We start from the raw sequence: 57,671 nt of genomic DNA, 5'->3' as shown, positions 1-57,671 counted from the left end.
CACAAACGACCGTAGTGGGTGTAGTGAACGTCACGAACTTCATAACCGGCACGATCACGAGTCAAACCACCAGGCCCTAAGGCTGACATACGACGCTTGTGAGTCAATTCACTCAATGGGTTGTGTTGGTCCATGAACTGTGAAAGTTGTGATGAACCAAAGAATTCCTTGATACTTGCAACAATTGGACGAATGTTGATCAATTGTTGTGGAGTAACAGTTGAAGGATCTTGAATTGACATTCTTTCACGAACAACACGTTCCATTCTTGCTAAACCAATTCTGAATTGGTTTTGAAGAAGTTCACCAACACGACGAATACGACGGTTACCTAAGTGGTCGATATCGTCAGTGGTACCAATACTATCTTGAAGTACAAAGAAGTAGTTGATTGATGCCAAAACATCTGCAGGAGTTAAGTTCTTAACGTCTTTATCAATGTGACCGTTAGAAATAAGCTTAACAACACGTTCTGGGTTAACCTTTGAGAATACTTCAACTTCTTGAACAGTAATTGGTTCGCCGCCAAGAACGCCTTCTTTTGAAGGTTCGTAAGTTACCATCTTGAAGTCATCGCGATCAAGGTACTTTTCCAAAGTATCCATAACAGCGTGGGTAACAACAGTACCCTTCTTAGCGATAATTTCACCAGTGTCTGGATCAGCCAAAGTTTCTGCCAAAGTTTGACCATAAAGACGGTTCTTAAGTGAAAGCTTCTTGTTAAGCTTGTAACGACCAACTGGAGCTAAGTCGTAACGACGTGGATCAAAGAAACGTGCAAACAAAAGTGAACGTGAAGAATCAGTAGTCTTAGGTTCACCTGGACGAAGACGTTCGTAAATGTCCTTAAGAGCTTCTGCTACACGTGAGTCAGCAGGGTTCTTGTGAACATCCTTATCCAAAGTAAATTGCAAAGTGTCACTTTGACCAAACATTTCAAGAATTTCACTGTCTGAGCCAAGACCCATTGCTCTAATTAAAACAGTCAATGGAAGCTTACGAGTACGGTCAACGCGAACGTAAGAAACGTTCTTTGCGTCAGTTTCGTATTCAAGCCATGCACCACGGTTTGGGATAACTGTGGTACCGAAAATTTGACGACCGTTCTTGTCAAATTCGCCTGAGTAATATACACCAGGTGATCTAACTAATTGAGAAACGATAACTCTTTCAGCACCGTTAACAATGAAAGAACCTGATTCAGTCATCAATGGTAAATCACCAAAGAAAACATCTTGAGTCTTAATTTCACCAGTTTCTTGGTTGGTTAATTTCAAGGTTACGTGCATTGGTGCAGCGTAAGTTGCATCATGATCACGAGCTTCATCAACAGTGTACTTAGGCTTTTGTAATTTGTAGCCTACGTATTCTAATGAAAGCTTACCTGAGAAGTCACTGATTGGCATAATGTCATCGAAGACTTCTTTAATACCCTGGTCAAGAAACCACTTATATGATTGGGTTTGTACATCGGTCAAGTTAGGTAACTTCAAAACTTCTTTAATTTTTGAAAAACTACGTCTTGTCCGGTGTTTACCGTAATTCACTACGTGTCCGTTTAACAAGGAAAACATCCTTTCTGTTAGAGAAAGCAAATATTACATTTCTGTTACAAAATCAAAAAACATGAATTTTAGGTATAAAAAAGACAAAAACAACTACTTGTCGTTTTTGTCTTTATCATTTTGCTGGACAATAGATCAGCAAAATCCTGAAATTCAGCCTTTTAAATCAGCAACTAATATACTATTTTTAAAAGTGTTTGTCAATAGCAAACGCCTTATGCGTTAACTTTTTCTTGTTTTTTATCGATATCGAATTTCAACTTGCCACGGTTAGCACCGATCTTCAAAACATCCCCGTTCTTAAGATCGCCATTAATCAGCATTGTTGCAATTTCATCTTCAAGCTCATTTTGAATCGCACGTCTAAGTGGGCGAGCACCATTTTCTGGATCAAAGCCGTCTTTAGCAAGCTTATCAAGAGCTGCACGAGAGACTTTTAATTCAATTCCCTTTTCGTTTAAGCGAACCGCGAGTTTATTAGTCAAAAGTGAAACTATCTGACGAAGTTGCTTTTGATCTAATTCATCAAAGACAATGGTCTCATCAATTCTGTTCAAAAATTCTGGACGGAAGAATTGCTTCAAGGCTTGCTTGATTCTATCAGCACGAACCTTATTAGCATCTTCATTACCAGCATTAAAGCCAACAGACTTATCTTCAAACAAACTGCGTGAACCCAAGTTAGAAGTCATGATAATGATTGTATTTCTAAAGTCAACCTTGCGTCCCTTAGAATCAGTTAAGAAACCTTCATCAAGTACTTGAAGCAGCAAGTTAAAGACATCTGGATGGGCCTTTTCTACTTCATCGAGTAAAACTACTGAGTATGGGTGACGGCGAACTTGTTCTGAAAGTTGACCACCTTCTTCATAACCCACATAGCCTGGAGCTGAACCAATTAACTTACTTGAAGCAATTTGATCCATGTATTCAGACATGTCGATTCGAATCATGTTGTCTTCTAAGCCAAACATTGCTGCAGCAACAGATTTAGCAAGTTCAGTTTTACCAACACCAGTTGGTCCTAAGAATAAGAATGAACCAATTGGACGGCGTTCGTCCTTGATTCCACTTCTGCTGCGACGAATAGAACGCGCAACTGCTGAAATAGCTTTATCTTGACCGATTACACGCTCGTGTAAGATTGCTTCAAGGCGAGCTAAACGGCGAGTTTCGTTAGTCTTCATTTGAGTTACTGGAACGCCAGTCCAACTTGAGACGACCTTAGCAATATCTTCCGGTTCAACAACAGCTGATTTTCTTGAACCATCAGTTAAACTGTTAGAAATTTGCTCACGTTGCTCGTTCAAAGCATTTTGACGATCTTGTAATTTAGCTGCTTCGACAAAGTTTTGATTTGCGGCAGCCGCATTTTTTTGCGTAATAATTTTCTTCACTTGTTCATCAAGTTCAAGAATGCGCTTGTCTGAGCCAGCATTATTCTTAATTTTAACTGCTGCCGCTGCTTCATCGATCAAATCGATTGCCTTATCTGGCAAATAGCGATCTGGAATGTAGCGAGTTGACAAGTTGATCGCTTCTTCTAAGCTTGAATCATCAATTTTAACATGGTGGAACTTTTCGTATTTTGGCTTTAAACCATTCAAAATTGCTAAAGCATCTTCCTTTGATGGTTCATTCAAGCGCACTTGTTGAAAACGACGAGCTAAAGCTTGATCTTTTTCGATGTATTTTTGATATTCATCAAAAGTAGTTGCACCGATCACTTGGATATCACCACGAGCTAAGGAAGGCTTCAAGATATTAGATGCATCGATTGCTCCTTCAGCACCACCGGCACCGATCAAAGTGTGCATTTCATCAATAAAAAGAATGACCTTACCATCTTTAGCGATTTCCTTGAGGACCTTTTTCATTCTGTCTTCAAATTCGCCGCGGTACTTAGTACCAGCAACCAAATTAGCAATATTCAAAGCCATAACACGCTTATCAAGAAGATCGGCCGGAGCCTTCTTCTTCACAATTTCAGTTGCAATTGCTTCGGCTACTGCTGTCTTACCGACACCTGGTTCACCAATTAAAATTGGATTGTTCTTAGTTCGACGTGACAAAATTTGAATTACACGAGCAATTTCACGGTCACGTCCAATAACCGGATCAATTTCTCCATCAATTACGCGCTGATTCAAGTTAATTGCAACATCATCTAACGTAGGAGTAGTTGATACTTTGGTCTTCTTGTTACTACCATCTGGTGTATTATTCAACCAAGTTTCTGAATCACCGAAGTTTTGGTATTGGTTCAAGCTGTCTTCAACATCTTGTCTTAAACGTTCAAGATCAACATTTTGATTTTTCAAAATCATAGCTGACAGAACTTGTTGGCTAGCCACTAATCCCAAAAGAATATGGTTAGTTTGAATTTCATGATAGCCACCTTGTTCTGCCGCTCTCTTTGCATAATCAAGCACCAAATTTAAGCGAGGAGACATCTCCATGTAATCAGTATCGGCAGCTGAACCATAACCGGTATAGCGCTCGATCTCCTCACGAACGGAAGTTGGTGTCAGATTCCAGGAACGCAAGATCTTCCCTGCATCCCCATCTGATTCAATTACTAGTGCTAATAAAACATGTTCTGTACCAATGAGGCGGTGATGGAAATTGCGCGCCTGTTCACGGGCAATCTCCAAAACCTGGTTGGCACTATTGCTATAAGAAATTTCCATACAGACACCACCTTTTTAAATAGCTTAAATATTCTAATCAATTGCAAACTGCTTGTAAACTGAAAAGCTTTAAGCATTTGTATCATTATAACAAAGACAATGTATTTATGACAGAAGTTTACTTATTTTTAATAAGGACTACTTATCAAAAAAAGAAGCACCTCTTATTCAGATGCTTCTTCATCAAATACATATCGGGAAGACGCGATTCGAACGCGCGACCTCTACGTCCCGAACGTAGCGCTCTACCAAGCTGAGCCACTTCCCGAGTACAAAAAAAGCTCACGGTCGTGAGCTTTCATTCTTTAGAGCGGAAGACGGGATTCGAACCCGCGACCCCGACCATGGCAAGGTCGTGTTCTACCACTGAACTACTTCCGCAGAACAGTTATTATTATAGCAAACACATTTTACATTGCAATAGTTTTTTTGAAAAAAATCGAAAATTTTTTACATCGAAAAACTCCCACTTCATTTCGAAGTGAGAGTAATTATCCTCAAATTACGGCTCTATAATTTTTGCTGTTGATGATCTATCCTTATTGGTAGATTACTAACAGTTTTTTACCATAAAGATATTTAAATTAATATTTTCCAACATTTACAACAATCTTACGATCTATGTCAATTAATTTTATTAATTTATCATCTTTCGGATTGTAACTATATAGCGTACCTCCATCAATAATTCCTTGATTAATCTCAAAGAATGCATAGTAATGCTTACTATCAATTTTAAATAGGGTTAGTCTATATAAACCTGAATGAACATTTTTTACAATTGATTCAATTAGCTTCCAGTAATTGGGATCAGTAATTTTTTGATTATATTGATTAACTAACTTAGGTCTTTTGATAATTCTTAGATGTACTTGACGATCCTTTATATAATCATCAAAAATTGTTGGATCAACAGTAACTTTTTCTGCTGATTTATTAGTGCTAAATGATGAAGCTTCTCTAAGTTTGCCATTTGATAGAACATCATACGTAGAAAGGTTATTTGAATTACTTTTTTTGTATCATCTGAATCTTTAGAAATAGTTTAAATTTTTATAATTGTGTGTACGTTATTGTTTAACATCTTAAATCCAACAAAACATACTAAGACTGTAACTGTACCTACAATACCAATTAAAAAGGTCAATTTTTTCTTATTCATAAGATTACTTTTAGAAATAAATATTCACTTCAATAGGATTTAAAGCATGTGCATGCTGAGATAAATAACCAATATCATTTGCAATTCCGGCTAAGCCACCATATTGCCATAATTTATCAACACCCAACACATCATGTATATGTGTTGGATGTTGCCTAGAATAATGAAAGTTTACACTAACTCTGTGAAGAGCATAAAATAAATCTGCTATTTTTTATTAGAATTAAACAAGAAATATACTAATGTGTCAATAATATATATTGTTGGTTTTCAATATGCTTTTTGAAAAAAATCGAAATAAATTTTCGCATCAAAAAACTCCCACTCTATTTCAAAGTGAGAGTCATTATCATCAAATTACTTATTCTTCTTTTCCATATCAGCCTTAACTTCAGCTTCAACAACTTCGTCTCTTTCAGGACGCATTGTTGGGAACAAAAGAACATCACGAATAGCTGGTGCATCAGTCAAAAGCATTACCAAACGGTCAATACCAATTCCCAAACCACCTGTAGGCGGCATACCGAATTCCATTGCACGAAGGTAATCTTCATCAATCATATCAGCTTCATCGTTACCAGCTTCACGTTCAGCCATTTGTGCTTCAAAACGTCCACGTTGATCATCTGGATCGTTCAATTCACTAAAGGCATTACCGTATTCAGCACCCATAATGAAGATTTCGAAACGGTCAGTAAATCTAGGATCGTCAGCGTTCTTCTTAGCAAGTGGTGAAACTTCTACTGGGTGACCGTAAACAAAGGTTGGGTCAACGATTGAGCCTTCACCAAATTCTTCAAAGAAGGCGTTAATGATGTGACCAACCTTCCAGTATTCTTCGTAGTGAACACCGTGTTCGTCAGCAACTTTTCTTGCTTCTTCGATTGTCATTGGCTTCCAGAAGTCAACACCAGTCTTTTCCTTGATCAAGTCAACCATGTGAACACGTCTAAATGGCTTGCCTAAGTCGATTTCAGTGCCTTGGTAGTTAACCTTACCATCGTCAGTAACAACCTTAGCAGCAGCACGAATAATGCCTTCTGCTTCGTCCATTACATCGTGGAAGTCCCAGTATGCTGCATAAGTTTCAAGTTCAGTAAATTCTGGATTATGGCGAGTATCTAAACCTTCGTTTCTAAATACACGACCAATTTCATATACTCTTTCCATACCACCAACGATAAGACGCTTAAGTGGTAATTCCAACGCAATTCTCATGTAAAGGTTAATATCCAAAGCGTTGTGGTGAGTAATGAATGGGCGAGCTTCAGCACCACCAGGAATGTTGTGAAGGACTGGAGTTTCAACTTCCAAGAAGTCACGTTCGTTCAAGTAGTTACGGATAGCTTGAATAATTTGAGTACGGTGAACAAAACGCATGTAGCTATCGTGATTTGTAATCAAATCAAGGTAACGTTGACGGTAAATTTGTTCAACATCCTTCAAACCGTGATACTTATCTGGCAATGGACGAAGTGCCTTAGATAAGAAAGTAACGTGTTGAGCGCGGATAGTCAACTCACCAGTGTCAGTCTTCATAACTTCGCCTTCGATTCCAAGGAAGTCACCAATATCTGACTTCTTGAAAATCTTGTAGTTATCTTCACCAACGATGTCCTTACGTACATAAATTTGAATCTTACCAGTACGGTCGTAAAGGTCTGCAAAACCTACCTTACCCTTACCACGCTTTGCAAGCATACGACCTGCAATTTTGGTCTTAGGCATGTCATCGTTTAATTCGTCTTTATCTTCACCCCGATACTTTTCTTCTAAAGTACGAGCTAAATCTTGGCGATCGTATTTTCTTACGCCAAATGGTTCAATACCATCTTCACGCAATTCGTCCATCTTTTGACGACGAGCGATTAATTGATCGTTCATTTCATTCTTTGCCAATTTAAATTCCTCCATTATTCGTTCACAATTACACGTCTTGCGCTGCGTTCAGCTTGCCTTTTTTCGTAGTCATCGACAAAATTATCGAGCAAATCGTATACTTCTTGACGTGTCCAGACTTCATTTATTTTAGCACGAGTACGAGCTGAGCGGGGAATTCCCTTTAAATAGTATGCAGCTTGTTGACGAAATTCTGGTACGGCGATTTTCTCACCCTTTAATTCTACCAGACCATCGAGTTGATGTTCAGCGGTCTCAATCTTTTCACGAACAGTTTGTGGTTTTAATTTTTCGCCTGTTTCAAGATAGTGGACCATATCTTTCAAAATCCATGGATTCCCAAGAGCAGCACGTCCAACCATTACAGCTGTACAGCCAATTTCATCCAATGCTTTTTGAGCAAGTTCTGGCGTAGTAATATCACCATTTGCTACAAAAGGAACATCAAGAACTTGAGCTACATCGTGTAAAGTTTCCCAATCTGCATGACCTTGATACATTTGCTTACGAGTTCTACCATGCATAGCAATCATTGATGCCCCTGCTTCTTGTGCAGCTAGAGCATTTTCAACTGAAAAATTATGCTTTTGGTCCCAACCAATTCTCATTTTCACAGTAACTGGCTTAGACACATTTTGCACGACTGCATGGACCATTTGATAAATCTTATTTGAATCAAGAAGCCATTTGGAACCAGCATCAGTTTTAGTAACCTTAGGAACCGGGCAACCCATATTAATATCTATAATGTCAGCATCAGTATTTTGATCGACATATTGAGCCGCCTGAAGTAAAGTCTCTTCAGTTCCACCAAAAATTTGGATTGACACTGGGTGTTCACGCGGATCAACTTCCATCATGCGCAGTGTCTTTTTATTTCGATAAATAATTCCGTGATCTGAAATCATCTCACAAACTACAAGACCGGCGCCGAATTCTTTACAGACAACACGGAATGCAGAATTAGAAACTCCAGCCATTGGAGCCACAACTACCCTATTAGGGATGACAATATCACGGATCTTCCAGCTATTATCCACCAAATCATCCTTTCAAATACTCCAATATTGTAACAAAAAAGCCCTGTATGGAAAACCATAGGGGCTTCAGAAAAGCAAATTCTTTAATTTTGGACTTAATTAAGCGTTATCAGCTTCTTTTTGAGCCAAAATATCTTTCAATTCGTCTTCACTATAGTTGTATTTATTACCGCAGAAGTTGCAAGTAAGTTCAGCACCATGATCTTGCTCAATCATATCTTTTAATTGGCTATTTTTCAAAGTTGCTAAAATATCAGCGTATTTTTCTTTAGAACAGTCACATTTGAAGGCAACGTCATCTTTTTCTAGAATCTTGCAATCAGTACCTAAGATCTTTCTTGCCAAATCTTCTGGAGTCATCCCGTCAAGAAATGAGCTAGATAGTGCTGGCAAAGCATTGATGCGCTTAATCGTTTGATCAATCAAAGCATCGCTTGCACCAGGTAAGGCTTGAAGCATGAAACCACCAGAAGCTCCAATCGTGTTATTTGGGTTAACGAAAACTGACAAACCAACAGCTGATGGAATTTGTTCAGATTTAGTCAAGTAGTAAGCAAAGTATTCTGCAATTTCACCAGAAACAATTGGTACTTCACCAGTATAAGGTTGCTTAAGTCCCAAGTCTTTAGTTACTTCAAGCCAGCCTTGACCCACCGCTTTTTTCACATCAATATGCCCATCTTCTCGTGGTGGCAAGGCGATATGTGGATTTTGAACGTAGCCTTTAACAGTTAAGTCCGCTTTAGCAGTTACAACTGTTGCACCAACTGGACCATTACCCAAAAGACGCACAGTTAATTCTTCTTTATCAGTTAATTCTGCACCGGCTAGTAATAAGCTGGCTACCATTGTTCTACCCAATACTGCAGACGAAGCTGACCAAGTATCGTGGCACTTTTGAGCTTCTGCTACTAAATCTTTAGCAGTAATTGTCAAAAGTCGTAAGTTCTTTGTTTTATCAATTGCTTTAATTAAATAATCGCTCATGTATTAAGTATTCCCCCTAAAAAAATAGAGCCGAACCGGCCCTATTTTTCATTGATTATTGATCTTGATGATCTTGATTTTCTTCATTATTTGAAGGAGCTTGATCTGAATCAGTTTGCTTTGCTTCAGTTGATTTATCTTCAAGACTGTCTTCTGAAGGAGTTTCTAAAGAATCAGTTTTTTTATTTGCTTCTTCATTATCTTTTTCTTCAGCCTTTAAGACTTCTCTTTTTTCTGCAGCAGCCTTTGCTTCTTCATAAGTTGAAGCCTTTGATTCGCTAGGATACTCGTCATCATCTTTTTCTGGCATCTTACCAGTCTTGTACAAGCTCAGGATTTGCTTTTCGTTCAAAGTTTCGTACTTAAGCAAAGCTTCAGCAATGATTTGATGCTTTTCCTTGTATTCCTTAACAATCTCTACTGCCTTAGCATGAGCTTCATCTAAGATCTTCTTAACAGCTTCATCAATCTTAGCAGCAGTTGCTTCACTGTATGGCTTAACGCCGTATGGGTTAGCTTCACCTTCTTTTTCAAGTTCAACCATACCCAATTCATCGGTCATACCATAGTTAACTACCATGCTGTGAGCAATTTGAGTTGCTTGTTCAAAGTCGTTAGAAGCACCAGTTGATCTGTCGCCAAGAGTTGCTTCTTCACCGGCACGACCACCCATCAAACCAACAATTTGTTCGAATAATTGTTTCTTGGTCAAAATGAATTGATCGTCCTTTGGAAGCATAATGTTGTAACCACCAGCACGACCACGTGGCACGATAGTAACCTTACGAACAGTTCTTGAATCACTTAAGACTAATCCACAGATTGAGTGACCAGCTTCATGGAAGGCAACACGTCTTCTTTCTTTTTCAGAAATTAGACGATCCTTCTTAGCAGGACCTGCAATTACTCTATCTTCAGCTTCATCAATATCTGATGCAGTAATCTCAGTTCCGTTTCTACGAGCAGCAACTAAAGCAGCTTCATTCAAAACGTTAGCTAAATCCGCACCTACAAAACCTGGTGTTTGACGAGCAACTTCTTTCAAGTCAACATCATCAGCAAGTGGCTTGTTACGTGCATGAACCTTCAAGATAGCTTCACGACCGCGGACATCTGGGCGACCCACTAATACCTTACGGTCGAAACGACCTGGACGAAGCAAAGCTGGGTCCAACACATCTGAACGGTTAGTAGCTGCAATAACGATAACGCCTTCGTCACCTTCGAAACCATCCATTTCAACCAATAATTGGTTCAAAGTCTGTTCACGTTCATCGTTACCGCCGCCCATGCCGTTACCACGACGACGACCAATGGCATCAATTTCATCGATGAAAATGATACTTGGTGCATTCTTCTTAGCATTATTGAACAAGTCACGTACACGACTGGCACCAACACCAACGAACATTTCAACAAAGTCAGAACCTGAAATTGAGTAAAATGGAACGTTAGCTTCACCAGCTACGGCACGAGCAAGTAAGGTCTTACCAGTACCTGGAGGACCCTCAAGAAGAACACCAGATGGGATCTTGGCACCCAACTTAGTGTATTTTGAAGGGTTCTTCAAGAATTCAACAACTTCAACTAATTCTTGTTTTTCTTCTTCTTCACCGGCTACATCAGAGAAACGTACTCTATTCTTTGATGGATCTTCTGGTTTAACTTGGGAGCGTCCAAAGTTCATAATCCCGCCTTGGCCACGTCCTGCACCACTTTGGTTCATCATCATATATAACATTACGATGAACAAAATAGTTGGCACAAGCATCACAATTGTGGAAATCCAACTTCCAGATTGTGATTCGCCTTGGGTAGTCATTTTAGCATTAGACTTTTGAGCTAAGTCTTGCACATTAGAAACGGTAGAGTCATTTTGAAGCATTGTAGTTGAGAAACGTGATACTTCGCGACTAGAGCTACCATTGAAGAAATCAAAACTGCCGTTTGATTGGTTCTTAGTCTTTTGTGCTTGCTTATATGTACCTGAAACAGTGTAGACACCATTTGCAGGTTGAACGCTAAAGTTTTTAACTTTGCCTTGACGTAAATCCTTAACAAATTGTGAATAGCTGATATTTTCACTGCTACCTGAATTGTTAGAACCGCCTAGAGCCCAGTTGATTCCCCATAAAAGCAGAAGGAAAACAACTATATAGAAAAGGCCATTCGATAACAGCCGATTCCGGTTATTCTTCATAAAAAACCTCCGCAAAGTTTCTAAAATATATACGATTTAAAGTGTAACACAAATACGCCTGAGGCTCTAATATTTTGTGTGTTCTTATTGTTTTTTTAAATCATAAAGATAGTAGTGTTTGGCAAAATGATCATAAGTTTGATTTTGGTAAGTTTTTTCAACAAAAATTGGCCTTTGCTTTTGATCAAAAATCGTTAAACAAAAGGAGCGCAAGAAGCCTGGAATAGCAGCTTGTGCAAACATTTTTTTGCTCTTTACATGTTGACCATTTTTAATAATTAAGCGACTGCCACTTGGTAAATTTCCAGCAAAAAATTCTGTCTCACTTGACCAAAAATCACCATAAAGTGGCAAAGCTTTTTTATTAGTAGTTAACACAAATTTTCGATTCTGAAACTCAAATTCTTGATCTAGCTTAATTTTTTCAAAACTAGCCACACTCTTGACTTGGTTGGACCACAAATAAAAATAATTTTGATATTTCTTCAAAGTAAAACCGCTCAGTTCATCCCCGCTGCGAACACCATATTTTTGCCAAATAAAATTCTGCCAATAATAATTTTGCTCTTTTTCTGTGAATGAGTGCATTTTTTCTACAGGCAAGCGATAAAATTGACCAAGAAAGTGCTCTGCTGGTCCTATTTCTTCCACTTTTTGTTTACTTAAATCTGAAAGAGTTGCCATAGCTTGGCTAAACCGCAAACCGTTATCAAGCAGGTGCTCATTTTCTTGTTTAAGCAGTGGAATAACGTGATGGCGCAAGCGATTACGCATTGTTTCATCTTCAAAATTAGTTTCATCTTCAACAAACTTAATCTGATTTTTTACGTTATAATTGAGCAATTCTTGCTTTGAATAAGCTAATAGTGGCCGAAGAAGTGTCACACCATACATCTTGCCAACTGCTTGCAAACCATTCATCTCTTCAGGATTACCAGAGCGGATCAATTTTAACAAGATGTTTTCTAACAAATCATCGCCATGATGAGCTGTAAGTAAATAATCGCCTTGAACTTCATGAACACTTTTAATCAAAAAACGATAGCGGAACGCTCTTGCTGCAGCTTCAAGGCCAGTTTTTGGATGATCTTTTTTGTCCCAAGTTCCGTTAATCAGCTGCACCTTTTTAGCTTGACAATAATAACTCAAAACATCTTTTTCATTATCAGAATCTGCCCGTAATTGATGGTCATAATGAGCTGCAACTACTTTAAATTGATATTTTTCTCTTAATTTACAAAGCAGGTCGATTAAAGCCATTGAATCTGGACCACCACTTGCTGCAACGACCAGTGTTTTTCCAGTTAATGGAATTTCATGATCTTTAAAAAATTCTTCTAATTTCATTTTTCCTAAAAAAAATGACCCTTGCGGGTCATTCGTTAGTTTTCACTTAACACGTCTTTTAAACGGGCAATTTCTTTTTTAGCATCTTGAGAAGTTTTATTCAGCACTTCATCAAATTGCTCAGGTTTGGTCTTTGAAAATTGATTGTGGTGATCTACTAGCATTGGATCATTCACTCTCATTAATGATAAACCTATCTTCCCCTTGTTGTTATGAACAACCACCACTCTTAATTCATCCCCAACTCGGCGATATTGACGTTCTCTTAGCCAATTATTACCAAAATCGTTGTGGTGGATTAATCCAGAATGACGTCCCGGCAAAGTAAGAAAGATCCCTAAATCAGTAATATTGTTGATTACACCATTTACACGGTCACCAACTTGATATTTCATCTATTTTCCTCCATTTGGAAGGTTGTAAATCTTTTCGTTGGATTTTGAATACATAAACTTATTTCTAATAAATTTTGCTACGTAATCAGGGTCTTCCAAATTATCACGTTGAACTGTCAATTTCTTTTCTCTAGCTTCAACTTTAACTAAATTCTGCTTAGAAGCTCCAACTTGATCATTCAATCTGTGCACTTGAGCAACCTTGATCGCCATTTGAATTCCTAAAATCACAAAAATAATGGCAAAAAAAGCCATAATTGTGTTCCGGCGTCTACGGTGAATTAATTTAATTCTAAGTGCTTGTTTCTTTCTAAGTCTAGCCTCACGTGCTTGTGGACTCTCTGAGTTGTAAATTCTTGGTCCGTTCATTTATTTGATCCCTTATTACGCAAAAAAACTCTGTGAAAATGTATAAATTATTATCCTTAATTATAACAGCTTTTAACCTTATTAATCAATAATTTCGTATAGATCACTTGCTTCTGCTTTTTTAGTAGTGTCACGAATATCAGTTACTTTAGCTTTAATTTGCTTAGTACCGTAACCCACTTCAATCACATCACCTAATTTAACATCGTAGCTAGATTTAACAACGCGATCATTAACCTTGATTCGGCCTTGATCAGCCATTTCCTTGGCAACAGTTCTTCTTTTAACTAAACGTGAGACTTTCAAAAATTTATCGATTCTCATTTTTTAACCTCGTAATTATCTCTGAATAATGTCACTGGCTGTTTCTAAAAAAGTCGTCAGCTCATTAAACATCATTCGATTATTCATTTTGTCAGGTAGCTGTAATAACACTACCAAACGTCTCTCTGGATTCAAATTAATTCTTGCTTTCAAATTAACATGCTCTAGCGCTTTGAAAATATTCGGTCCTTCTAACTCTCTAGAAGCAGCTAAATTAAATTCAACTTTAATTTGTGGCTTCTTCTTGTCCTTAATCACATTAAGAACTTGAGCATAATCAGCATTTATCTTCAAGCCAGCCACTGCTAGCAAGTTTTCAACTGCTTCAGGATAATCGCCAAAACGATCAATCAATTCATCTTCAATCTTATCAAGTTGATCTTGATTATTTACAGACTTAATTCGTTTGTAGAACTCAATTTTTTCTTCTTGATCAGCAATATAGCTTTCTGGAATATATGCTTCAAGCCCTAAATCAATTTCAGCGTTAGACTTCTTAACTTTCTTCTTGCCCTTACGCTCTTGAATGGCGTCACTCAGCATTTGTGAGTACAAGTCATATCCAACACTATCAATGAAGCCGTGCTGCTGAGCACCTAACATGTTACCAGCGCCGCGAATTGATAAATCACGCATGGCAATCTTAAAGCCTGATCCTAGTTCTGTAAAGTCGCGAATAGCATCCAGCCGCTTTTCACCAACTTCAGTTAAGACCTTATCTTGCTTATACAAGAAGTAGGCATAAGCAAGTCGAGCACTACGACCGATTCGACCACGCAGTTGATAGAGCTGACTTAACCCGTAGTGGTCTGCATCTTCAATAATCATGGTATTAACATTCGGCATATTAATACCCGTTTCAATAATTGTTGTCGTAACCAAAATATCGAATTCCTGGTTCAAGAAGCGATACAAAATATATTCAAGCTGGTTCTGACCCATTCGCCCGTGCGCACTAGCAATTCTAGCATTTGGCATCAGCTTTTCTAATCTTCTCACCACTTCATCGATATCGCCAATACGATTATGTAAATAAAAGACCTGCCCATCACGCTGCATTTCACGCAAGCATGCATCCCTAATTACGCTAGGCGTTTGCTCCATAACATAAGTCTGAATTGGATAACGGTTTTGCGGCGGCGTTTCCATTACTGACAAATCCCGCACACCAACCATTGACATGTGCAAGGTCCGCGGAATTGGCGTAGCTGTTAGTGTTAAGACATCAATATTAGCCTTCAACTCTTTAAGCCGTTCTTTATGTTTTACCCCAAATCGCTGCTCTTCATCAATGATTAACAAGCCAAGATCTTTGAACTTAACATCTTTTGACAAAATCCGGTGCGTTCCGACAACTAAATCAATCTTGCCATCTTCTAAGCCTTGAACAATTTCTTTAGCTTCTGCTTGAGTTTGGAAACGCGACAGCATTGCGACGTTTACTGGAAAATCTTTAAAGCGATCTAGAATTGTTTCGTAGTGTTGCTGTGCCAAAATCGTGGTTGGTACTAAAAAGGCAACTTGTTTATTATCTTGAATTGCTTTAAAAGCCGCTCTTAATGCTACTTCAGTTTTACCAAAGCCAACATCTCCAACTACCAAGCGGTCCATTGGCTTAGGCTTTTCCATATCACGCTTAATTTCATTAATTGTTCTGAGTTGGTCCGGCGTTTCAACATATGGAAAGGCATCATCGAACTTACGCTGCAATTCATCATCTGGAGAAAAGGCAAAGCCTTTTTCTGATTCACGCTTGGCATAAAGTTGAATTAAATCATCAGCGATATCTTCAACCTTTGATTGAACCTTACGCTTAGTCTTAGCCCACTCGCTGCCACCTAATTTGTTAATATGTGGCGTTTTACCTTCTGAACCCACATATTTTTGAACTAAACTTAATTGATCTGCTGGTACAAAAAGCTGGTCACCTTTTTGATAAGTAATAGTGATGTAGTCACGCTTAACGCCATTATTTTCAAGGGTCTTAATTCCTTCAAAGCGGCCAATACCGTGGTTTACGTGAACAACATAATCTCCCGGCTTTAATTCAGTGTAATTACGCAACCGTTGCGCATTTTCCAAAGTCTTAACGCGGCGCTTTCTCTGAGGACGCTTATTAAAAAGTTCGCGCTCAGTTAAATAAACCACGTTGACACTTGGCAAAACAAAACCGCTACTAAAGCCCGCAGAGATAATCTGACACTTACCAGGCATTAAATCATCAGACTCAGTGATTGGTACCTCTAAACCAAATTCGGTCATTGTCTGATTAATCTGCTCAGCACGCTTTTCACTATCTGCTTGCAAAATGACACTTTGTCCAGTCTTGATGTAGCTTTCAATTTCACTCTTAATCAAAGGCATTTGACTGAAAAATTGCTCTGGCTCACGAGTCTTCCAATCCAAGCTTTGCCCCAATCGAACTCGCCCCATACTTCTTGGGAACAGTGAAAAGTATATTCGATGGTGCTGATCTTTTGAAAGGACTTTGGTAAAGTCAAGTCGCATCTTTTGACTAGCCAGCATTCCACCAATCTTGATTTCATCATCAATAAAAGCCGCGTTTTGCTTGTCAATAGCTTCGACAGATTGCTTAATTAATGGAAAATCATCCAAAAATAGTAAGCCGTTCTTAGGAAGATAATTAACTAAGCTACTAGGGTTTGGCAACAAATAATCTACTAAAAAGGCGTAATTCTGTGGCAAACCTCCCGCATTAAGCTCATCAAGAACTTGGGTAAAGTGATCCTTCACTGCTTCTTTGTCTGCAGGACTTTGGTCCATTTCTTCCTTAATTTTTTCAGCGGCTTCAATAATCGCTTCATCTGAAAAAACGCGGTCTTGTGCTGGTCCAATGGATAGTTGATCAATTTCGTGGGTACTGCGCTGGCTTGATAAATCAAATTCTTTGATCGTATCAATTTCATCGCCAAAAAATTCAATTCTTACCGGATTTTCCTTATCAAGTGGATAAATGTCCAAAATATCCCCGCGAATGGCAAACTCACCTGCTCGCGCAACTAAGGCTTCTTTATGATAGCCTGCTTTAACCAGCCACTTATTTAATTCACCTAAGTCATATTCTTGATCGCGCGTAAATTCTTTTTTATAAGCTGCAAATGCTTCAACTGGTGATAGCTGATACTGCAAGCCTTGCGGAGTTGTAACGACTATCCCTGCCTTTTTTTCTAACAAAAAATTCAAACTTTGAATTCTGTTACTTAATTCATCAGCAGAAGCAGTTGCTGATTGCGTTGCCAGCGTACTATCCAGTGAAAAATAATGCACTTGCTCTTGCTCAAAAATCCCGCTTAATTCATTAAAAAGATTTTGAGCTTTATTTTCATTTTCCTCTACCAAAATCAACGGTGCCTTAATTTGATCTACAATTTCTTTTAAAAGTAGACTAAAAGCACCGGCATTAGCGCCAGTGATTAGTGAGTTTTTTACTTGTTTAGTTTTATCAATAAAGTTGATTAATTCTTGATCTTTGCTTAAAAAATCTGTTAAACGCATTTTAGTTATACTTGTTCATCAAGTACTGTGCATCTTTTCCCGAAACAAAGTCATCAATGATGTCAGCACTTGTTTCAAAAGCATCATCCATCAGTTTTTGTTGGTCACTATTAAATGGAGTTAACACCCATGAAACCACACTAGTTTTTTCTGGATGACGGATTCCTATCTTCAAACGATTAAATTTCTCAGTCCCTAGGTCACGAATAATACTCTTAATGCCGTTATGACCACCTGATTTACCATTAGCACGAATACGAATTTTACCAATTGGCATGTCCATATCGTCCTGAATAATAAGGATATCTTCAGGCTTCACCTTAAAAAAATTGGCTACTTGGGCAATACTGCGACCTGATTCATTCATGAAGGTTTGAGGTTCAAGCAAAATAACGTCTTCACCATTAATTTTTTGCTTAGTCCAATGACCCTCAAATTTATCTTTATCAAAATTTAAATTATTTTTTTCAAGATAATTATCCAGTGCCATAAAACCTGTATTGTGCTTGGTTTTATCGTACTTTTGACCCGGATTTCCTAAACCTGCAATAATCTTCATTTCTAACTCCTCTAAAAAACAATCTAATTTATAATAGCACAATCAAGTAAATTCGTGGTACAATTGGCTTTGTTAAGTGTATCACAATACAAAGGAGATTTATTTTATGTCAAGAGACGAAAGACCTCGTAAAGTTATTTTAGTTGGTGACGGTGCCGTAGGTTCTACCTTTGCATTCTCAATGGTGCAACAAGGTATTGCTGAAGAATTAGGCATTATTGATATTGCTAAGGAACACGTTGAAGGTGACGCAATCGACTTAGCCGATGCTACTCCTTGGACTGCTCCAAAGAACATTTACGCAGCTGATTACCCAGACTGCAAGGACGCAGACTTGGTAGTTATTACTGCTGGTGCTCCACAAAAGCCAGGCGAAACTCGTCTTGACCTTGTAAACAAGAACTTGAAGATCTTATCATCAATCGTTGAACCAATCGTTGAATCAGGTTTCGCAGGTATCTTCTTAGTAGTTGCTAACCCAGTTGACATTTTGACTCACGCAACTTGGAAGATGTCAGGTTTCCCTAAGGATCGTGTTATCGGTTCAGGTACTTCACTTGATACTGGTCGTCTTCAAAAGGTTATCGGTAAGTTGGAAAACGTTGACCCACGTTCAGTTAATGCATACATGCTTGGTGAACACGGTGATACTGAATTCCCAGTATGGAGCTACAACAATGTTGGTGGCGTTAAGGTTAGCGACTGGGTTAAGGCTCACGGTATGGATGAATCTAAGCTTGAAGACATCCACAAGGAAGTTGCTAACATGGCTTACGAAATCATCAACAAGAAGGGTGCTACCTTCTACGGTATCGGTACTGCTTCAGCAATGATCGCTAAGGCTATCTTGAACGATGAACACCGTGTACTTCCACTTTCAGTACCAATGGATGGTGAATACGGTTTAAGTGGTCTTCACATCGGTACTCCAGCTGTTGTTGGCCGCAAGGGTCTTGAACAAGTTATTGAATTACCATTAACTGCTCATGAACAAGAATTGATGGAAGCTTCTGCTAACCAATTGAAGAAGGTTATGGACAAGGCTTTCGAAGAAACTGGCGTTAAGGTTCGTCAATAATCTTCAATTCATATTTAGAAAAAAGCGAAGAAAATTCTTCGCTTTTTTTCTTTACTCACTTTTAATTAACCTTTAATTTTGTTAAATATCTATGCTATAATTAGTTAGATATTTTTCATGTATGGAGGCAATCGAATGCTCATTAAATCTCTTGTTCTTAAAAAAGATTACCTGACAACAGTAAATGAAAAAGCCACTCTTGAAGAAGCTTTAAAGATACTTGAAGATTCAGGTTTCAGATGTGTGCCTATTCTAGACGACACCGGCACAATTTTCCGTGGTAACATTTATAAAATGCACATTTATCGTCATAAATCACAAGGCGGCGATATGAGTTTACCAGTTACTTACTTGCTTAAAAATGCTACTAAGACAATTAAGGTGAACTCACCATTCTTTAAAGTCTTCTTTAACATTAAAGACTTGCCATATATCTCTGTTCTTGATGAAGAAAATAAATTCTACGGAATTTTGACTCACGCAAGTTTACTTAGAATGTTATCAGACGCTTGGAACATCAAGCATGGTTCATACGTTTTAACTGTTTTATCTGATAATTCACGTGGTAACTTAGTTAAAATGTCTAAGACCATCTCAAAATATACTAATATGGCTAGTGTTATGACTTTGGATGCCGCTGCTGGTGAACTTGGTGGTGACTTTGTTCGTAGAACCTTGTTCACTTTACCTTCTGGTGTTTCAGAAGAAACAATGAAGACTATCGTTGAAAAACTTCACAAGAAAGGTTTCGTCGTTTCTGAAATTGAAGACTTACAGGCTGGGATGAACATCATGAGCGATGAAAATCCAGGTGTCTTTATTACCAATCCACACGAATAAACTTAATTAACTAAATAATTTTATAGCGAATCACTTATTGGTGATTCGTTTTTTATTCTCTTTCTTCCACGCCATCAAACAATCTTCATTACCAAATTCATCAACCTGTCGTTTAACACTTTCCAGCCCCTGCTTTTTATAAAAATTCAAAGCTGGCGTATTCTTGGCATACACATTCAAGCTAAAAGACTCATGGCTCTGCTTAACTTCATCTAAGAGACGTTTGCCAATTCCGCGATGTTGGAATTTTTCATCTACAAAGATCCCTGCAAGATAATCACCTTGCATCCCTACGAAGCCAGCAACTTGACCATCTTCTTCAGCCACTAAAATATCGGCATTCTTCAATGCTTCACGAACTTCATCGAAGTGATCTAACCAATATTTTTTGGGAACAAAATCATGTGCAGCAAGATTGCCATCAAGCCAAATCTTCATTACTTGATCAAGATCGTCTAATTCAAATTTTCTAATCTTCATATGTTACCTACGCTCATAAATCAATTCAGTAATACCGTCGTAATTTTGACTTTTAATTAATCGTAAATCAATCGGCTTCGGCAATTTACCAAATAACTGCGTCCCTTGACCTAGAAGTGTTGGAATGATAGTGATGTAATATTGATCAATTAAGTTTTCTTGTTCAAGTTGTTGAACTAAACTTGCACCACCACAGATCCAAATATCTTTACCTTGCTCATTTTTCAAATCTTTCACTACTTGTATTGGATCTTCAGACAAGAACTTAATATTCTCAGTATCTTTTTGATTCCGATGTGTGAAAACATACGATTGAAGGTCTTTGTATACCCATTCATTAGGTGATAATTCTGTAGCCACTTGATGATATGTGTTCCATCCCATCATGACTGTATCAATATTTTGGATAAAGCTTGGATATGTATCTGGAACTTCTTGATCGTCACCTTGTCCACGAAGCCAGTCAACGCCACCATTTTCATCAGCAATATAGCCATCAAGACTCATGGCAATGAATAAGATTACTTTTCTCATTTTTATACCTCATCAAAATCGACCACAATAGTATATCATGAACTTATTCACTCATTTTACATTCAACTTCATGTGTTATCATTTTCATATCAAGTAAATAGAAAGCAAATCAATCATGAACAACTTTAACATCGAACTCTTACGAGTATTTTTAACCGTCAGTAAGTTTAACAACTTCAGCCAAGCAGCCAATTTTCTCTATCTAGATCAATCAACCGTTAGTAAGAAAATCCGCCAGTTAGAAAAAGCCTTCCATATTTCTCTCTTCATTCGCACTTCACAAGGCGTGCAGCTATCACCCGCAGGATATGATTTTAAGCAAAAAGCTATCAAGATCATGGACGCTTATAATGATTTAGCTCAAACAGAAATTTCACTGGCGGATATTAGATTGGGAATTCTAGACAATATTGCCGCCTACCATTACAGTGAATTCTTACGTGATAATTTAGACAGCATGCGGCAAGTCAAGATATCAGATAAGGGCGTTGACTTAATTGACGCATTTAACAATGGCATTCTTGATAGCATTATCGTTAATGAAGACTCTATTGATCAAATCACTGGTGAATTCTTATCAACCACATTGACTAAAGAAAGTTTCGGCTTGCTGACTAGTAAACCAAAATCACCCGAAGAACTATCAATCACAGATCTAGATAATCGCCAACTGCTCATTGCGCCAGAATATTGTCCCGTTGGACGGCAACTTCGTCAGCTTTTAAATGGTCGACAATTTACAGAAGTTGGCTACACTAACACTTTACTTGAATTAGTTGCAAATTCCACTTACGCAACAATTCTGCCTTGGAAAATGATCCAAAACATCACGCAGAACCAAAGCCGCTTTTCTGCCAGTCGCCTAATTGATTTCCCAGCAAGAAAGATCGCACTTTTCACTCGTGAAAAATCAATTCAAGAATTGCTGCTATCCTCGCTATGACATTTTTGCATACGCACGTTGTTCAAAATTTCACTTCAGCTTTTTAAACTTTCCCTCTATGATGAAAACATCAATGAATTGAGGGGGAAAATAATATGGAAATCAAAGAAACAGAAAATTCTTATATTAACCTTTCTGGTCTACAAATTATATTTATGGCCACTAGCATCGGGATTATTGTTGCGAATATGTTCTACATTCAACCAATCGAACCGATGATTACGCAAAGCTTTGGAGTTTCTGCCAGCACCACTTCGATTTTGGGGATGCTAGCACAAGCAAGTTATGCGCTAGGTTTACTTTTTTTAGTGCCGCTTGGTGATCTATTTAATCGCTATTACTTATTACAAATAATGGAATTAATATCATCACTAGCGCTACTTTTGGCCTTTATCTCACCTAATGTTTATTTATTTGGAATTGCCACTTTCATCATCGGTCTTACTTCAATTGGTGGTCAGATTGTCATTCCTTATGCAGCATACTTAACCCCTATTGATAAACAAGGTCCACTACTAGGAAGTTTAATTAGTGGTATGCTAACTGGAATTTTATTTGCTAGAACTTTCAGTGGGATTATCGCCGCATCCCTTGGCTGGCATGCAGTTTATGGCGTTGCTGCCGTTTTAAACATTCTCTTACTTATCTTCATGCACTATTTAATTCCTCAAGATCCTCGCATTAAGCCTGCAGCAAATAATTATGGAGAAATCATTTCATCTTTGCCTAAGCTTTTCAAAAAATACCGCTACTTACGCGGTTCAGCCCTTAATGCATTTGCCTTATTTGGGATTGCTAATCTCTTCTGGGGGACACTTTCATTCTTACTTGAAAAATACTACGGCTTTGGTAGTGAAGTTGCAGGAAGCATGGGATTGCTCGGGGTAGTTTCTATTTTTGCGGCACCATTCATTGGAAAGATGGTGGATAAATACTCACCCAAAACCAACATCCGTATTAGCTGGCTATTAGGTGCTATCTCTTTCATTATTTTTAGTATTTTTATTAAAAATATTTGGATGCTCATGATTGGAATTATTATCTTAGATCTTAGTACCCAATTCAGCCAAGTTACCAATCAGGCAATTATTCAATCCCTTAGCCGAAAAGAAAATAGTAGAAATAATTCCATCTTCATGTTTTCTTACTTCATTGGTGGATCTATCGGAACAATGATCGGTATTAACGCTTGGAGCATCTTCGGTTGGAGCGGTGTTGCTGGTGCTGCAGCTATCTTTTTGCTCATTGCACTAATTGGATATAAAACCTTAGGGACACCCGATGAATTAGAGTAAAAAAAAAAGGAGTTTTCACAACTCCTTTTTTCTTTTGCTTAATCTTCGTAATAAACTCTTGGTAAACGATCACTAAGAAGGCATGCAACTTCATAATGAATAGTATCAACATAATCAGCTGCGGCCTTAATATTATTAGGATCTTCAGGTTTGTCCGAAATCAAAACAACTTTGGTGCCAACTGGCATTTTCTTTGGCATTTTGACCATAAATTGATCCATGCAGATGCGGCCGACAATCGGACAATAACTGTCGCCCACCTTAACTTTAAAGCCTTGGAAGTGACGAATCCAGCCGTCAGCGTAACCAACCGGAACAGTCCCAATGATAGTATCTTCATCAGCGACAAAAGTTGAGCCGTAACCAACCCCGTCACCTTGATGAATCGTCTTAACTTCAGTTAATTCACTAACAAAAGATAAAGCTGGCTTTAATTCAACATTAGACTTCAAATCTGGGCTACTTGGATTAGATGAAGGATTTAAACCATAAATACCAATCCCGTATCTAACTATATCACTTGGAATATCTTTACCAAAAATGCTGGCAGCAGTATTGTCACAGTGAATCCATTTAGGCTTGATCTTAAGCAGGCTCTTCATATGATTGAACTTAGCAACTTGCTTTTGGAAGTAAGTATCAACTGCGCTATCAGCTGAAGCGAAGTGACAGAACATCCCTTCCACAAAGAAGTGAGGATTGTCTTTCAAAAAATCATTGGCTTCTGTAAATTCTTCATCTTCATAAAAGCCAATTCTCCCCATCCCTGAGTCTATACCTAAATGAATCTTTAACTGTAAATCAGTATTTTCAAGTTCCTTTTCTGCCTTTTTGAGCCATTCAAGACTAGGCACCGTCAAAGAAATATCATTAGCAGCAGCAATTGGAGCATATTCTGGTGAAACTACTCCTAAAACCAAAATTGGCTTCACAATATCAGCTCTTCTTAATTCAAGAGCTTCATCCAAAATAGCTACACAAAAACCACTAGCACCTGCTTTAAGTGCTGTTTTTGCGACTGGAACTGCACCGTGTCCATAACCATTTGCCTTAACAACGGCAAACAACTTTTGTTCAGGTTGTAAATTCTTTATTTCATTTTCAATATTTTGTCTAATTGCGCCCAAGTTAACTTTGACAACTGCTGGACGGTGAATTCCTGCGATCATTCTGGATCCTCCAAAACTACAAATGTAACAATTTCATGATTATCATGTGAGATACTTGGGAAAATGCGACCATCATACTTAGTAGATGTTGTCACTGGGTGACCAAGTTCATCCCATAGTGTTTCTATATCTTGAAAGCCTACAGTCTTGCCAAGACCTGTTCCCATTGCTTTTGAAAAAGATTCTTTAATGGAAAAACGACCTCCTAAGTATTCAACTTGGCGCTTACCTTTCATTTTTTTGTATTGTTCAAATTCCTTCGGAGTTAAAACCTTCTTTGCGAAACTATCTCCACGTTCAACGATTTTTTTAACTCTTTCAACTTCAATAGTATCTATTCCGACACCTTTAATCATTTTTTCTCACCTCACACAAAAATAATTATAATCCAAAAAATGAGTTGCACATGGCAACTCATCAATTAAGTAGTAAATCTTAATCTTTTTTCTTTATTACGAAATCGTGCTTATTGCCCCGGCCTCGGAAATTGCGGTCCTTACGGTTATGATCACGGTGGTTGTTATTGCGTCCGCGATAGTGACGATTATCATTTCTACCTCGGCCACGCCCGTGATTATTTCTGCGTCCATTGCCTTTATATGGTAATGGTTTTTCAGGAGTAATCTTAACCTTAACTTCACTAGCATCTTTAGAAAGGTTCTTTAGGAAGGCAGAAACCAAGTCCAATGCAGAATAATTTTCCAATAATTCATTAGCATCATCTTCATACTTGCCTAAATCACCATTCATCAAGTTTTCAATTTCAGCTTTAGCTTGCTTTAATTGACCGTGCAAAGCTTGATCATCTGTTGGTGGGCGAAGTGGCGACATCTTCTTCTTAGTCAATTGTTCAATGGTTCTCATGTAGCCAATTTCATTTGGTGTAACGAAAGTTACTGAGATTCCATTTTGACCGGCACGACCAGTACGTCCAATACGGTGAACGTATGAATCTGGATCTTGTGGAATATCGTAGTTATAAACGTGTGTAACTCCTGAAATATCCAAACCACGAGCTGCCACATCAGTAGCGACTAAAATATCTAACTTTCCTTCACGGAATCTCTTCAAAACGCTCATTCTGCGTGCTTGAGATAAATCACCATGGATTCCAGCTGCGTTATAGCCGCGAGCTTGCAAACCGCGAGTTAATTCATCAACGCGGCGCTTAGTTCTCCCAAAGACAACCGCCAAGTCTGGTCCTTGAACATCGATCAAGCGACACATAATATCAAATTTCTCTGATTCTTTTGCGCGGACAAAGTATTGATCAATCAAGTCAGCAGTCAGCTCTTTTGCCTTGATACGAACAATTTCTGGATCGTGCATGAATTTTTCACCAATACGCAAGATTGGCTTAGGCATAGTTGCACTAAAGAGTAAAGTTTGTTCACGATTTTTTGAGTAGTTCAAAATGCTTTCGATATCTTGAATAAATCCCATATCAAGCATTTCATCGGCTTCGTCTAAAACAACTGTTTTAACTTCGGACAAATCGATGGTTTTACGCTTCAAGTGATCCAAAAGTCGACCAGGAGTACCTACCAAAATAGCTGGAGTATGCTTCAACGATCTAATTTGGCGGCCAATATCTGCTCCACCATAAACAACTTGGACATGAGCGTGCTCATCACGGCCAAGTCTGAAAAGCTCCTCTTGTGTCTGAATTGCTAGTTCACGGGTTGGCTCAATAATAACTGCTTGAATTGCCTTCTTTTTTTCTAACTTTTGTAAAATTGGCAACCCAAAAGCAGCAGTCTTACCAGTACCAGTTTGAGCTTGACCAATTACATCCTTACCTTCTAAAGCAAGCGGGATAGTTTCTGCTTGAATTGGAGTAGCTTCTTCAAACCCTGATCGCTTAATTGCTTTCAGCAACGCATCGTTTAATCCTAATTCCGAAAATTTCACTAAAAAATTTCTCCTATCTAAGCCGGTCCACTACTTTTTCAAGGTGCATCCCATGAGAGCCCTTTAATACCACAATATCGTCCGGCTTAATATCATTCTTTAAATCATTAATCATGTGTTCCATACGGTCAACAGGATAGTAATGTAAGTTTGCGGCGTCATATTTATCCTGCAAGGCATCATACAAGTTCTTCATTTCCGTGCCGTATAAGTAAACTTCATTAATTACTTGTGGGTCAAGACTGTCTCTAAGGCCTGCATGAAGAGCTGCAGAAGCTTCACCTAATTCCAACATATCACCAAGGACCGCAATTCTGCGGCCACCTCTTGGCATCACGATTTGACCAAAACTAGTAAGTACTGCACGAACGGCGGTTGGGTTAGAGTTGTAGACATCACTCATGATATCTTCGCCAACGTCACCTTTTTCCCATTCCATTCGGTTAGCAGTCGGAGTAAAGTCTGACAAAGAAGCCGCAATTTCTTCATCACTTTCGCCAAAATGACGACCAACACTTAAGGCTGCCATCGCATTTGATACATTATGTTTACCAATCATTGGAATTGAGAAATTTTGCTCAGAATCATTTACTGTGAAAGTAGCGTGGTGCTTGTAACTCTTGAAGCTGGTTGCATAAACAGTGTCATTATCCTTGAAGCCAAAAGTTGACTTCACTTGATCAAGTTTTTGTGCTCTTTCAACAAGCAATGGTTCATCACCGTTGTAGATAAATTCACCATCTTCACGTAAGAAGTCAGTAATTTCCATCTTAGCGTCTGCAATCTTATCACGACTGCCAAAGAATTCAATGTGAGCTTCACCAATCATGGTAATTACACAAACATCTGGATGAGTCAATTCACTCAAGTGGTGCAATTGCCCTGGACGGTCCATCCCCATTTCCAAAACCAAAATTTCAGTATTTGGTTTCATTTCTAAGATGGTCATTGGCACACCGATGTCATTATTGAAGTTAGCCTGTGTTTTATGCACGTTAAACCGCTTAGATAAAACAGCAGCACACATGTCCTTAGTGGTAGTCTTACCATTTGAGCCAGTAATCCCGACCACGGTTGGATTAACCTTGCGCAAATAGTAATGTGCCAGAGTTTGCATTGCAGTTAGTGGATCATCCACTTCAAGAACAGCAATATTATCTGGCTTGTTAGGGTGATCCTTCTTCCATAAAGTTGCAGAAGCACCATTAGAAATAGCACTGTTTACAAAATCATGTCCATCTCTTTCACCATCAAGCGGTACAAAAAGACCACCTTCAGTAATCTTTCTGGAGTCAAAGGCAACTGAAGTAATAATAGTTTGGTCGTCGCCTTCACACGTTGTATCTAAAGCTTTGGCAATTTCAGCCAGTTGCATTTTCATCGATTATTTACTCCCATAAAACATATTTTAGTACAGCAACCATTATACGTTCTTTCGTCTCATCTGCCAAATAGCTAACTGTACAAAAACAAAAAACAGCCCCGAACGGGACTGCCTTTCACCAGATTGTCGGTAATTACTTGTTCATGCCATACTTCTTGTTGAACTTTTCGATTCGACCATCTGCTTGAGCAAACTTTTGCTTACCAGTGTAGAATGGGTGTGAATCTGAAGAAATTTCAACACGAATTAATGGGTAAGTGTTACCTTCGTAATCTACAGTTTCTTGTGATTCCATAGTTGAACCTGCTAAGAACTTAGCACCAGTTGCTGAGTCCATGAAGACAACTTGGTGGAAATCTGGATGAATACCTTGTTTCATAATTTTTTACTCCTTTTGCCATGATCTTATTTCAGATCATAGATTAATCGATTAACGTCTATTAGGATACCACCTTCAAGCATAAGTTTCAAGCCTATTTTCCTTGCTTTAAGACAATATCGCTTGGTCTAATTTCTTTACCAAAGTATGGCTTTAATTCTTTGTTGTAATCATAAGTAAAATAAGATTGACGATTAAGCTTAGTAATTTCTCGGTTCATCCAATTTTGCAAAGATTTATTTCCACGCTTTACTGCTGGAGCAATATATTGATTTGGTCCGATATTCTTGATACCAACTGTAAACTTTGGATTTTTCTTAACCCAAGCATACAAGTATGAATTATCATCTGCTAAGGCAGCAGCACGATTATTTTTAAAAGCATTAAATTGCTGAGTCTTAGAGTCGAATTTGAGTAAGCCTACTCCTTTTTGCGTTGTGAAATAATTCTCTGCAGTGGTACCTTTGGTAACAATTACACTCTTACCTTTTAATTGACTAGCCTCAGTGATTGGCTTATTTTTGGGTGAAATCACTCCGACAGACACCTTCATATAAGGCTTAGCCCAGCTAGCAACACTGCGGCGCTCAGGAGTTAAGGTGAAGTTGGCTAAAACCAAATCAGCCTTATCTGAATTCAAAGTATCAATTCGATTGTTGGCATTAACTTGAACAAATCTAACTTTGACCCCCATATCTTTGGCTACTTTTCTGGCCAAGCGAACATCATACCCCACACGCTTTCCTTGAGAGTTAACCCAGCCATAAGGCGGCAAATCGCCAAAAACTGCGATGCGAATATAGCCACGACGCTTAATGGCCGACACACTATTTTCATTACTCCAACCGCCTCCTGAAGCAGAGCTTGTTAAATTAGGCTGACTGATACCGAAAAAAGCTGCAGTCGCAATTGTAATGACGGCTAGGAAGCTCATAATGATATTAAAAAGATTCTTTTTCATTTGTTTTTACCCTAAAAATCCATACTCTCTAAAAATGCTCTAGCTCGATCTGTCTTAGGATTAGCGAAGAATTCTTCACCGGGTGTGTCTTCTACGATCTTACCGTTTTCTAAGAACAAAACTTCATCCGCAATCTTAGCAGCAAAATTCATTTCGTGAGTAACAATGATCATGGTCATGTGATCTTTATCAGACAAAGCTTGGATAATTTTCAAAACTCCACGTACCATTTCTGGGTCAAGAGAAGCAGTAACTTCATCAAATAGCATTACTTCTGGATGCATCGCAAGAGCTCTCACGATCGCAATTCTTTGCTTCTGACCACCTGACAATTCTCTTGGATATGCATCAACATATTGATCAAGCTCTACACGCTTTAATAAATCCAGCGCTTCTTTTTTGACTTCATCTTCATTACGCTTTTGCACCTTAACTGGAGCAAGTAAAATATTTTCCATTACTGTTAAGTTAGGGAACAAGTCATAGCTTTGAAAGACCATGCCAATTTTTTGTCTAAGTAATTGCCATTCCTTAGGAGTTGGATTAATTTTTTTACCGTGAAAATAAATAGATCCACCTTGATAGTCTTCAAGTCCGTTCAAAGTTTCAAGCAAAGTACTCTTACCTGACCCTGAAGGACCAAGCAAGGTTAATACCTCACCTTTTTTCAAATCAAAATTAATATCAAACAAAACTTGCCGCTTGCCATAAAACTTATTTAAATGCTCAACTTTTAAAATTTCTTCTGTCATTGTCTTTCACCTATTTCTGTCTTGCTGTTAAACTCTTAGCCCATGCTGATAGAGGATAATCGATAATAAAGTACAAAATAAAGATAAAACCGTATACCCAGAAAACACCGGTTGGGTAGCGCTGATTATTTGCTTCAATAATTTGTTGCCCCACGTTAATGACTTCCATGACGCTGATCAACATTAACAATGAAGTTGTCTTAATAACCCGCGTTGCCAAGTTAATTGTTGCTGGTAATTCTAATTTAGCTGCTTGTGGCAATAAGACATATCTGAATAATTGCACTTGATTGAGTCCTAAAGCTAAACCAGAATTTCTTTGACTCTTCGGCACAGATTCAATTGCACCACGGACAATATCGCTAAATTCTGCTGCAACCCACAAGCTAAAGGCTAAGACCGCCATCCAACTAGCTGACCAGTTAATGTGAAACGATCTAGGCAAAATGTAATAAACCAAATAAAGTAGTACAACTGTTGGCACTATTCTGAAAAACTCTAAATATAACCGTAAGATAAAACGTACTGCTTTATTAGGACGAGTTCTTAGAATTCCAAAAATCAGCCCCAAAATTAAGCCAATAATTAATGAAACTGCTGCAATCCATGTTGAAGTCCACAATCCCGCCATCAAACGGGCAAAGTTTTTCCCTTCAAATAAAACATTAATCCCCGAATGCACCATAGCGAACTCTCCTCTCAAGCCAAGTCAAAATTAAAATTACCGGAATTAAAATAATTGCATATGCAATAACCAGCATTAATAAGTATTCATTGGAACGATAGTACATCCCGATCAAATCAAGCGCAGTATTAGTTAATTCTGGAATTGCAATCACTGAAAAAATTGACGTTTCCTTAATCAAGAAAATAATATTAGCAGCTAAAGCCGGCATGCTCAAAGCAAAGCCTTGCGGAAGTACGATATAGCGAGCTAATTGATAGCGATTCATACCAAGAGCTGCTCCACTATTAATTTGACTGCGACTAACACCGTCAAATCCTCCGCTAAAGCCTTCTGCCATATATGCTCCGCCTAAAAAGATCAAACCGACAATCCCGCAAACTTCAGCTGACATTTTTAAGCCGATTACTGGAAAGGCATAATACAAGAAAAATAGTTGAATTAACAACGGTGTATTACGCGCTAATTCCACATAAGCTCTAAAAATTTGACTTAATACTGGAATCTTAAAATATTGCACTAAGCTCGCAATTACTCCCACAATAATTGAACCGATAATCCCAAGTATGGATAACCATAAGGTCAACTCAAAGCCTTGAGCAAACACTGGCAATGCTTTCTGCATAACTGTCCAATCCATTCATATCCTCCTTTTTAACCAAAACAAAAAGACCCATATTCCATAGGTCTTTCAATATAAAAAGATCTACGTACTCTTTCAGCACGTAGATCCCTGATAAATATCGTTAGTTAAGAAAAATCACCTGGAAGAACGATCACTGAAACTTTTCTGCATGTGAAATAAACTGCATACAACTGCAGCAGCATTTATTCACTTTTACAGAAGCTAAAAGTTCCATTATTTTCTCCTTACTTCAAATAAGTCATTTTTCAACTATAATCATCATAAGTTTATACTTACTTTTTGTCAAATAACTTTTTCAAATATTTTTAATAACTATTAATTATTTGCAGATAACAGCAAATGCTTCATATGGTTTCAAGCTAAGAGCATTTAGATTATCTCTTTCTGGATAATTGCTCAATAAAACATCCGCGATTTCTTCGTTACTTGAAAATTGTTGTTCTTCCCCAGACAAGTTAGCAACTACCAACCATTTTTCACCGTTTAACTTGCGGTAATATGCTAAGACTTCATCGCTAGTATCAACTAATTCAAAATCACCATCAACCACGATGTCATTTTCATGACGCAATTTGATCAATTTTTGATAAGTGTAAAAGATTGAATCTGGATCAGCTAAAGCCTTCTCAACATTAATGTCCTTATAGTTAGGGTTAACGTGCAACCATGGGTTGCCATCTGTGAAGCCAGCATTTGTACTATCATCCCATTGCATTGGGGTTCTAGCATTATCGCGACCCTTAACGTTGATTGCGTGAATCAAATCATCTTTATTTGCTCCATTTTCCAAGCGCTCATTGTACATGTTGACACTTTCGATATCTTCAACTTCAGAGATATCTTTAACTGGACAGTTAGTCATCCCAATTTCTTCACCGTTATAGATGTAAGGTGTCCCGTGCATTAAATGAAGAACGGTTGCAAACATTTTAGCTGATTGCACGCGATATTCTTTATCATTACCCCAGCGCGAAATTACTCGAGGAATATCGTGGTTTTCCCAGAAAAGACTGTTCCAAGCATGATCAAAATCAATTTCTGTTTGCCATTTAACCAGAACTTTCTTAAGTTCGCCTAGATCTAGCTTCTTTAAGTCCCATTTTTCTTTACCTGCTTGTTGGTCAAGACTTTGGTTTTCAAATTGGAAGACCATTGATAATTCATGGCGTGCTGGATCAGAGTACTCTTCCGCAATCTTTGGTGTCGCATTCCAAGTTTCACCAACAGTCATTAAGTCTTTGCCACCGAAAGTATTCTTGTTCATTTCTTGCAAATATGGGTGAAGCATCGGACCGTTTTCGCGGATATTCTTGTCTGGATCCTTTCCGATCAGCTCGATTACATCCATTCTGAAGCCGCCGATCCCCTTATCAATCCAAAAGTTCATCATGTCATAGATCTTTTGACGCAATTCTGGATTCTTCCAATTTAAATCAGGTTGTTGTTCAGCGAATAAGTGTAAGTAATATTGACCAGTTTTTTCATCGAATTTCCAAGCAGAACCGGAAAAAGCGGACTTCATATCGTTAGGTTCATGCCCATCAACTGGATCACGCCAAATATAATAGTCACGATAAGGATTATCCTTGTTCTTTCTTGCTTCAACAAACCACTCATGTTGATCGGAAGTATGGTTAACAACTAAGTCCATCACAATTTTAATGTGGTGTTTCTTTGCTTCTTTAAGCAATTCGTCCATGTCAGCCATTGTGCCATATTGCGGATCAATTGCTTCATAATCTGAAATGTCATAACCGTTATCCACTTGAGGTGATTGATAAACGGGAGAAAGCCAAATTGCATCGATACCTAATTTTTCAAGATATGGTAAGCGTTTGGTAATTCCTTGTAAGTCACCGATTCCATCACCGTTACTATCTTGAAAAGATTTTGGATAAACTTGATAAACTACTGCTTTTTTCCACCAAGGCGTCATTTACATTTTCCTCATTTCTATATATCTTTCTTTTAAAATTATTATCTAACAAAATGTAACCGCTTTACAAATATATCCAAAATGTTAACGGTATCAAAAAAGCCGAGTTATTCACTCAGCTTTGTTACCAACTTTTTTTATTTACTTTTTCAGCACGTTCATCAACATGCTTCATACTGCTATTAATACCCCAGTAATAGAAAGCAAGCGAGGCAATAATAATAACAACAAAATCAATTGGATAAGGAATAAAATTGCGCCCGCCAAGTCCTTCACTACCTACATATGACATGATTGACATAAAAATCATATAACCAATAAGCCACCAAGAATGCTTAAGTTGTTCTTTCAAATCTGAATGTTGGTAACGAATTTCATAATAAATGTAAATAGGCAAGCCTAAGGCAATTACAAAAATAACTTGGATTGTAGTTGGCCACATTGACCAGTAAATTGCTAAACTAGTTAAAACGAAAGCTACTGGAGCAAGCCAAACCATAAATTTGGGCTTAAAAGGTCTATTTAAACTTGGAGAAATCTTTCTTAAAGTCATTACTGTAACCGGACCGGTTAAGTATGCTATCAAGGTTGATGCTGCAATAACTGTAGCAAGTAAATTCCAATTTCTAAAGACACTAACCAAAATTGCTGCTAAAACAAAGTCTGCAATCATTGCAGCACGTGGGATAAAGTATTTTTGATTTAATCGGCCTAACCAGTTTGGCAAGTGGCGTGTGTGCGTCATTGCAGCAAGTGCGCGAGAAGCTGTTGCTACAAAAGCAACCCCAGTTCCAAATGGCGAAACAAAGGCATCAAGGTAAAGTAAAATTACTAGCCAATTAATTCCAAGTAAAATTGCTAAATCTGCAAATGGTGAAGTGAAGTCGATACCATGCCAACCAACTTTTGCTAGCATTTGTGGTTCGACTGCTCCAATAAAGGTTACCTGAAGCATCACGTAGATTACGGCAGTAATTAACATCGAAATTAAAACCCCGCGAACAATATTTTTACGTGGATTTTCAACTTCTCCCCCCATATTAATTATGGTCTGGAAGGCATCATAAGACATGATGATTCCTGAAACAGATGTTGCTTCAAAGACTGATCTAGTTCCATACGGCATGAACTCATGGAAATTACTACCGAAGTTTTGGGCATGAAAACCTGAACACATTAGAATAATGATGGTCAAAGTTGGCAAAGCAATTTTAAAAATTGAAATCAAGTTAGTGAAATGGGTCATGATCTTCACCGACCAATAGTTGATCAAAGTGAAAATAATCATAAATAAGAAAACGACTAACAACCCTTCACCAGTAATCGTATCTTTATGCATAAAATTGCGTGTCCAATTAGCCCAGGACCATGGCCAAGACGACATATATTGAACTGCGGCAACTGCTTCCATAGGTACTAAAGTCACTAAAGAAATCCAGTTAGCCCAGGCGGCAATAAAACCAAGTAATGGTCCGTGACTATATTGAGCATACCGGCTCATCCCACCACTTTCGGGAAACATTGACCCAAGTTCAACATAAGTTAAGGCAATTGCAATAATAATTATCGCTCCCAAAATCCAGGAAAGAATGGCAGCTGGCCCTGCAATTTTGGCAGCTGATCCTGATCCAAATAGCCAGCCCGATCCGATTAGAGAATTAAGAGCAAGCATAACGGCTGAAAAGAGGCCGATTTTTTGTCTTTTATTGTTTTCCAAATAATCACTTCTATCTCTAGGTATTTAGTTGTTAATTATATCAAAAAAACAAACTATATAGGTAGATAATTTCAACTTATCCTGTTATTAGATATGCCCGGTTGCTGCGTGGAAATTCCTTCTTAAAAGCTGCTTGAATAGCACGGCGGCATTCTGAAATATCTTCAAGTGAATACTTTTCTTCTAAATGAAGGTAGCCTTCTTCGATCAAAGTGACTTTTTCACCATCATTTTTAACAGTAATACTGCGATCTTTTTTAGCAGTTAACAATTTCACTTCATGATACTTATTTTTATTTGTACACATTTGCTTTAGAAGCGCCTTAGCTTGTTTAACTGAAATTAAACGCATGACTTGTTAGTCACAATCCTTTCGCTATAATTAATGGTAAATTTGTATTAAGATCTTATTGTGGATAGGAAAAGTGAAGTGATTTAGTTGGAGTTAGATTTCGATAAAAACGGCTGCAAAGCCTTCTTCAAAAAACATCCCAACACTCAAAAAATTGCTCAAAAGAAGATTACGCAAGCAATTGAAAAAGAAGTCGAAACTGGGATGAGTAAAGTAAAACTTGCTACTCGTCAAAAAATAAACGAGCTGCCTTGTTACGAAATGCGGCTTAATCTGGGCAATATCGGTTCTGTCCGAATCGCCTTCACTGTTCACCATCAGCAAGCGACAGTCTATTATTTAACCACCACTTTACAAAAAAGTGAGTTCAGTAAAGAACTTGAGAAGTCTTTGAAAAGTTAATAGCTTATAATAGAAAGTACGTAAGCCTTGCTTTAAACAAATCTTGTGTTATTATGTTGTACACCTATACATTTTAAACAAAAATGTTTATAATTTTAAAGTTAATAGAGGTGAGATTCTGATCATGAAAAAAGTAAACTATGTTAAAAAGCATCACATGTATTTAATGAATCATGAAAATGGCGATGTTATCGAAGTTAGAATGGACAAAAAGAATAAATCTTTCAAGAAGTTAAGACTTTATCGTCAAGATGGTTTAGGGAACTACTATTTAGATCCACATGCCGAGCTGAAAGATCAGAATAGTCCTGCCACTAAGGAAAACATCGTTGAGGCCGGTAAGAAAGTTAGTCGCCATATTTCCGATACCAAAAGCTGGCACCATAAAGTAAGACCCGTTTTCAACTCTGACCATCAAATTATCGATTTTGAACCAAGACTTGCGTTAAAACATCATACGCACATTCAAAATGCCAAGAGATATTTGCGTCACTTAGATAATCACCATGCTGATTTCTTATTCCGTAAAAACAACAAGGGCCGCTTGATTGCACCTTGGAATTACGTGAAAGACGCTATTTATGAAGACCGTAACAAAGAAATGGTTTTGGCTCATAAAGTACATAAGTTGACTAAATAGAAAAAATCTCCCAATAGTTTCCATTACGAAGCTTTTGGGAGATTTTTTGTTAGATTTTAATTCTTGTTTTGGCTACTTCACTAATGAAGTGCTGATCGTGTTCAATCAAAAGCATTGCCGGTTGCTTTTCTTTGAGTAACTTAACTAATTGATCTTGGTTGAAGACATCAAGATAGTTCGCTGGCTCATCCCAGAAATAGAGATCGGCTGGTTCAACTAATGATTTAGCTAAGGCCACCCGCTTCTGCTGACCCATGCTCATCTTTTCAATCGGGGTATTAAAGTCACTCCTAGGAAAGCCCATCTTTTTCAAATTATTCAAGAGCTCTTCATATGAAATCTTGTGTTTAGCAGAAAATGCCTTCAAATCACCTGTATATTCTGTGAAACCTTGCGGCAAATAGGAAATGCGTAAGCCCTGAATCTTTTCAATACTTCCTTGATGAGTGGTTCCTTCTTGCCTACTTAGCAGATACTTTAATAAAGTGGTTTTTCCTGAGCCATTATCACCTTCTAGGGCTACTACACCTTGATTCTGCATAATCAGTGTGAGATCGCTAAAAAGCTGCTTGTCGCCAATTTTTAGACCAAAATCTCTCACTTCAAAAAGAGTTGAGTGGTAATTCTTTTCGAAATTCATTTCAAGGCTTGGCACGTCTTCAATGTTGACCATCAAGTTTTCTTTCTCATCTATTCTTTTATCGATTCTATTTCTAGTATTGATGGCTTTTTTCATCATTTTAGCTGCTGCATGGCCAATCGCACCTTTATTCAAACGAGTGCGGCGATTCAAAACATGTTGCGTTTTCATGCCAGAATATTTTTGCGCTTCAATACTGTCAGACCAGTTATTGAACTGAACATAGGTCTTGTTAAGCTGCTTAATCTCGCCCTTTAGCTTCGCATTTTTATCCCGGTTAAATTGATCGCGTCGGTCTTTGGTACCTTCATAGCTAGCGTAATTACCTTGATATAAGTGAATCTCAGTGTTTTCAATCGCTAAGACATGATCAGTCACTTGATTTAGGAAGTCGCGATCATGGCTAACAACAATGTAGCCTTTATCATGTTTTTTCAAATAATCAGCAATCTGAAAACGGCTATGTTCGTCCAAATGATTAGTTGGCTCATCGATTAATGGAAAACTGTCTTCTTCCAAAAACGATGTCGCTAAGAGCACTTTAGTCTGTTCTCCGCCGCTTAATGTAGCAAAAGGCTGCCAAAGAAGATCTGGATTAACGCCCATTAAGCGCAGTTCTTTTTCAAGTTGCCATTGCTGAAAATCAAGCTGCTCTTGCAATTCATACAGTGCGATATTTTGCGGATCGTTAACTTCAAGTGGGAAGTAAGAAAATGTTAGATCTGTTCTGATTTCCCCAAGTCCGCGCAATTTTCCTCGCAGAAGATTTAAGAAAGTCGTCTTACCCCGGCCGTTTCTACCGACAAGTCCAAGCTTCCATGAACTATCTAAGTCCAAATTCAAGTTGTTAAAAATGTTGCCACTAGCGTCTTCATACCCAAAGGAAAGGTTAATCACTTTAATATTGCTCATCAAAAATCACCTCACGCAAAAAGAGAGTCCGCACTTTCAGCAATAAAGTACAGACTCTCTTCTTAATTTCGGTGTATGAAAAAAGAAGCATCTCGCCTATCTTTAAATCTTGCTAAAAAGTGCATAGTATCCCTTATTTAAAAAGAACTTTTATTTGACTATGCTTGATTTGTAAGATTAAAGACGCAACGGCGAACACTTCTTTCTGTATTTGATTTCAATTGATTAATGGAAGTTTATCATCTTCCAAAATGATTGTCAAAATAATATTTCTTTTTACTTGTTTTTATAATTTCAACATATTACAGTCGTTTTGAGGTGAAATTTATGCGTAAACAAGTTCCAATGTTAAATAATCCAATTACAAATGATGAGTTCTTATCCTTGATTGTTGATTCATTTCAATCAGTAATCTTCGGTACAGTTGATGAAAATGGTGATCCCCATACTAATGTTGCCGATATTGAAGTAAAGAACAGCGATAAGTTAATCTTTGCCACCACTTATCAAAAAGCTTTCTATAACCGGCTGAAGAACCATCCCCGCATTTCAATTACTGGGCTTAAGGGCGATGAAACTTTATCAAGTGTCGGCTTTACTTTAGATGGTTTGGTTCAAGAAGTTGATCAAAAATACTTGGATGAAATCTTTGCAAAAAGGCCCGAAATGCAACAAATTTCGGCTAATCATTCTGAGCGCCGCGAGATCTTACGTCCTTTTGCAATTATCCCAATTAGCGGTTCAATTTATGACTTACGTCAGCAGCCAATTTTCCAAAAAGGACTAAAATTCTAAAAAACATGTTGACATTAAAAATACATGTATTATGATAATTGATGTAAGTTTTAAACAAACAGGTTTTAAAAAGGAGTCTTCACTTATGACAAAATATGCAATTACTGCCGCAACTGGTAACTTAGGACAAGCTGCTGTTAAGGAATTAAACAAGTTGGTTGGTGCTGACAACGTTGTTGTTATCGCACGTAATGAAGAAAAAGCTGCTAAACTTTTCCCTAACAATGAAGTTCGCCGCGGCGACTACGAAGATGTAGAATCAATGAATGCTGCTCTTAAAGGCATTGACCGCGTCCTCTTTATTTCTTCACAACCCGGTGGCAAGATCGGCCGTGCTGAAGAGCATCAAAACGTTATAAATGCTATGAAAAACAACAGCGTTAAATTCGTTGCTTATACCAGCTTCCCTGATGCACAAAATTCAACTACCCCATTAGCTGAAGATCACAGAATTACCGAAAACGCCATTAAGGCTGCTGGAATCGAGCACTCATTCTTACGCGACAACTGGTACCTTGAAAATGAAATTGGCTTCTTGCAAAGCGGCAGTGCTAACCAACCTGTCCTTTACTGGGCAAATAACCATGCTGGTTGGGCACTTGAGCGTGAATATGCCGAAGCTGCTGCAAAGATTGTTGCAAACGATAATCCACAAGAAGTTTACGAACTTGCTGGAAAAGCTAGAACCTACGATGATTTAGGTCATGCTCTTCAAAAGGCAACTGGCAACGATTTTGAAATTAAGCAAGTTTCAGAAGATGACTACATTGCTGCACTTGAGAAGACTGGCTTAGACCATGACACTGCTGCCCTCTTTGCATCATTTCAATCACCAATTGATACCGGCGCACTTGATGAAAATTCAGATGATTTAGAAAAAGCATTAGGCCATGAATTAACTCCAATCGAAGATGCAATTAAAGAAATTCTTGCTCGTTAATTGACGACAAGTTACAATAACCATATGAAATACTCTTATAAATTAAGTGACGCCATCCACTTACTCAGCTACCTAGAAATTGTTAAAGATGGCGATCTTTCAAGTAAAGCAATTGCTGCAAGTATTGAATCTAATCCAAGTATTGTGCGTCTATTGATGTCAGAATTGCGTAATGCTGGCATTATCGAAACTCAAAGAGGTAAGGTTGCTCCTGTGTGGAAGAAGAAGCCAAAAGATATCAGTTTATATGATGTCTATCAGGCGATCAATATAGACCATACGCTTCTTCACGTTGATCCTAAGACTAATCCAAGATGTGTAGTTGGTAGTAACATTCAAGATTCACTTAATCACTTCTATGATGAAATTGAAGACTTTGCCTATATGCGAATGAAGCAGATTACTTTGGCAGATGTGATTGATGATATTCTTGAAAGACAAGAGAAGAAAGAAAAGATGAGTTAAACAAAAAACGCCGCTCAATTATAAACTTTGACAGGTTATTGAGTAGCGTAAGTAAAAAGCAAATTTAACTACCGCTCTTAAAGCGGCCTGTTTCAAAGGGGAACTCCGAGGGGGTTCCTTTTTCATTAACTATTTCTTATTCAATTCACTATAGTAATTGACAATTACACCCGACAAGCAGCCAAAGAAAATCAAGCCATACAGCGTCAAAGTAACACAGATAATCCGTCCCAAAATCGTAGTTGCGACAAGATCACCATACCCAACAGTCGTTGCTGTGACAAAGGCATACCACAAACTATCACCATAACTATGGAGGCTCGGCTCTGCCAAATACAAAATCCCGCTTGCAACAAGTAGATAGGTCACAAAAGACGCCGTAAATTTATTAAAGCCGGTAGTTGTAGTGATTTTTCTCAATATTCTTAGATTTCGCATTATGATCCCCTATTTAATTTGACGTTTTCATTTTCAGTCTAACACGAGATAGAAAAATCAAAAACATTAACATTTCTTAAAATTAAATGTTTTATAATTACTGTGCTAACAGGATAATTTAAACTATTAGTTACCAATAAAACCCAAAATTTAGTAGAACTAATATACTGGAGTGTGATTTAAGTGAAAAAACTAATTCTTTGGGGTACTATTTTTGCGTTGTTTGTCATAGGAGGTGGCGGAGCCGGCGTTTATATTAGTAATAATAATCACCAAAATCCGCCTGCAAGTGCTACCAACAGCAAATCTAACAAGCAGAATTCAACATCCAATAGTATGAATGATAAAGTCGATAACTCTTCTAACTCATCTGATTCATCAAATTCAGATTCAAGTAGCAGTTCTTCAAGTTCCAGTTCGAATACAAAGCAAGAAAACAAGAATTCTGCCAAAAAACAATCTTCTACTAACGAGAATAAACAAAGTAGTCAATCTCAAAGTAGCGAGCAGAATAATAAACAAGAAAATAATCAATCATCAACTCAGTCTTCTAACGAAACGCAATCTAATGATGACAGTGAAGAAAACTAAAAAAGACGATGTTTCATAATTCATAATGAATTACAGAACATCGTTTTTGTTTACATTGAAATTTTTACCTTCTCCACGGTGTATCATAGTCAAACCAGCGATTAGCACTATGATCCGCTAAGCGTGTCCAAGGATAAACTTCTTTTCCTTCTTTTACTAACATATCTTCTAAATAATCACGAACTTTCCACACATCATTCGGAACAGGATTATTCATCTGTAGAGCTGCATCTAATGCTGCTGGAGAAATTTCAGCTTCACGGCAAATCCTGTCTTTTTCATATCCTAAGCGATCAAAGTTTTGTTGTAATTCATTGCGAGTATTTTTAACTTCAGTCTTAGTTAACATTGTTATCCCTTCCTCACGTATTTCTAAAATCAAGTACAGTTTTGCTTTCATCATAGCATGGCTAGACAAGTTAAAAAAAACACGAAATTCGAAAATTTCGTGTTTCTTTATATCTTTATATCTATCAATAATTGATAGTTTTATCTTCTCTTTTTACGACGCGTACTAAGACCGAATAATCCTAATCCCACTGCAAGAACACCTGCAATAACTGCGAAACTATCTTTACGTGAGCCTGTTTGTGGCAAAGTATGTGCATTTTCATTTGTATTTGCCACTGCATTATGCTTAGCACCGATATTTTCTGAATAGCTAGCTTCCTTTGCAGGAACTGATTCATTGTATTCCTTCTTAAGCTTATCCTTATCATCATTCTTAGGAAAAACCGATTCACTGGTCTTCTTCGGCTTGTTCGGAATAGCTGGCTTCTTATCCTTATTCTGATTATCATTTGGCTTTGAAGGTTTGCTTGGCTTATCAGGCTTCTTATCTGGAGTAAGTGAACCTGGATTATCCTTCTTCGGCTCAGTAGGTTGTGGATTTGGTTCAGGTTCTGGGGTAGGTGTTGGAGTTGGCGGTACTACTGGAGTATCATCAATTCTCTCAACAACAAATTTAGTAACACCATTTTCAATAGTGATCTGTGATGACACGTCAGAATCTACCAATCTGTAATCTTCTGGGACATTTTGTCTTACATTGAAGTCAACCTTGTCGCCATAGTTAGATGAATCTGTACCGATATTGTCGATTGTCTTGATGACATTACCTTCGCTATCAACGTATTCAATCTTTTGACTAGCGGCAGTGATTGTGTAAGTAAATTCACCAGTTACATTGACTGTGTAGTTTGGATTATTATCTTTAAGCTTCTTCAAACCATTTTCGTTCAAAGTAATGGTGTAATTACCAACATTAGTTGGAGCCTTACCATCTGGTGTGTTCCAGCTGAAGTCATCTAGTGTTAAGCCATCCTTATTGAGGTTTGCACCAGACAAATTATTAAGCAAAGTTGGAAGATCAACGTTTGCTGGCTGACCATCTGAAACTTTAGAACCGTTACCTGACAAAGTTACATCCATTGTAGCTGGAGTAATAGTCAAAGTACCCACTTTTTGGTCAGTAGTTGGCCAATCAAAGTTTGGATTCAACTTCTTGAGCTTAGCAATGCCATCTGGAGTTAAGTAAACTGTGTAGTCACCGACGTTGGTTGGATCTACTGGTTTACCATCTTTGCCCTTAACTGTGAAGTCACCACTAGTTAAAGTACCAGCTGGAATTTCAGGAATTTTAGCATCTGGAGATGTCAAACTAATTGGGAAGTTGCCTGGATCAATCACTTGTGGATTACCTGTGTATGTTTCAGTTTGACCGCCATTTCCTGAAATAGTAATTGAAGCTGGAGTAATTGTGAACTTAGCATTTCCAGTAACCTTATCACTTGCTAAAGTTACATTTCCTGCACCGTACTTTTCCGTAAGTTGCTTTTGCAAGTTTTCAATTCCAGTACTACTCAAAGTTAAAGTGTAAGTACCAACATTGGTTGGATCTGCTACATTCCAAGTGTAATCTCCATCCTTCAATGTGTAAGTAATCTTATCACCATTAATGCCAGTCATCGTCACAGTGATGTTGCCACCTTTGTAAAGATCATCAGTGCTAATTACTTGTCCATTGTAGATACGGCTATTTTCACCGCTCACAGTTACACTTGCTTGAGCAGCATTGATTACTAACTTACCAACTTCTTGTTCAGTCGTTGGCCAGTTGTAATTTGGATTCAACTTCTTGAGCTTAGCAATACCATCTGGAGTTAAGTAAACTGTGTAGTCACCAACATCGGTTGGGTCTACTGGCTTACCATCTTTATCCTTAACAGTGAAGTCACCACTAGTTAAAGTGCCACTTGGAATAGTTGGAACCGGACCATTACCATTAGGCTTCAAACTAATTGGGAAATTGCCTGGATCAACTACTTGTGGATTACCTGTGTATGTTCCAGTTTGCGTATTATCGCCTGAAATCGTGATGTCATCCTTGTTGATTGTGAAGCTAGCTTCTCCTTTAAGATCATCGGTTGAGATCTTAACGTTACCTTCACCCCACTTAGCATTAATTTCGCTTTGCAAGTGAGTAAGACCGTCTGGACTTAACTTGAATGTGTAATCACCTGCATTAGTTGGCGCATCCCCATTTGGAGTATTCCAAGTGTAGTCACCATTTTGTAACTTGTAAGTTACAGTTTCAGTACTATTTGGAATGCTAATAGTTACTTCAACTGAGCCATCTTTGCTATTGATTTCAGCGGTAGTTACTGGCTTACCATCATAAGTCTTAGATGACTTACCTGAAAGATTTGCAGTAGCTCTTGCTTCAGTAATTACATAACTACCTTCACCGCTAATAGTCGTTTTAGCCCAATTAAGGTTGTCTGAGTTATCACTATTTTGCAAAATCTTATTCTTACCAGCCTCAGTCAATTGAATAGTGTAACTACCAACGCCACTTGGTGCAGTTGTGTAAGTAACACCATCTTTTACCCAGACATAATCGCCAGCTTCTAAAGTAAGAGTTGGATTACCTGGAGCAGTAATAGTTAAGCTTGGTTTAGTAGTGTATTTATCAAGAGGAATTGGGGTATTATCAAATACCTTTTCAGCACTAGCATTAAACTCAACTTTTGGTGTAGCCTTTTGAATTTCAAAAGTACCAGTACCAGCATTATCAAAGTTGTAACTATAGTGAGTTGAATCAACCTTAGCAATATTTTCCTTACCTTGTGCAGATAATTGAACCTTGTATGTTCCAACATTGGTTGGGTCTTGATTTGGAACAAACTCTAAATCGCCAGCAACTAACTTGTAACTTTGACCATTTCCAAGAGTTACCTTGTAGTCAGCAACATTAATATCACTATTTGTAAACTTATTGCCAGTGTAAGTTACCTTTTGACCATCACCTATATTAGTTAAGGTTACTGAAATATCAGTTGCTGAATTTACTGTATAAGTACCAGTTGCACTATTTACCCAATCGTAGTTGTTAGTTTGAGATTGAAGCTTCTTAAAGCCTTGGTCACTTAAAGTTACAGTGTAGGTACCAAGTTCAGTTGGCACAGTAGTTTGACTTTGACCATCCTTAGTAAAGATGTAGTCACCTGCTTCAACTGAAAGAGTTACGCCATCTGGAACATTAACAGTTACATTGTTGTTTGTTGAAATACCAGGCTTGAAATCATTTGTATCAAATGAGCCTTTGCCATATTCAACGCTTTGTTTAGCTGGTTTATCAAAGTTAACAGTAGCTTGAGCCTTACTGATATCGTAAGTTGGTGTACCAGTGATTGTCACATTAGTCCAATCAAGGTTATCGGCATTAACTGCCTTTACCTTGTTGATGCCAGTTTGAGTCAACTTGACTGTGTAGTTACCTGCATCGCTTGGTGCAGTAGTGTAATCAACACCATCCTTAGTCCAAACATAATCAGTACCTGCTTCAAGAGTTACATTATTTGTACCAGGTGCAGTAATTGTAATAGCTGGTTTGTAGCCATTAATTGGCGTACCATCGTAAGTCTTTTCACCTTGACCAGTGAAGGTTGCAGATGGCGTTGCCTTGCCAATCTTGAAGTCAACAGTGCCAACGTTATCAAAGTTATAACTGTAATTATCACCTTGGACAGCAGAAATATGTTGCTTACCTTTATCTGATAATTGAACCTTGTATGTTCCAACATTTGTTGGATCTTGGTTTGGAACAAATTCCAAATCACCATCAACTAATTTGTAAGTTAATCCATTTCCAAGGTTAACGCTGTAATTATCAACATTGATGTTGCCATTGTTGTATGCAGCAGCCTTATAAGTTTCAACTTGCTCACCAGAAAGAGTGACGCTGACGTTAGTTGCTTTAGTGATTGAGTATGTACCAATAGCCTTGTTTTCCCAGTTATAGTTGTTGGTTTGTGATTGAAGTTTTTCAAATCCACGTTGACTCAACTTAACAGTGTAACTACCAAGTGCAGTTGGTTCAGTAGTTATGGTATGACCATCTTTATCAGTAAATTCATAATCACCATCAGCTACTGACAAGTTAACACCTTCTGGAATACTTAAGGTTAACCCATTATTAGTTGAAATCTTTGGTTGGTAATCACTAGCTTTGAACTTACCAGTTTGACCAGTGTATTCAACAGGATCTTGGCCCTTACCAGCAAAGGCAACGGTTGCAGTTGCCTTATTAATAGTGAAGCTTGCGTTACCTGTTACTTGACCAGCAGCAATTGTAACGTTACCTGAACCGTATTGTTTATCAAGTTCTGCTTGCAAGTTTGCGACACCAGTACTATTCAAAGTAAGAGTATATTTACCGGCATTAGTTGGATTGGCACTATCCCAATCATAGTCGCCTTGTTTCAATACATAAGTAATTTCAGTATTTGGATCTAAGCCCTTAATTTTTACACTAATCGTTGAACCATCTGTGTAAAGATCAGCATTAGAAACACTTTGACCGTTGTAAATTCTACTATTTGAACCACTTACTGCTGCAGTCGTTGAAACTGAGTTGATAATTAAATTACCAATGTTAATTGGACCAGTTGGCCAAGTATAGTTAGGTAGCTTAGCTTGAAGCTTCTTCAAGCCACCCTCAGTCAAAGTAACTTTGTAAGTACCGTGATCAGTTGGGGTAATTGGTTTGCCATTATCATCAGTAATTACATAATCACCACTCGTTAAGATATTAGAAATATCTGGCGTTGGTGCTTCATCTTGTGGTGTCAAAGTAAGTGGGAAATTGCTTAGATCAAGTGTTGGTGTTGACCCATTGTAATTGCTAGTTTGAGTACCATCACCACTTACATTGATCTTAGCTGGGACGATTTCGTATTCAACGTAAGATTTAGTTGGATCATAGTTAATCGTCAAGCCACCAGATACACCTTTCAATTTATCCAAACCATTTTGGTTCAAAATAATGCGGTAATCACCAATGTTAGTAGGCGCACCTGATAAGACATTTCCTTGGTTATCTGTGTATGAATAATCTTCTGAAGTTAATTGAGCATCTTTAATAGCATTGGCAATATTTTCAACTGGAATATTAGTATTTGAAGATTCAACAGTGTGAGTAATTGCACTGATCACATCGGCAGCAACTGGTTGCTCCTTACCATTATAAGTATTAGTGATCTTATCATGCTTAATAGTGAGATCTAGATCAACCTTACTATATTCAACATTGACAACGATTGAACTATTAGCTGATGTGACTGAAACACCCTTCAAACCAGTAATAATACCGTTTTGATCTTTTACTACTTCTGAATAGTCATTGCCATCATTCAATTTAGCGCTTGAAATGTAGTAACCTTCTGGAACGTTTGAATTACTCCATGCTGGCCAACTACTATTTTCAGATTTCCATGCACTATCTCCAGCAGTAGCATCAAGATCATTGCCACCTTCTGGATTTACCCAGCCAATAACCTTTCCAGTTACCTCATCAACTATTGCAGTTCTATTGAAGGTAACACTTTGTTCAACAGATGGAACTTGGGTTGGTAAACCATTCACATTAATCGTACGAGTGATGGTCTTAGAAAGTGAGACCTTATCTGCATCTGTACTTGAACTTGGCCAAGTATCATTAGGTCCCACAGTTTTATGCTTATGAACAAGTGGAATAACAATTGGAGTGTTTGTTGCTTCAAACGTGTAACTTGTTGGCAAACTTACTCCATTAGCTAATTCATATCCTTCTGGAACAGCTAGATTCAAATTACTATCAGTTTCTCCAACGAGACCATTAATAGTAATCGTCGATCCAACTTGCTTATTATTGTCATCTGCGTCAACAAAGGTAATGGTATTGCTTACTTTGTCTCCTTGGTAAGTAATCGTTACTTTAACATCACTTGCATTAGCTAAAACAGTTGTCTGTGCTACTCCTGTTAGTTTGCCATCTGCACTAGTAACATCACCATAATTTCCATTTGCATCTGTAATTGATTTGATTGAATAGCCTGCTGGAACGTTTGATGGTATAAATTCATCCCATTTATTATTACTTGTCCAAGCATCATCACCGTTAGTGATCGTCTTGGTAGTATCACTTGGATCTACATAACCAATAACTTTATGAGTAACATTATCAACAACTGCAGTTCTAGTGAAAGTTACTTCTTGAGTTGTACCAGCAACTTGAGTTGGAAGACCTTCAACGGTAATCGTACGACTGATAGTCTTGCTCAAATCAACGCGATCACCACTTTCAACACTTGTTGGCCATTGATCAGGAGTACTTACATTAGTCTTTCCGTGAGTGACGTAAATGGTCAAAGCGATATTGCTATTAGGGAAAGTTGTTGGAAGTGTTGAACTGTTTGAACTGATTACATATCCTTGTTTTTCAAGACCAGTTTTAATTGCATCATAAGCAGTAGTTGCATCAGTTGGAACACTGCTACCTTGAGTACCAGTGATTGCTTGACCATTGTTCAACAAATCAGTTTCTGCTTGAATGGTTGTTGGATTTGCAGGATCATTCTCATCAATTACCTGGTAAGTAATTTTACGTTGAATTGGTACTGCTTGTAAGATTACAGTTGCTCCGTTATAGAAGTATTGAACCTTTCCACCAAAGACCGGTGTACCTTCTGGAGCATCAGTTTGCCAAGTCTTACCACCTGATTGCAGAGTTGCAGATTTAATTTCATAGTTTTCTGGAATAGAAGATGCCGCATTCTTATTAGCTAAATCAATAGCTTGTTGCTCAGTTAACATTGTATTATTTTGAGCGAGATTATAACTAGTACTTAAATCCGGAAGATCTACAATGTGCTCCACACCATCTGAATCAGTATATTGAAGCTTGAAGTTAATCTTAGCTTCCCCTGTAATAGTAATATTACCGGGCTTAACTTTATTAGCTGCAGTACTGCTATTATATACTGCCTCACTGCTGATAAATGGCTTAGTAGTATCTGAATAGAAGCCAGTACTTAGATATCCAGTCTTACCTGCATCATTTACCAAGTTAGGATCTGTACCTGTAAAAATCAAGCGATCGGAACGTCCATTATTATTCAATGATGCTACTTTAATAATAATTGACTTAATCTTAGACCAATCTGTTACTTGATCTGCTGTCACATATCCTGTCTCATCTGGCTTAGTACCATCAGGGTCACTGTTCTTCTTAAGGTCACCCAATTCTGTGGAGTATAAGAATGTATAACCTGACTTATCACCATCATAAACAGGTCTACCACTTAATTGGAAAGTAAAACTAGTATCTGAAGCTTGAGGTAAGTTTACCAAAGCAGCTACATTAGTTAAATTACTACCTGATCCATTAATCAAACGAACAGCATATTCCATCTCACTAGAGCCATAAAGATTGGAGATACCAGAATCAACCAAAATATCATTCTGATTACCTTTAGCAACGCTAGCCGTATTAGCACCACCGACTTGATTAATAGTAAAATCGGATTTTCCGACATAATAAAGATTAGACGTGTTACCCTGTACCCAATCTGGATTAAAAGTTATGCCACTTGGAGCAAAGTCGCTTGTTTTATCAGGATTATAAGCAGTATTAGTTAATTTTGTCGTTGGACTAACAACATAGATCATCCCTTGATAAGTACCATTGGTTCCATCAGGTAGTGTATTAAGGTGAATTTGATTATTAGCACCTAGTCCAGCAAGAAAGTTATAGCCAGTACCAGAATAATCAATCTTTACAACTTGTCGTGATAAACCTGGAGTTTCTGTTGGAACAGTAAATAGTGATAACTTAGGCGCACCAGTTACTCCCTTATTAGTATTAGGCGTGAACTGAAACATCTTAGTATAGTCAGTTGAAAAATCATAAGCTGTGAACCACTCTGGCAAAACATAGTAAAAAGTTGGCTCATAGATATTATTTGTTAATCCACCACCAGAATAGACAGATAAATACCCGACATTAGATTGACCAGTTGATGTGATACTTTGATATCCATATATACCCGTACTAGAGGTTAAACTATCTGTTGAAACAACAGTTTGATCGACTTATGTTTTACTAGTCAAATATCTCGTTACATTTCCTTGTTGAACTGTTCCGGTAAAAGTCATATTGGCAACTAATTTGGTATTAGCTTTAACCGTATCTGGTACAGCACCATACGCTTCAAAAGCATTTACTGATTGGGTAGTTTGCTCCGCAAATTTATTAAGTGGCAATGTAGTAGCTGTACTTTGATCTCGTTCAAAGTCATCCGGACTAACTACGATATTAGTAATTACTCCGGTTCCAGTAATGGTTTCACCAGCATTTACTTGTCCTCGACTCGTTGTACCATCTGCGTAAGTAATGGTGTACTTATAGTTACTTGTGCCAGGAATAGTTGGTGTTCTAAGTTCAGTTACACCTAATCCTTTATCAAAATCAAAGGTAAAGTTACTACTATAATCAGTATATGATCCAATTGATTCATTAGTAGCACCAAAGTAAGCAACAATCTGTTTCTTTCCATTATTTAAAATCTGATTGCCACCATAAGCAGCTTGACCATAAAGCGGCATCTGACCTAGTGGAATCTGATCATTAGCACCATAGAAATCTTGACTTACTGTTGGACCATTCCAAGTCTTAGTTTGGCTGCCATCATCATTAAGTTTTTGAACAATCGTAATTGGAGCATCAGCCGTATAAGTAGTAGCTGTTTCTGGCATTGCAATATCATAAGAACCGACGAGTTGGTAGGCAGGTCCACTATTCCAGTTTTGCGTACCTGAACCTTTTGGCACAGTGATAATTACATTATTGCCTTCTTGGGTAATTGTAGTCTTATCCCCAAAATTATTGAGCTGCATTGTAGCACTTTGATCTAGCACATAACCTTTAGGCATTGGGATAGTAATTGTCGTACCATAATTAACAGCGCTATTAATTTTTTGAGAAGGATATGGAAGAGTAGATTGACCATCTTGTGCTGGTGCAACACCGTTAGTTTCATTAATTGCGAGCTGATAGATTGACTCATAATTAGGAATCATCTTCTTTAAAGCATTTTGATCAGAAGAAGTTGGATCAGGTTTACTTAAAGAAAATTTTGGATTCCAGGCAGGGTTAACATCAATATGAAATTCTGCGGATGTTTGCTCAACACCATTAATTGTCCAGGTAATATCCTTCACCGTAGGCTGAGTAATTTGCATTGGTGTTGACTTAGCACCATATCCATTATCAGGATTAATTGTAATAATTGGATTAATCACACCAGAAGCGGTGAAGTTATAAGTAACCACCTTATTAGTACCAACATCCTTTATAGAAGCACTCCCATAATTTGAATCCATAGTATGTGGAGTTGCAGGGACTATACCATAACTTGGAATAGAAATAGTGACAGTATCACCAGCAAGAACATTTCCGGAAAGAAGAACCTTAACAGGTTGAGTACCATCCGTAGTATTTCCCCAAGCATCTCTTGAAATATAGAGAGTATAGCGTCCATCAGTACTTGGAATTGTTATTGTTGCGTTTGCTTTAATTTCATCAGCTTCAGCTAGAGCTTCTGTTGCAGATGTCGCTGCTAAAACTTGGAAATTAGATACACCCGCAGTTCTAAGCATAGAATTAAGAGTATTAACGTCTAATTCTTTTCCATCTTTCCCCTTAACTTGTTTTTCAATAAGTTCTTGAAGATCGTTTAAATCTGACTTACTTTTATCAGCAGTTTCTGCATTCTTAGTATCATCAACGTTTTGGGCTTTTTTATTTTCTGCAGCATTAACAGACTGATCCGTTGTATTAGAAGTTTGCTCAGCAGCTTTTGTAGCAGACTTTTCAGAATCAGCTTGTGCATTGTTAGTTTCAGTTGTAGATTTTTCTTCATTAGAAACTACCGCATTCTTAGTATCATCAGTAGTTTCTGAAGATTTAGTTTCGATAGTAGCTTTTGCATCTACAGCTTTATCTTCTTGCTTAACACTATCATTTTGTTCATTACTTTCACTACTTGAAGAAGTAGCTTCTGTTGCGGATTCAGCCTTAACTTCGCTTGCAGTTACATAGTTATTTTTATTTTGCGGATTATCAGCCGCATCGGTAGCGTCAGAATCTATTGAAGAATCTGTTGTAGCAGCGTGAGCCTTTGGTGTACTTTCTTGAACTCCCACTCCTAAGATCAAAGTGGAGAGAAGTACTGAGCAAGCCCCGACACTCAGCTTTCTGATTCCAAAGCGTTGCTTACTATCATTATCTGTTTTGTTAAAGAACATAATATATACCTGTTCCTTTCCTCGAAATTTTATTAATACTATAACTCGTCAGATTTTAAAAAATGTTCAGTTATATTCCAAAATAATAACACCTTTGTTATGTATAGTATAGCATTTTTACAAAAAGATGAGTTGTAAGAGCTGACTTTTTAAGCGGTTAAATGAGGCTTCTATTTATAAGTATCTTATTATTACAATAACAATAAAACGTTATCTAAATTACAGATTCAACAATTGAATAGTTTTTTTCAGGAATTTGTTATTCTTCCTCTTGAATAGGATAGCTCAGCTAATGACATCAAGAAAAACTTTTGATTATGAACTAAAACGAGCCCTTGGTCATTACAACCAAGAGCTCGTTAAAATACGCTAGATTTTTTCTAAAGCTTATTAAAGCAGCGTTTTAAACTTATTTTTATTCCCATTCAATAGTGGAAGGTGGCTTGGAAGTTACATCGTAAACGATACGGTTAACGTTATCTACTTCGTTTACGATTCTATCTGAAATGTGACCAAGCACATCCCATGGAATTTGAGCAAAGTCTGCAGTCATCCCATCAATTGAAGTTACGGCACGAATACCAATAGTGTAGTCGTAAGTACGACCATCCCCCATAACACCAACTGAACGAATACCTGGAAGAACAGTAAAGTATTGCCAAATTTCTTCTTGAAGACCTGCATTCTTGATTTCTTCACGTAAAATTGCGTCACTTTCACGTACAATCTTAAGCTTGTCTTCAGTAACTTCGCCAAGAACACGAATACCAAGACCTGGACCTGGGAATGGTTGGCGCCATACCAAGTCATGTGGAATACCCAACTTTTCACCAAGTTCACGAACTTCATCCTTGAACAACTTACGAAGTGGTTCGATCAACTTGAAATGCATGTCTTCTGGCAAACCACCAACGTTGTGGTGTGACTTGATCGTTTGAGCAGTATTAGTACCACTTTCAATAACATCGGTGTACAAAGTACCTTGCGCTAAGAAGTCCACATCCTTTAACTTCTTGGCTTCTTCGTTGAAGACTTCGATAAATTCCTTACCAATGATCTTACGCTTTTGTTCAGGATCTGTTACGCCCTTTAATTTATTCAAGAAGCGTTCTTGAGCGTTAACGCGGATAATGTTAACACCTAAGTCCTTGTTCAAAGCCTGCATTACTTGATCACCTTCGTCTTTACGAAGCATACCGTGGTCAACGAAAATAGCAGTCAATTGATCACCAATTGCCTTATGAAGAAGAGTGGCAGTAACACTTGAGTCAACACCACCAGAAAGACCTAAGATAACCTTCTTGTCGCCAACTTCCTTGCGGATTTCATCAACTTGCATGTCAATGAAGTCATCCATGGTCCAGTTAGCCTTAGCACCGCAGACCTTAAAGGCAAAGTTCTTCAAAATGTCCAAACCATATTCAGAATTACGTACTTCTGCGTGGAATTGAATACCATAGAACTTCTTCTCATCATTAGCAATTGAAGAAATTGGACAGTTCTTACTTGATGCAGTTACCTTGAAGCCTTCAGGTGCCTTAGTTACCAAGTCACCGTGACTCATCCAAACGTATTGCTTGTCTGGTAAACCTTCAAACAAGACAGCATTTGGATCAGTGACTTCAATGTCAGCACGACCGTATTCAGAGTTATCAGCCTTTTCAACGTTTCCGCCCAAGTCGTAACTCATTAATTGCATCCCGTAGCAGATACCCAAAATTGGAATACCTAATTCAAAAATCTTAGGATCTACTTTCAATGCGCCTTCATCATAAACACTGTTAGGACCACCTGAGAAAATAATTCCTTTAGGTGCCATTTCTTTAATCTTGTCGATACTTAAATCGTGTGGTAAAAGCTCAGAATAAATACCGAAGTCACGAATTCGACGGGTGATTAATTGATTATATTGACTACCGAAGTCAAGAACAATAATCTTATCAAAATCATCTAGATTCTTAGACACTACTCTTCTCCCTCTTTTTAGCTACACATTTTTAATTAACTCTACTAGGAATTTTTTAAAAGGTCAATCAATATTTCTTAAATATGCGTAAATGTTCAGCTTTAACACCTGTCAACTACTAGTTGCAACCGTTAGTTGCCTAAGGTGCAAGCAAAAAGTTCTTGTTAGCAACCAAAGTTTTTTGTAAATTAAAAACATCGAAAAACAGAAAGGATCACCTATCATGAAATTAGGTCAAAAAATTTCAGAGTTAAGAAAAAAGAATCATCTCTCTCAAGAAGCCTTAGCTCAAAAAATGAATGTTAGTCGTCAAGCTGTTTCAAAATGGGAATCAAATCAATCCATCCCTGATATTGAAAAGATTGTCGATTTATCTGAACTATTTGGCGTTACTACTGATTATCTTTTGAAGAACGGAACACCTTCTTTTGAAGTGACAAATACTTCTAAAGATGAACAAGAAGATGAAAGTCTCCCCGTTTTAAAAGATGAACAGATTGAACAATATCTTAAAGTTGCAAAGAAAGCCAATCATTACGAAAGTTTAGCTCCTGCCCTTTTCTTCTTAGCATTTGCCGTCTTCCAAGCTTTTTTAACTCTACAAGTAATATTCAGTAATGTAGATAGAATTTTTCAAACTATTGGTTTTGTTCTCGCGATTATCACCATTGCCTATGGTGTGGGTTCATTTGTCAATGCGAAACTAATAATGCGTGAATTTAAAGACATTAATCAAAACCAGTTCACTTTAACTAATAAGCAAAAGGATAATCTCACATTTATCAAACAAGATTTCAGGAAAAACAATAATAAGCGCATCATTTCTGCAGTTGTTCTCACGATCTTGGCCTTTATTCCGCCAATCGTTATCAGCGAAATGCATACTGGTGATAATTTATCAGTGCCGCTAGTAGCAGTAATTTTCATTTTACTTAGCTTAGCCAGTTATGAACTTACATATTACGCAGTTCAAGCATCTGCTCTATCTAGAATTTCTTTAAGTAAAAAAATACTATCCAAACAAGATAGAGATCTATTAACTTTTAATAGTGTCATTTCCTGGGTAATTATCTTCTCCAGTTACATTCTATTTAGCCACTACATTTCATATAGTCTGGCCAATCTATTATTCTGCTTTTCCTTAGTTGCTTATGTAGTCGCTACTTTGATCTTTTTCAAAAAGAAAGCGCATTAAGCCGCAAACTAGTCCCTCTTTTAGTAATTAGATATAATTGAAATATAAACTATATCACTTGTCTAATATATACGAAAGAGGTGTCCAATCATGAACTTAACTAAAGAAAAAGTCGATCAATTCTTGCAAGCTCGCAAAAAAGCAGCTACTACTATTGCTACTGGTGTGATGCTCTGTATTCTATCCCCTATGTCATTACTAGTCTTGCTAAGTCTATCTAAATCAGACTTAATCACGCTCCCCAGCAATGCAGCATCAGCAATTGGCATCATTATCTTACTTGTTATTATTGCTATCAGTGTTGGCTTATTTGTTTCAGCGGGTTTTAAGCTCAATTCTTTTGAAAAGCTCGAATACGATAATTTCAATCTATCCACTGAATTGATCAATAAAGTGCAAAAAGCAAAAGATCAATATACAAAGACATACGCTACAATGACTATATCCGCTATTGTGATTTTCATTCTTTCCGCAATTCCTGTCATCTCTGGTGCATTCTTTGAAGACGTAGCTGATTTTGAAAACATCATGATTAGTCTAATCGCCATTACTCTAATCCCAATTTCAATCGGAGTTTTCTTACTAGTTAAATGCAACACCATTATGAACAGCTACAACGTTTTACTTCAGACTGACGACTATACTGTCAAAAACAAACTGGGGCGTAAAAAAATGGAAAAATACGCTGCACTTTACTGGATGATCGCATCTCTTTTATACTTAAGCTACAGCTTCATCACTAATGATTGGGCACACAGCTGGATTATCTGGCCCATCTCCGGAATTCTATATGTAATTATAGAAAAAATATTTGCTCTTAGTTATAAGGATCTTCCTTCTAAAGAATAATCGAACGTTATTCAATAATTTTCCTCTTGTGTTCGGCAACCTATTTTGTTAAGATTAAGCCAACACAAATATCTATATAAAGTTGCAATATGGGCAACAGTTTCTACCCACTACCGTAAATAGTGGACTATAGGTAAACGAAAATTAAGATAGTTTCTTAACGGCTTGTTTTACCTAAATTTAGGTGAAGCAAGCTTTTTTGCTTGAGGAGGATTTCAGTTGAAGTTATTAGAAGACAGAATTAGAAAAGACGGGCAGGTACTACCAGGCGACGTATTAAAGATCAACTCATTTCTTAACCACCAAGTTGATCCCCAATTAATGATGGAAGTTGGTAAAGAATTTGCCCGTTTGTTCAAAGACGGTGGCGTTACCAAGGTCTTAACTTGTGAGGCATCTGGTATTGCACCAAGTATCATGGCCGCATATCAATTGAATGTGCCAATGGTCTTTGCTAGAAAGAAGAAACCTTCAACTTTGAACGATGCTGTCTACTGGGCTGATGTCTTCTCCTACACTAAAAAAGTTGAAAACAAGATTTGCGTTGAAGAAAAGTTTTTGTCAAAAGATGATACTCTATTGATTTTAGATGATTTCGTTGCTCACGGTGAAGCAGTCAAAGGGATGGTCAACATTGCCGAACAAGCTGGCTGCAGTGTAGCTGGTATCGGTGCAGTTGTTGCTAAGACTTTCCAAGGTGGTAGCGACTGGATCAAAGACCACGGCTACCGTTTTGAAGCTTTAGCTAATATTGATAGCTTTAAAGATGGACAAGTTCATTTCCTAGGTGAGGATTAATGCAAAAAGAAGTTAATCATAAAAAAGCTGCAGTTCTTGGCTTGCAGCATCTTCTAGCAATGTATTCCGGTGCAATCGCAGTACCATTGTTAATTGGTAATGCCCTGCACTTTAATAGTACCCACATGACGTATCTTGTCTCAATTGATATCTTCATGTGCGGTTTAGCAACACTTATTCAATTATTCCGTAACAAGTACTTCGGAATTGGACTTCCTGTAGTACTTGGCTGTGCCATTCAAGCTGTTGCACCTCTTGAAATGATTGGTCAGAAGTTTTCGATCAATACCATGTATGGTGCAATCATTGTTGCCGGAATTTTTGTCTTCTGTATTGCCGGTTGGTTTTCTAAAGTAAAAAAGCTATTTCCACCAGTTGTAACTGGAACGCTAATCACAGTTATCGGGTTAACTTTAATCCCCGTTGCCGTCCAAAACATGGGTGGTGGCAATGCTAGTGCTAAAAATTTTGGAGATCCTAAAAATTTAGTTCTTAGCTTTGTAACTGTTTTAATTATTCTTTTAGTAGAAATATTAGCTAAAGGATTCCTTCGTTCAATTTCAGTGTTAATCGGTTTAGTTGCTGGTACTTTACTTGCTAGTGCAATGGGGATGGTTTCCTTAGAACCAGTTAAACAAGCTGCCTGGTTCCACCTACCTCAAATTTTCTACTTCGGTGTTCCAGAATTTGAATGGTCATCTTCTTTAACAATGATTATCATTGCCCTAGTTTCAATGGTTGAATCAACTGGCGTCTTCTTTGCAATTGGTGATTTACTTAATAAAGACATCACTGAAGACGATCTCAAGAGAGGGTACCGTGCTGAAGGACTTGCTCAAATTTTTGGTGGGATCTTCAACACCTTCCCCTACACCACTTTCTCTCAAAATGTCGGCCTTCTTCAATTGTCTGGTATTAAAACCAAGCGTCCAATCTTCTGGGCAGCTAGTTTATTAATGGCAATGGGGCTTCTTCCAAAGATCGGTGGTCTAGTAACTATTATTCCAGACCCTGTTTTAGGTGGAGCAATGCTGGTCATGTTCACGATGATTGCTGTTCAAGGAATAAAGATGCTGGTTAAAGTCGACTTTAACGATAACCGCAATATGTTAATCATCGCTATTTCAATTGGCTTAGGATTAGGCGTGACTGTTTATCCACAAATTTTCCAAGCACTACCTCAAGCAGTGCAATTATTCTTAGGTAACGGTATCGTTGTTGCAAGTGTTAGTGCCACCTTACTTAACTGAAACTTGAAAGCACTAAATAAGCTGGAAGCTTTATAGGTTCTGGCTTTTT

46 protein-coding genes, 2 tRNA genes and 1 riboswitch (1 of these 49 running past the window's edge) are annotated in these 57,671 nt (G+C 37.7%); of the genes, 14 read left to right on the top strand and 34 right to left on the bottom strand.

Annotation, left to right across the window (positions count from 1 at the left end):
• From rpoB to pth, 14 genes are all read right to left on the bottom strand, one after another.
• Positions 1-1,574, bottom strand: the 5' end (the start) of a protein-coding gene (gene rpoB / locus FC46_RS05035) for a DNA-directed RNA polymerase subunit beta (RefSeq protein WP_201779053.1). Its footprint begins 2,077 nt before the window's first position; only the first 1,574 of its 3,651 coding nucleotides appear in the window; its start codon is at positions 1,572-1,574; its stop codon lies off the left edge, out of view.
• 206 nt (positions 1,575-1,780) lie between these two features.
• The gene (locus tag FC46_RS05030; protein ID WP_057798491.1) at positions 1,781-4,255 is read right to left on the bottom strand and encodes an ATP-dependent Clp protease ATP-binding subunit; all 2,475 of its coding nucleotides are present in this window, start codon (positions 4,253-4,255) and stop codon (positions 1,781-1,783) included.
• 194 nt (positions 4,256-4,449) lie between these two features.
• Positions 4,450-4,523 (bottom strand) — tRNA-Pro (locus tag FC46_RS05025).
• A 41-nt stretch (positions 4,524-4,564) separates the two neighbouring features.
• Positions 4,565-4,636 (bottom strand) — tRNA-Gly (locus FC46_RS05020).
• Between the two features lie 1,138 nt (positions 4,637-5,774).
• Positions 5,775-7,316 carry a lysine--tRNA ligase gene (lysS, locus tag FC46_RS05015; RefSeq protein WP_057798489.1) on the bottom strand — a complete coding sequence of 514 codons (1,542 nt, stop codon included), beginning with the start codon at positions 7,314-7,316 and terminating at the stop codon, positions 5,775-5,777.
• 14 nt (positions 7,317-7,330) lie between these two features.
• Positions 7,331-8,356: a tRNA dihydrouridine synthase DusB gene (gene dusB / locus FC46_RS05010; RefSeq protein WP_057798487.1), complete on the bottom strand. Its 1,026-nt coding sequence runs from the start codon at positions 8,354-8,356 to the stop codon at positions 7,331-7,333.
• A 99-nt stretch (positions 8,357-8,455) separates the two neighbouring features.
• On the bottom strand, positions 8,456-9,343 hold the full coding sequence (gene hslO, locus FC46_RS05005; protein ID WP_057798485.1) for an Hsp33 family molecular chaperone HslO: 888 nt from the start codon (positions 9,341-9,343) through the stop codon (positions 8,456-8,458).
• A 55-nt stretch (positions 9,344-9,398) separates the two neighbouring features.
• Complete coding sequence (gene ftsH, locus FC46_RS05000) at positions 9,399-11,543, bottom strand: ATP-dependent zinc metalloprotease FtsH (RefSeq protein ID WP_057798482.1); 2,145 nt, start codon at positions 11,541-11,543, stop codon at positions 9,399-9,401.
• Positions 11,544-11,627: 84 nt separating this feature from the next.
• On the bottom strand, positions 11,628-12,890 hold the full coding sequence (gene tilS / locus FC46_RS04995; protein ID WP_057798480.1) for a tRNA lysidine(34) synthetase TilS: 1,263 nt from the start codon (positions 12,888-12,890) through the stop codon (positions 11,628-11,630).
• A gap of 35 nt (positions 12,891-12,925) precedes the next feature.
• The gene (locus FC46_RS04990) at positions 12,926-13,285 is read right to left on the bottom strand and encodes a S1 RNA-binding domain-containing protein (protein WP_057798478.1); all 360 of its coding nucleotides are present in this window, start codon (positions 13,283-13,285) and stop codon (positions 12,926-12,928) included.
• Complete coding sequence (locus FC46_RS04985; protein WP_057798476.1) at positions 13,286-13,654, bottom strand: FtsB family cell division protein; 369 nt, start codon at positions 13,652-13,654, stop codon at positions 13,286-13,288.
• An 81-nt stretch (positions 13,655-13,735) separates the two neighbouring features.
• Positions 13,736-13,978, bottom strand: coding sequence for an RNA-binding S4 domain-containing protein (locus tag FC46_RS04980; protein WP_057798473.1), 243 nt, complete (start codon positions 13,976-13,978; stop codon positions 13,736-13,738).
• A gap of 15 nt (positions 13,979-13,993) precedes the next feature.
• The gene (gene mfd / locus FC46_RS04975; protein WP_057798471.1) at positions 13,994-17,494 is read right to left on the bottom strand and encodes a transcription-repair coupling factor; all 3,501 of its coding nucleotides are present in this window, start codon (positions 17,492-17,494) and stop codon (positions 13,994-13,996) included.
• A gap of 1 nt (position 17,495) precedes the next feature.
• Complete coding sequence (gene pth / locus FC46_RS04970) at positions 17,496-18,053, bottom strand: aminoacyl-tRNA hydrolase (protein WP_057798469.1); 558 nt, start codon at positions 18,051-18,053, stop codon at positions 17,496-17,498.
• Between the two features lie 106 nt (positions 18,054-18,159).
• Here pth and FC46_RS04965 point away from each other — a divergent pair, with 106 nt between their 5' ends.
• Positions 18,160-19,131 (top strand): L-lactate dehydrogenase, encoded by a 972-nt coding sequence (locus FC46_RS04965; protein ID WP_057798467.1) that lies wholly within the window; start codon positions 18,160-18,162, stop codon positions 19,129-19,131.
• 135 nt (positions 19,132-19,266) lie between these two features.
• Entirely contained in the window at positions 19,267-19,971 is a 705-nt protein-coding gene (cbpA, locus tag FC46_RS04960; RefSeq protein WP_057798465.1) for a cyclic di-AMP binding protein CbpA, read from the top strand.
• Between the two features lie 30 nt (positions 19,972-20,001).
• On the opposite strand, the gene FC46_RS04955 is transcribed toward cbpA, so the two are convergent.
• Together FC46_RS04955 and FC46_RS04950 are read right to left on the bottom strand one after the other, a co-directional pair.
• Positions 20,002-20,451 carry a GNAT family N-acetyltransferase gene (locus FC46_RS04955; protein WP_057798463.1) on the bottom strand — a complete coding sequence of 150 codons (450 nt, stop codon included), beginning with the start codon at positions 20,449-20,451 and terminating at the stop codon, positions 20,002-20,004.
• Positions 20,452-20,454: 3 nt separating this feature from the next.
• Entirely contained in the window at positions 20,455-20,985 is a 531-nt protein-coding gene (locus FC46_RS04950; RefSeq protein ID WP_057798462.1) for a dihydrofolate reductase family protein, read from the bottom strand.
• A gap of 115 nt (positions 20,986-21,100) precedes the next feature.
• Here FC46_RS04950 and FC46_RS04945 point away from each other — a divergent pair, with 115 nt between their 5' ends.
• Together FC46_RS04945 and FC46_RS04940 are read left to right on the top strand one after the other, a co-directional pair.
• Positions 21,101-21,928, top strand: a complete 828-nt coding sequence (locus tag FC46_RS04945) for a LysR family transcriptional regulator (RefSeq protein WP_057798460.1) — start codon at positions 21,101-21,103, stop codon at positions 21,926-21,928.
• A 95-nt stretch (positions 21,929-22,023) separates the two neighbouring features.
• Positions 22,024-23,223 carry an MFS transporter gene (locus tag FC46_RS04940; RefSeq protein WP_057798458.1) on the top strand — a complete coding sequence of 400 codons (1,200 nt, stop codon included), beginning with the start codon at positions 22,024-22,026 and terminating at the stop codon, positions 23,221-23,223.
• Between the two features lie 38 nt (positions 23,224-23,261).
• Here FC46_RS04940 and alr read toward each other — a convergent pair whose 3' ends face one another.
• From alr to FC46_RS04880, 12 genes are all read right to left on the bottom strand, one after another.
• The gene (alr, locus tag FC46_RS04935; protein WP_057798455.1) at positions 23,262-24,392 is read right to left on the bottom strand and encodes an alanine racemase; all 1,131 of its coding nucleotides are present in this window, start codon (positions 24,390-24,392) and stop codon (positions 23,262-23,264) included.
• Complete coding sequence (acpS, locus tag FC46_RS04930) at positions 24,389-24,748, bottom strand: holo-ACP synthase (protein ID WP_057798453.1); 360 nt, start codon at positions 24,746-24,748, stop codon at positions 24,389-24,391. Before acpS ends, alr begins: the two co-directional genes overlap by 4 nt.
• A 79-nt stretch (positions 24,749-24,827) precedes the next feature.
• A complete protein-coding gene (cshA, locus tag FC46_RS04925; protein ID WP_057798452.1) occupies positions 24,828-26,303 on the bottom strand; it encodes a degradosome RNA helicase CshA in 1,476 nt (491 codons plus the stop codon).
• Between the two features lie 13 nt (positions 26,304-26,316).
• Complete coding sequence (locus FC46_RS04920) at positions 26,317-27,684, bottom strand: UDP-N-acetylmuramoyl-tripeptide--D-alanyl-D-alanine ligase (RefSeq protein ID WP_057798451.1); 1,368 nt, start codon at positions 27,682-27,684, stop codon at positions 26,317-26,319.
• A gap of 136 nt (positions 27,685-27,820) precedes the next feature.
• Complete coding sequence (locus FC46_RS04915; protein WP_057798449.1) at positions 27,821-28,066, bottom strand: type B 50S ribosomal protein L31; 246 nt, start codon at positions 28,064-28,066, stop codon at positions 27,821-27,823.
• 94 nt (positions 28,067-28,160) lie between these two features.
• Complete coding sequence (locus FC46_RS04910; protein WP_057798447.1) at positions 28,161-29,027, bottom strand: transporter substrate-binding domain-containing protein; 867 nt, start codon at positions 29,025-29,027, stop codon at positions 28,161-28,163.
• 11 nt (positions 29,028-29,038) lie between these two features.
• The gene (locus FC46_RS04905; RefSeq protein ID WP_057798445.1) at positions 29,039-29,779 is read right to left on the bottom strand and encodes an amino acid ABC transporter ATP-binding protein; all 741 of its coding nucleotides are present in this window, start codon (positions 29,777-29,779) and stop codon (positions 29,039-29,041) included.
• A 10-nt stretch (positions 29,780-29,789) separates the two neighbouring features.
• Positions 29,790-30,464 (bottom strand): amino acid ABC transporter permease, encoded by a 675-nt coding sequence (locus tag FC46_RS04900; RefSeq protein WP_057798442.1) that lies wholly within the window; start codon positions 30,462-30,464, stop codon positions 29,790-29,792.
• Entirely contained in the window at positions 30,445-31,104 is a 660-nt protein-coding gene (locus FC46_RS04895; protein ID WP_057798440.1) for an amino acid ABC transporter permease, read from the bottom strand. The genes FC46_RS04900 and FC46_RS04895 overlap by 20 nt, the downstream gene beginning before the upstream one ends.
• A gap of 325 nt (positions 31,105-31,429) precedes the next feature.
• Complete coding sequence (locus FC46_RS04890; RefSeq protein ID WP_057798437.1) at positions 31,430-33,046, bottom strand: glycoside hydrolase family 13 protein; 1,617 nt, start codon at positions 33,044-33,046, stop codon at positions 31,430-31,432.
• A gap of 124 nt (positions 33,047-33,170) precedes the next feature.
• A complete protein-coding gene (locus tag FC46_RS04885) occupies positions 33,171-34,763 on the bottom strand; it encodes an APC family permease (protein ID WP_057798435.1) in 1,593 nt (530 codons plus the stop codon).
• A 76-nt stretch (positions 34,764-34,839) separates the two neighbouring features.
• Positions 34,840-35,115 carry a hypothetical protein gene (locus tag FC46_RS04880; protein ID WP_057798433.1) on the bottom strand — a complete coding sequence of 92 codons (276 nt, stop codon included), beginning with the start codon at positions 35,113-35,115 and terminating at the stop codon, positions 34,840-34,842.
• An 87-nt stretch (positions 35,116-35,202) separates the two neighbouring features.
• On the opposite strand from FC46_RS04880, the gene FC46_RS04875 reads away from it, so the two are divergent.
• Both FC46_RS04875 and FC46_RS04870 read left to right on the top strand, forming a co-directional pair.
• Complete coding sequence (locus FC46_RS04875) at positions 35,203-35,517, top strand: hypothetical protein (RefSeq protein WP_057798431.1); 315 nt, start codon at positions 35,203-35,205, stop codon at positions 35,515-35,517.
• Between the two features lie 124 nt (positions 35,518-35,641).
• Positions 35,642-36,157, top strand: a complete 516-nt coding sequence (locus FC46_RS04870; RefSeq protein WP_057798429.1) for a hypothetical protein — start codon at positions 35,642-35,644, stop codon at positions 36,155-36,157.
• 49 nt (positions 36,158-36,206) lie between these two features.
• Here the strand turns inward: FC46_RS04870 and abc-f are convergent, their stop codons facing one another.
• Entirely contained in the window at positions 36,207-37,709 is a 1,503-nt protein-coding gene (abc-f, locus tag FC46_RS04865; RefSeq protein ID WP_057798427.1) for a ribosomal protection-like ABC-F family protein, read from the bottom strand.
• A 327-nt stretch (positions 37,710-38,036) separates the two neighbouring features.
• Here abc-f and FC46_RS04860 point away from each other — a divergent pair, with 327 nt between their 5' ends.
• From FC46_RS04860 to FC46_RS04850, 3 genes are all read left to right on the top strand, one after another.
• Entirely contained in the window at positions 38,037-38,504 is a 468-nt protein-coding gene (locus FC46_RS04860; RefSeq protein ID WP_057798425.1) for a pyridoxamine 5'-phosphate oxidase family protein, read from the top strand.
• 85 nt (positions 38,505-38,589) lie between these two features.
• A complete protein-coding gene (locus tag FC46_RS04855; protein WP_057798423.1) occupies positions 38,590-39,444 on the top strand; it encodes an SDR family oxidoreductase in 855 nt (284 codons plus the stop codon).
• A gap of 24 nt (positions 39,445-39,468) precedes the next feature.
• A complete protein-coding gene (locus FC46_RS04850) occupies positions 39,469-39,909 on the top strand; it encodes an Rrf2 family transcriptional regulator (protein ID WP_057798421.1) in 441 nt (146 codons plus the stop codon).
• 129 nt (positions 39,910-40,038) lie between these two features.
• Here FC46_RS04850 and FC46_RS04845 read toward each other — a convergent pair whose 3' ends face one another.
• Positions 40,039-40,347, bottom strand: a complete 309-nt coding sequence (locus FC46_RS04845; RefSeq protein ID WP_057798419.1) for a potassium channel family protein — start codon at positions 40,345-40,347, stop codon at positions 40,039-40,041.
• A 183-nt stretch (positions 40,348-40,530) separates the two neighbouring features.
• Between FC46_RS04845 and FC46_RS04840 the strand changes: the two genes are divergently transcribed.
• Positions 40,531-40,938 (top strand): hypothetical protein, encoded by a 408-nt coding sequence (locus tag FC46_RS04840; RefSeq protein ID WP_057798417.1) that lies wholly within the window; start codon positions 40,531-40,533, stop codon positions 40,936-40,938.
• A gap of 64 nt (positions 40,939-41,002) precedes the next feature.
• Here the strand turns inward: FC46_RS04840 and FC46_RS04835 are convergent, their stop codons facing one another.
• The 4 genes from FC46_RS04835 to guaA all read right to left on the bottom strand — a co-directional run bounded on the left by FC46_RS04835 (position 41,003) and on the right by guaA (position 53,530).
• A complete protein-coding gene (locus FC46_RS04835) occupies positions 41,003-41,287 on the bottom strand; it encodes a DUF2316 family protein (protein ID WP_057798416.1) in 285 nt (94 codons plus the stop codon).
• Positions 41,288-41,427: 140 nt separating this feature from the next.
• Positions 41,428-49,188 (bottom strand): MBG domain-containing protein, encoded by a 7,761-nt coding sequence (locus tag FC46_RS04830; RefSeq protein WP_057798414.1) that lies wholly within the window; start codon positions 49,186-49,188, stop codon positions 41,428-41,430.
• A gap of 162 nt (positions 49,189-49,350) precedes the next feature.
• Positions 49,351-51,564, bottom strand: coding sequence for a YSIRK-type signal peptide-containing protein (locus FC46_RS04825; protein ID WP_057798412.1), 2,214 nt, complete (start codon positions 51,562-51,564; stop codon positions 49,351-49,353).
• Between the two features lie 415 nt (positions 51,565-51,979).
• A complete protein-coding gene (gene guaA, locus FC46_RS04820) occupies positions 51,980-53,530 on the bottom strand; it encodes a glutamine-hydrolyzing GMP synthase (RefSeq protein ID WP_057798410.1) in 1,551 nt (516 codons plus the stop codon).
• A gap of 223 nt (positions 53,531-53,753) precedes the next feature.
• Between guaA and FC46_RS04815 the strand changes: the two genes are divergently transcribed.
• From FC46_RS04815 to FC46_RS04800, 4 genes are all read left to right on the top strand, one after another.
• Positions 53,754-54,725 (top strand): helix-turn-helix domain-containing protein, encoded by a 972-nt coding sequence (locus tag FC46_RS04815; protein ID WP_057798408.1) that lies wholly within the window; start codon positions 53,754-53,756, stop codon positions 54,723-54,725.
• Positions 54,726-54,815: 90 nt separating this feature from the next.
• Positions 54,816-55,574, top strand: coding sequence for a hypothetical protein (locus FC46_RS04810; RefSeq protein ID WP_236702292.1), 759 nt, complete (start codon positions 54,816-54,818; stop codon positions 55,572-55,574).
• A gap of 52 nt (positions 55,575-55,626) precedes the next feature.
• A riboswitch (purine riboswitch) is annotated at positions 55,627-55,724 on the top strand.
• 69 nt (positions 55,725-55,793) lie between these two features.
• Positions 55,794-56,372 (top strand): xanthine phosphoribosyltransferase, encoded by a 579-nt coding sequence (locus FC46_RS04805; protein ID WP_057798404.1) that lies wholly within the window; start codon positions 55,794-55,796, stop codon positions 56,370-56,372.
• Positions 56,372-57,622, top strand: a complete 1,251-nt coding sequence (locus FC46_RS04800; RefSeq protein ID WP_057798402.1) for a nucleobase:cation symporter-2 family protein — start codon at positions 56,372-56,374, stop codon at positions 57,620-57,622. The genes FC46_RS04805 and FC46_RS04800 overlap by 1 nt, the downstream gene beginning before the upstream one ends.
• The last annotated feature ends 49 nt before the right edge of the window (positions 57,623-57,671 follow it).

Origin of the sequence: Lactobacillus kalixensis DSM 16043 (assembly GCF_001434335.1) — a bacterium.
Taxonomy (GTDB): Bacteria; Bacillota; Bacilli; order Lactobacillales; family Lactobacillaceae; genus Lactobacillus; species Lactobacillus kalixensis.
Note: the sequence above shows the minus strand (reverse complement) of the source record. Positions and strands in the feature narration are given on the sequence as shown.

Coding starts and splice junctions, on each gene's coding strand:
- FC46_RS04950 (WP_057798462.1), bottom strand. CDS start 20,985: ATGAGAAAAGTAATCTTATTCATTGCCATGAGTCTTGATGGCTATATT.
- tilS (WP_057798480.1), bottom strand. CDS start 12,890: ATGAAATTAGAAGAATTTTTTAAAGATCATGAAATTCCATTAACTGGA.
- FC46_RS04910 (WP_057798447.1), bottom strand. CDS start 29,027: ATGAAAAAGAATCTTTTTAATATCATTATGAGCTTCCTAGCCGTCATT.
- FC46_RS04890 (WP_057798437.1), bottom strand. CDS start 33,046: ATGACGCCTTGGTGGAAAAAAGCAGTAGTTTATCAAGTTTATCCAAAA.
- hslO (WP_057798485.1), bottom strand. CDS start 9,343: ATGAGCGATTATTTAATTAAAGCAATTGATAAAACAAAGAACTTACGA.
- FC46_RS04980 (WP_057798473.1), bottom strand. CDS start 13,978: ATGAGAATCGATAAATTTTTGAAAGTCTCACGTTTAGTTAAAAGAAGA.
- pth (WP_057798469.1), bottom strand. CDS start 18,053: ATGAAGATTATTGCAGGTTTAGGAAATCCGGGTCAAAAGTACGATAAA.
- FC46_RS04810 (WP_236702292.1), top strand. CDS start 54,816: ATGAACTTAACTAAAGAAAAAGTCGATCAATTCTTGCAAGCTCGCAAA.
- acpS (WP_057798453.1), bottom strand. CDS start 24,748: ATGATTAAAGGTGTCGGAATAGATACTATTGAAGTTGAAAGAGTTAAA.
- FC46_RS04860 (WP_057798425.1), top strand. CDS start 38,037: ATGCGTAAACAAGTTCCAATGTTAAATAATCCAATTACAAATGATGAG.
- FC46_RS04965 (WP_057798467.1), top strand. CDS start 18,160: ATGTCAAGAGACGAAAGACCTCGTAAAGTTATTTTAGTTGGTGACGGT.
- FC46_RS04990 (WP_057798478.1), bottom strand. CDS start 13,285: ATGAAATATCAAGTTGGTGACCGTGTAAATGGTGTAATCAACAATATT.
- ftsH (WP_057798482.1), bottom strand. CDS start 11,543: ATGAAGAATAACCGGAATCGGCTGTTATCGAATGGCCTTTTCTATATA.
- FC46_RS04920 (WP_057798451.1), bottom strand. CDS start 27,684: ATGAAAATGCAACTGGCTGAAATTGCCAAAGCTTTAGATACAACGTGT.
- FC46_RS04900 (WP_057798442.1), bottom strand. CDS start 30,464: ATGGTGCATTCGGGGATTAATGTTTTATTTGAAGGGAAAAACTTTGCC.
- FC46_RS04855 (WP_057798423.1), top strand. CDS start 38,590: ATGACAAAATATGCAATTACTGCCGCAACTGGTAACTTAGGACAAGCT.
- FC46_RS04845 (WP_057798419.1), bottom strand. CDS start 40,347: ATGCGAAATCTAAGAATATTGAGAAAAATCACTACAACTACCGGCTTT.
- FC46_RS04905 (WP_057798445.1), bottom strand. CDS start 29,779: ATGACAGAAGAAATTTTAAAAGTTGAGCATTTAAATAAGTTTTATGGC.
- FC46_RS04850 (WP_057798421.1), top strand. CDS start 39,469: ATGAAATACTCTTATAAATTAAGTGACGCCATCCACTTACTCAGCTAC.
- alr (WP_057798455.1), bottom strand. CDS start 24,392: ATGATCGCAGGAATTCACCGTCCAGCAGTTGTCAAAGTTAACTTGGGC.
- mfd (WP_057798471.1), bottom strand. CDS start 17,494: ATGCGTTTAACAGATTTTTTAAGCAAAGATCAAGAATTAATCAACTTT.
- FC46_RS04915 (WP_057798449.1), bottom strand. CDS start 28,066: ATGAAACAAGGTATTCATCCAGATTTCCACCAAGTTGTCTTCATGGAC.
- FC46_RS04835 (WP_057798416.1), bottom strand. CDS start 41,287: ATGTTAACTAAGACTGAAGTTAAAAATACTCGCAATGAATTACAACAA.
- FC46_RS04945 (WP_057798460.1), top strand. CDS start 21,101: ATGAACAACTTTAACATCGAACTCTTACGAGTATTTTTAACCGTCAGT.
- FC46_RS04985 (WP_057798476.1), bottom strand. CDS start 13,654: ATGAACGGACCAAGAATTTACAACTCAGAGAGTCCACAAGCACGTGAG.
- FC46_RS04895 (WP_057798440.1), bottom strand. CDS start 31,104: ATGGATTGGACAGTTATGCAGAAAGCATTGCCAGTGTTTGCTCAAGGC.
- abc-f (WP_057798427.1), bottom strand. CDS start 37,709: ATGAGCAATATTAAAGTGATTAACCTTTCCTTTGGGTATGAAGACGCT.
- cbpA (WP_057798465.1), top strand. CDS start 19,267: ATGCTCATTAAATCTCTTGTTCTTAAAAAAGATTACCTGACAACAGTA.
- FC46_RS04870 (WP_057798429.1), top strand. CDS start 35,642: ATGAAAAAAGTAAACTATGTTAAAAAGCATCACATGTATTTAATGAAT.
- FC46_RS04815 (WP_057798408.1), top strand. CDS start 53,754: ATGAAATTAGGTCAAAAAATTTCAGAGTTAAGAAAAAAGAATCATCTC.
- FC46_RS04880 (WP_057798433.1), bottom strand. CDS start 35,115: ATGCGTTTAATTTCAGTTAAACAAGCTAAGGCGCTTCTAAAGCAAATG.
- FC46_RS04940 (WP_057798458.1), top strand. CDS start 22,024: ATGGAAATCAAAGAAACAGAAAATTCTTATATTAACCTTTCTGGTCTA.
- FC46_RS05030 (WP_057798491.1), bottom strand. CDS start 4,255: ATGGAAATTTCTTATAGCAATAGTGCCAACCAGGTTTTGGAGATTGCC.
- FC46_RS04800 (WP_057798402.1), top strand. CDS start 56,372: ATGCAAAAAGAAGTTAATCATAAAAAAGCTGCAGTTCTTGGCTTGCAG.
- FC46_RS04955 (WP_057798463.1), bottom strand. CDS start 20,451: ATGAAGATTAGAAAATTTGAATTAGACGATCTTGATCAAGTAATGAAG.
- FC46_RS04825 (WP_057798412.1), bottom strand. CDS start 51,564: ATGTTCTTTAACAAAACAGATAATGATAGTAAGCAACGCTTTGGAATC.